This is a genomic window from Actinomadura sp. 9N407, assembly GCF_044326315.1.
Lineage (GTDB): Bacteria > Actinomycetota > Actinomycetes > Streptosporangiales > Streptosporangiaceae > Spirillospora.
On record NZ_JBIRAW010000018.1, the window covers coordinates 56,550 to 111,851 of the forward strand.

General features: G+C 72.0%; 54 protein-coding genes (2 of these 54 running past the window's edge). 28 read left to right on the plus strand and 26 right to left on the minus strand.

Annotation, left to right across the window (positions count from 1 at the left end; genetic code table 11):
• Together frr and ACH34Q_RS26475 are read left to right on the plus strand one after the other, a co-directional pair.
• Nucleotides 1–31: the final stretch of a ribosome recycling factor gene (gene frr, locus ACH34Q_RS26470; RefSeq protein ID WP_395985880.1), read on the plus strand. The gene continues 527 nt to the left of window position 1, outside the view; only the last 31 of its 558 coding nucleotides appear in the window; the start codon falls outside the window, past its left edge; its stop codon occupies nt 29–31.
• On the plus strand, nt 31–1,122 hold the full coding sequence (locus ACH34Q_RS26475) for a phosphatidate cytidylyltransferase (protein ID WP_395985760.1): 1,092 nt from the start codon (nt 31–33) through the stop codon (nt 1,120–1,122). The genes frr and ACH34Q_RS26475 overlap by 1 nt, the downstream gene beginning before the upstream one ends.
• A gap of 94 nt (nt 1,123–1,216) precedes the next feature.
• Here ACH34Q_RS26475 and ACH34Q_RS26480 read toward each other — a convergent pair whose 3' ends face one another.
• Nucleotides 1,217–2,359: a suppressor of fused domain protein gene (locus tag ACH34Q_RS26480; RefSeq protein ID WP_395985761.1), complete on the minus strand. Its 1,143-nt coding sequence runs from the start codon at nt 2,357–2,359 to the stop codon at nt 1,217–1,219.
• Nucleotides 2,360–2,532: 173 nt separating this feature from the next.
• Here ACH34Q_RS26480 and rlmN point away from each other — a divergent pair, with 173 nt between their 5' ends.
• The 3 genes from rlmN to ACH34Q_RS26495 all read left to right on the plus strand — a co-directional run bounded on the left by rlmN (nt 2,533) and on the right by ACH34Q_RS26495 (nt 5,154).
• Entirely contained in the window at nt 2,533–3,762 is a 1,230-nt protein-coding gene (rlmN, locus tag ACH34Q_RS26485) for a 23S rRNA (adenine(2503)-C(2))-methyltransferase RlmN (RefSeq protein WP_395985762.1), read from the plus strand.
• 23 nt (nt 3,763–3,785) lie between these two features.
• A complete protein-coding gene (locus tag ACH34Q_RS26490) occupies nt 3,786–4,295 on the plus strand; it encodes a DivIVA domain-containing protein (RefSeq protein ID WP_395985763.1) in 510 nt (169 codons plus the stop codon).
• A gap of 61 nt (nt 4,296–4,356) precedes the next feature.
• Nucleotides 4,357–5,154 (plus strand): DUF1963 domain-containing protein, encoded by a 798-nt coding sequence (locus tag ACH34Q_RS26495; RefSeq protein ID WP_395985764.1) that lies wholly within the window; start codon nt 4,357–4,359, stop codon nt 5,152–5,154.
• Nucleotides 5,155–5,193: 39 nt separating this feature from the next.
• Here the strand turns inward: ACH34Q_RS26495 and ACH34Q_RS26500 are convergent, their stop codons facing one another.
• A complete protein-coding gene (locus ACH34Q_RS26500; protein WP_395985765.1) occupies nt 5,194–5,862 on the minus strand; it encodes a hypothetical protein in 669 nt (222 codons plus the stop codon).
• A complete protein-coding gene (locus tag ACH34Q_RS26505; RefSeq protein ID WP_395985766.1) occupies nt 5,859–6,593 on the minus strand; it encodes an ATP-binding cassette domain-containing protein in 735 nt (244 codons plus the stop codon). The genes ACH34Q_RS26500 and ACH34Q_RS26505 overlap by 4 nt, the downstream gene beginning before the upstream one ends.
• A gap of 78 nt (nt 6,594–6,671) precedes the next feature.
• On the opposite strand from ACH34Q_RS26505, the gene ACH34Q_RS26510 reads away from it, so the two are divergent.
• Nucleotides 6,672–7,106 carry an HIT family protein gene (locus ACH34Q_RS26510; RefSeq protein WP_395985767.1) on the plus strand — a complete coding sequence of 145 codons (435 nt, stop codon included), beginning with the start codon at nt 6,672–6,674 and terminating at the stop codon, nt 7,104–7,106.
• On the opposite strand, the gene ACH34Q_RS26515 is transcribed toward ACH34Q_RS26510, so the two are convergent.
• Together ACH34Q_RS26515 and ACH34Q_RS26520 are read right to left on the minus strand one after the other, a co-directional pair.
• Nucleotides 7,090–7,323, minus strand: a complete 234-nt coding sequence (locus tag ACH34Q_RS26515) for a DUF1778 domain-containing protein (protein WP_395985768.1) — start codon at nt 7,321–7,323, stop codon at nt 7,090–7,092. The genes ACH34Q_RS26510 and ACH34Q_RS26515 overlap by 17 nt on opposite strands.
• A gap of 221 nt (nt 7,324–7,544) precedes the next feature.
• Nucleotides 7,545–8,006 (minus strand): Lrp/AsnC family transcriptional regulator, encoded by a 462-nt coding sequence (locus ACH34Q_RS26520; RefSeq protein WP_395985769.1) that lies wholly within the window; start codon nt 8,004–8,006, stop codon nt 7,545–7,547.
• Nucleotides 8,007–8,034: 28 nt separating this feature from the next.
• On the opposite strand from ACH34Q_RS26520, the gene ACH34Q_RS26525 reads away from it, so the two are divergent.
• The 5 genes from ACH34Q_RS26525 to ACH34Q_RS26545 all read left to right on the plus strand — a co-directional run bounded on the left by ACH34Q_RS26525 (nt 8,035) and on the right by ACH34Q_RS26545 (nt 12,322).
• On the plus strand, nt 8,035–8,178 hold the full coding sequence (locus tag ACH34Q_RS26525) for a hypothetical protein (RefSeq protein WP_395985770.1): 144 nt from the start codon (nt 8,035–8,037) through the stop codon (nt 8,176–8,178).
• 96 nt (nt 8,179–8,274) lie between these two features.
• Nucleotides 8,275–9,414 (plus strand): ABC transporter ATP-binding protein, encoded by a 1,140-nt coding sequence (locus tag ACH34Q_RS26530; RefSeq protein ID WP_395985881.1) that lies wholly within the window; start codon nt 8,275–8,277, stop codon nt 9,412–9,414.
• Nucleotides 9,415–9,432: 18 nt separating this feature from the next.
• Nucleotides 9,433–10,671: a PotD/PotF family extracellular solute-binding protein gene (locus ACH34Q_RS26535; RefSeq protein WP_395985771.1), complete on the plus strand. Its 1,239-nt coding sequence runs from the start codon at nt 9,433–9,435 to the stop codon at nt 10,669–10,671.
• Nucleotides 10,671–11,543 (plus strand): ABC transporter permease, encoded by an 873-nt coding sequence (locus ACH34Q_RS26540; RefSeq protein WP_395985772.1) that lies wholly within the window; start codon nt 10,671–10,673, stop codon nt 11,541–11,543. The genes ACH34Q_RS26535 and ACH34Q_RS26540 overlap by 1 nt, the downstream gene beginning before the upstream one ends.
• Nucleotides 11,540–12,322, plus strand: a complete 783-nt coding sequence (locus ACH34Q_RS26545; RefSeq protein ID WP_395985773.1) for an ABC transporter permease — start codon at nt 11,540–11,542, stop codon at nt 12,320–12,322. The genes ACH34Q_RS26540 and ACH34Q_RS26545 overlap by 4 nt, the downstream gene beginning before the upstream one ends.
• Nucleotides 12,323–12,376: 54 nt before the next feature.
• Here the strand turns inward: ACH34Q_RS26545 and ACH34Q_RS26550 are convergent, their stop codons facing one another.
• The 3 genes from ACH34Q_RS26550 to ACH34Q_RS26560 form a co-directional block, all read right to left on the minus strand.
• The gene (locus ACH34Q_RS26550; protein WP_395985774.1) at nt 12,377–12,988 is read right to left on the minus strand and encodes a DUF6461 domain-containing protein; all 612 of its coding nucleotides are present in this window, start codon (nt 12,986–12,988) and stop codon (nt 12,377–12,379) included.
• A gap of 132 nt (nt 12,989–13,120) precedes the next feature.
• On the minus strand, nt 13,121–14,320 hold the full coding sequence (locus ACH34Q_RS26555) for a serine hydrolase domain-containing protein (protein WP_395985775.1): 1,200 nt from the start codon (nt 14,318–14,320) through the stop codon (nt 13,121–13,123).
• Between the two features lie 97 nt (nt 14,321–14,417).
• Nucleotides 14,418–14,936, minus strand: coding sequence for a PH domain-containing protein (locus ACH34Q_RS26560; RefSeq protein ID WP_395985776.1), 519 nt, complete (start codon nt 14,934–14,936; stop codon nt 14,418–14,420).
• A 134-nt stretch (nt 14,937–15,070) separates the two neighbouring features.
• Between ACH34Q_RS26560 and ACH34Q_RS26565 the strand changes: the two genes are divergently transcribed.
• Entirely contained in the window at nt 15,071–15,754 is a 684-nt protein-coding gene (locus ACH34Q_RS26565; RefSeq protein ID WP_395985777.1) for a hypothetical protein, read from the plus strand.
• Here the strand turns inward: ACH34Q_RS26565 and ACH34Q_RS26570 are convergent.
• The 8 genes from ACH34Q_RS26570 to ACH34Q_RS26605 all read right to left on the minus strand — a co-directional run bounded on the left by ACH34Q_RS26570 (nt 15,715) and on the right by ACH34Q_RS26605 (nt 26,663).
• Nucleotides 15,715–16,953 carry a hypothetical protein gene (locus tag ACH34Q_RS26570; protein WP_395985778.1) on the minus strand — a complete coding sequence of 413 codons (1,239 nt, stop codon included), beginning with the start codon at nt 16,951–16,953 and terminating at the stop codon, nt 15,715–15,717. The genes ACH34Q_RS26565 and ACH34Q_RS26570 overlap by 40 nt on opposite strands.
• A gap of 128 nt (nt 16,954–17,081) precedes the next feature.
• Complete coding sequence (locus tag ACH34Q_RS26575) at nt 17,082–17,957, minus strand: glutamate ABC transporter substrate-binding protein (protein WP_395985779.1); 876 nt, start codon at nt 17,955–17,957, stop codon at nt 17,082–17,084.
• Nucleotides 17,954–19,498 (minus strand): hypothetical protein, encoded by a 1,545-nt coding sequence (locus ACH34Q_RS26580; protein WP_395985780.1) that lies wholly within the window; start codon nt 19,496–19,498, stop codon nt 17,954–17,956. Before ACH34Q_RS26580 ends, ACH34Q_RS26575 begins: the two co-directional genes overlap by 4 nt.
• Entirely contained in the window at nt 19,495–20,196 is a 702-nt protein-coding gene (locus ACH34Q_RS26585) for an FHA domain-containing protein (protein ID WP_395985781.1), read from the minus strand. The genes ACH34Q_RS26580 and ACH34Q_RS26585 overlap by 4 nt, the downstream gene beginning before the upstream one ends.
• Before the next feature lie 128 nt (nt 20,197–20,324).
• Nucleotides 20,325–21,629 carry a VWA domain-containing protein gene (locus ACH34Q_RS26590; protein WP_395985782.1) on the minus strand — a complete coding sequence of 435 codons (1,305 nt, stop codon included), beginning with the start codon at nt 21,627–21,629 and terminating at the stop codon, nt 20,325–20,327.
• Nucleotides 21,626–22,852, minus strand: coding sequence for a protein phosphatase 2C domain-containing protein (locus ACH34Q_RS26595; RefSeq protein ID WP_395985783.1), 1,227 nt, complete (start codon nt 22,850–22,852; stop codon nt 21,626–21,628). Before ACH34Q_RS26595 ends, ACH34Q_RS26590 begins: the two co-directional genes overlap by 4 nt.
• Before the next feature lie 131 nt (nt 22,853–22,983).
• Complete coding sequence (locus ACH34Q_RS26600) at nt 22,984–25,413, minus strand: tetratricopeptide repeat protein (RefSeq protein WP_395985784.1); 2,430 nt, start codon at nt 25,411–25,413, stop codon at nt 22,984–22,986.
• A gap of 62 nt (nt 25,414–25,475) precedes the next feature.
• The gene (locus tag ACH34Q_RS26605; protein ID WP_395985785.1) at nt 25,476–26,663 is read right to left on the minus strand and encodes a hypothetical protein; all 1,188 of its coding nucleotides are present in this window, start codon (nt 26,661–26,663) and stop codon (nt 25,476–25,478) included.
• Between the two features lie 138 nt (nt 26,664–26,801).
• Here ACH34Q_RS26605 and ACH34Q_RS26610 point away from each other — a divergent pair, with 138 nt between their 5' ends.
• On the plus strand, nt 26,802–27,290 hold the full coding sequence (locus tag ACH34Q_RS26610) for a helix-turn-helix transcriptional regulator (RefSeq protein ID WP_395985786.1): 489 nt from the start codon (nt 26,802–26,804) through the stop codon (nt 27,288–27,290).
• A 202-nt stretch (nt 27,291–27,492) separates the two neighbouring features.
• Here ACH34Q_RS26610 and ACH34Q_RS26615 read toward each other — a convergent pair whose 3' ends face one another.
• The 3 genes from ACH34Q_RS26615 to ACH34Q_RS26625 all read right to left on the minus strand — a co-directional run bounded on the left by ACH34Q_RS26615 (nt 27,493) and on the right by ACH34Q_RS26625 (nt 29,954).
• Nucleotides 27,493–28,377 carry a lysophospholipid acyltransferase family protein gene (locus tag ACH34Q_RS26615; protein WP_395985787.1) on the minus strand — a complete coding sequence of 295 codons (885 nt, stop codon included), beginning with the start codon at nt 28,375–28,377 and terminating at the stop codon, nt 27,493–27,495.
• A gap of 99 nt (nt 28,378–28,476) precedes the next feature.
• Nucleotides 28,477–29,223: an SDR family oxidoreductase gene (locus ACH34Q_RS26620; protein ID WP_395985788.1), complete on the minus strand. Its 747-nt coding sequence runs from the start codon at nt 29,221–29,223 to the stop codon at nt 28,477–28,479.
• An 80-nt stretch (nt 29,224–29,303) separates the two neighbouring features.
• The gene (locus ACH34Q_RS26625; protein ID WP_395985789.1) at nt 29,304–29,954 is read right to left on the minus strand and encodes a class I SAM-dependent methyltransferase; all 651 of its coding nucleotides are present in this window, start codon (nt 29,952–29,954) and stop codon (nt 29,304–29,306) included.
• A 42-nt stretch (nt 29,955–29,996) separates the two neighbouring features.
• Here ACH34Q_RS26625 and ACH34Q_RS26630 point away from each other — a divergent pair, with 42 nt between their 5' ends.
• The gene (locus tag ACH34Q_RS26630) at nt 29,997–30,800 is read left to right on the plus strand and encodes a TrmB family transcriptional regulator (protein WP_395985790.1); all 804 of its coding nucleotides are present in this window, start codon (nt 29,997–29,999) and stop codon (nt 30,798–30,800) included.
• 163 nt (nt 30,801–30,963) lie between these two features.
• Here ACH34Q_RS26630 and ACH34Q_RS26635 read toward each other — a convergent pair whose 3' ends face one another.
• From ACH34Q_RS26635 to ACH34Q_RS26645, 3 genes are all read right to left on the minus strand, one after another.
• Nucleotides 30,964–32,082, minus strand: a complete 1,119-nt coding sequence (locus tag ACH34Q_RS26635) for a glutamate--cysteine ligase (RefSeq protein WP_395985791.1) — start codon at nt 32,080–32,082, stop codon at nt 30,964–30,966.
• A gap of 62 nt (nt 32,083–32,144) precedes the next feature.
• Nucleotides 32,145–33,053 carry an aminoglycoside phosphotransferase family protein gene (locus tag ACH34Q_RS26640; protein WP_395985882.1) on the minus strand — a complete coding sequence of 303 codons (909 nt, stop codon included), beginning with the start codon at nt 33,051–33,053 and terminating at the stop codon, nt 32,145–32,147.
• A gap of 183 nt (nt 33,054–33,236) precedes the next feature.
• Nucleotides 33,237–34,838: a PucR family transcriptional regulator gene (locus ACH34Q_RS26645; protein WP_395985792.1), complete on the minus strand. Its 1,602-nt coding sequence runs from the start codon at nt 34,836–34,838 to the stop codon at nt 33,237–33,239.
• A 98-nt stretch (nt 34,839–34,936) separates the two neighbouring features.
• Between ACH34Q_RS26645 and ACH34Q_RS26650 the strand changes: the two genes are divergently transcribed.
• From ACH34Q_RS26650 to ACH34Q_RS26665, 4 genes are all read left to right on the plus strand, one after another.
• Complete coding sequence (locus tag ACH34Q_RS26650) at nt 34,937–36,214, plus strand: aspartate aminotransferase family protein (RefSeq protein WP_395985793.1); 1,278 nt, start codon at nt 34,937–34,939, stop codon at nt 36,212–36,214.
• A complete protein-coding gene (locus ACH34Q_RS26655) occupies nt 36,211–37,701 on the plus strand; it encodes a CoA-acylating methylmalonate-semialdehyde dehydrogenase (RefSeq protein ID WP_395985794.1) in 1,491 nt (496 codons plus the stop codon). The genes ACH34Q_RS26650 and ACH34Q_RS26655 overlap by 4 nt, the downstream gene beginning before the upstream one ends.
• A gap of 355 nt (nt 37,702–38,056) precedes the next feature.
• Nucleotides 38,057–38,431 (plus strand): hypothetical protein, encoded by a 375-nt coding sequence (locus ACH34Q_RS26660; RefSeq protein ID WP_395985795.1) that lies wholly within the window; start codon nt 38,057–38,059, stop codon nt 38,429–38,431.
• Between the two features lie 324 nt (nt 38,432–38,755).
• Nucleotides 38,756–39,997: an ABC transporter substrate-binding protein gene (locus tag ACH34Q_RS26665; RefSeq protein WP_395985796.1), complete on the plus strand. Its 1,242-nt coding sequence runs from the start codon at nt 38,756–38,758 to the stop codon at nt 39,995–39,997.
• A 71-nt stretch (nt 39,998–40,068) separates the two neighbouring features.
• Here ACH34Q_RS26665 and ACH34Q_RS26670 read toward each other — a convergent pair whose 3' ends face one another.
• Nucleotides 40,069–40,464 carry a hypothetical protein gene (locus ACH34Q_RS26670; RefSeq protein ID WP_395985797.1) on the minus strand — a complete coding sequence of 132 codons (396 nt, stop codon included), beginning with the start codon at nt 40,462–40,464 and terminating at the stop codon, nt 40,069–40,071.
• Between the two features lie 256 nt (nt 40,465–40,720).
• On the opposite strand from ACH34Q_RS26670, the gene ACH34Q_RS26675 reads away from it, so the two are divergent.
• Entirely contained in the window at nt 40,721–41,677 is a 957-nt protein-coding gene (locus ACH34Q_RS26675) for a sensor histidine kinase (protein ID WP_395985798.1), read from the plus strand.
• A 183-nt stretch (nt 41,678–41,860) separates the two neighbouring features.
• On the opposite strand, the gene ACH34Q_RS26680 is transcribed toward ACH34Q_RS26675, so the two are convergent.
• On the minus strand, nt 41,861–42,838 hold the full coding sequence (locus ACH34Q_RS26680) for a trypsin-like serine peptidase (protein ID WP_395985799.1): 978 nt from the start codon (nt 42,836–42,838) through the stop codon (nt 41,861–41,863).
• A gap of 189 nt (nt 42,839–43,027) precedes the next feature.
• On the opposite strand from ACH34Q_RS26680, the gene dxr reads away from it, so the two are divergent.
• The 8 genes from dxr to ACH34Q_RS26720 all read left to right on the plus strand — a co-directional run bounded on the left by dxr (nt 43,028) and on the right by ACH34Q_RS26720 (nt 53,595).
• Complete coding sequence (gene dxr, locus ACH34Q_RS26685) at nt 43,028–44,290, plus strand: 1-deoxy-D-xylulose-5-phosphate reductoisomerase (RefSeq protein ID WP_395985800.1); 1,263 nt, start codon at nt 43,028–43,030, stop codon at nt 44,288–44,290.
• A gap of 61 nt (nt 44,291–44,351) precedes the next feature.
• Nucleotides 44,352–45,560, plus strand: coding sequence for a M50 family metallopeptidase (locus ACH34Q_RS26690; protein ID WP_395985801.1), 1,209 nt, complete (start codon nt 44,352–44,354; stop codon nt 45,558–45,560).
• Between the two features lie 192 nt (nt 45,561–45,752).
• Nucleotides 45,753–46,958 (plus strand): flavodoxin-dependent (E)-4-hydroxy-3-methylbut-2-enyl-diphosphate synthase, encoded by a 1,206-nt coding sequence (ispG, locus tag ACH34Q_RS26695; protein WP_395985802.1) that lies wholly within the window; start codon nt 45,753–45,755, stop codon nt 46,956–46,958.
• 249 nt (nt 46,959–47,207) lie between these two features.
• Nucleotides 47,208–48,800 (plus strand): alpha/beta fold hydrolase, encoded by a 1,593-nt coding sequence (locus tag ACH34Q_RS26700; RefSeq protein WP_395985803.1) that lies wholly within the window; start codon nt 47,208–47,210, stop codon nt 48,798–48,800.
• Nucleotides 48,801–48,971: 171 nt separating this feature from the next.
• Complete coding sequence (locus ACH34Q_RS26705) at nt 48,972–50,573, plus strand: alpha/beta hydrolase (protein WP_395985804.1); 1,602 nt, start codon at nt 48,972–48,974, stop codon at nt 50,571–50,573.
• A 142-nt stretch (nt 50,574–50,715) separates the two neighbouring features.
• Nucleotides 50,716–51,558 (plus strand): GNAT family N-acetyltransferase, encoded by an 843-nt coding sequence (locus ACH34Q_RS26710; RefSeq protein WP_395985805.1) that lies wholly within the window; start codon nt 50,716–50,718, stop codon nt 51,556–51,558.
• A gap of 87 nt (nt 51,559–51,645) precedes the next feature.
• A complete protein-coding gene (locus ACH34Q_RS26715) occupies nt 51,646–52,545 on the plus strand; it encodes a helix-turn-helix domain-containing protein (protein WP_395985806.1) in 900 nt (299 codons plus the stop codon).
• 141 nt (nt 52,546–52,686) lie between these two features.
• Nucleotides 52,687–53,595, plus strand: coding sequence for a hypothetical protein (locus ACH34Q_RS26720; protein WP_395985807.1), 909 nt, complete (start codon nt 52,687–52,689; stop codon nt 53,593–53,595).
• 177 nt (nt 53,596–53,772) lie between these two features.
• On the opposite strand, the gene ACH34Q_RS26725 is transcribed toward ACH34Q_RS26720, so the two are convergent.
• Together ACH34Q_RS26725 and ACH34Q_RS26730 are read right to left on the minus strand one after the other, a co-directional pair.
• On the minus strand, nt 53,773–54,168 hold the full coding sequence (locus ACH34Q_RS26725; RefSeq protein WP_395985808.1) for a DUF3037 domain-containing protein: 396 nt from the start codon (nt 54,166–54,168) through the stop codon (nt 53,773–53,775).
• On the minus strand, nt 54,165–54,992 hold the full coding sequence (locus ACH34Q_RS26730) for a HipA family kinase (protein ID WP_395985809.1): 828 nt from the start codon (nt 54,990–54,992) through the stop codon (nt 54,165–54,167). Before ACH34Q_RS26730 ends, ACH34Q_RS26725 begins: the two co-directional genes overlap by 4 nt.
• A 45-nt stretch (nt 54,993–55,037) precedes the next feature.
• Between ACH34Q_RS26730 and ACH34Q_RS26735 the strand changes: the two genes are divergently transcribed.
• On the plus strand, nt 55,038–55,302 hold the beginning of the coding sequence (locus tag ACH34Q_RS26735) for a cyclase family protein (protein ID WP_395985810.1). 410 nt of this gene lie beyond the right edge of the window; 265 of the gene's 675 nt are visible here — the first part of the coding sequence; its start codon is at nt 55,038–55,040; the stop codon falls past the right edge of the window.

The following is a 55,302-nucleotide window of genomic DNA, read 5'->3' on the forward strand; positions in this document are numbered from 1 at the left end:
GCACAAGAAGGCCGAACTGCTCGAGGTTTGATGAGAGTCGACAGAACCGGGGAGCCCGAGGGCTCCCCGGGTGAGCCGCAGGCTCCCGGTCCCGCCCCCGGCGGGACGGTGGAGTCCGGCCTGCCCTCCTTGAACCCCGAGTCGGCGACCGCCTCCGAGTCGGCGACCGCCTCCGGGGCGGGTACCGCACCGGAGCGCGCCCCCGAGCCGGGCTCCGCGTCCGACGCCGTAACAGCGCCTGAGCCGGACACCCCGCCTGAGCCGGACACAGCGCCTGAGCCGGGCGTTACGCCTGAGCCGGGAAAGCGGAGCATCGGCCGCAACCTGCCCATCGCGGCCGCCGTCGGGGTGGGCCTTGGCGCACTGACCCTGGTCTCCTTGTACACCGTCAAGGAGATCTTCCTCGGCGTCATGATCGTGTTCCTGTTCCTCGGCCTGCGCGAGCTGGCCGGGGCGTTCGGGACGCGCGAGATCCGGATCCCGATGATCCCGCTCGGGATCGGGATGGTCGCGGCCCCGGTCGTGGCGTACGCGTGGGGTCCGGAGGCACTGGTCGGCGCGGTGGCGCTGATCGTGCTGACCGTGCTGGTGTGGCGGATGGCCGACGGCCCCGCCGACGGGTACGTACGGGACGTCACGGCCGCCGTGTTCGCGGCCGGCTACCTGATCCTGATGGGCGGGATCGTGGCGCTGCTGATGGCGCCCGGGGACGGCGACCACCGGATCGTCATCTTCATCGCGGTCACCGTCGCCAGCGACATCGGCGGGTTCTTCGCCGGTACGTTCTTCGGCCGGCACAAGCTGGCCCCCGCGATCAGCCCCAAGAAGACCTGGGAGGGCCTGGCCGGGTCCGCGCTGGCCTGCATGCTGGTCGGGGCGTGGCTGATGTGGTGGCTGCTGCACGACGGCGAGATGTGGCACGGGATCGTGATCGGTGCCGTGGCCGTGTTCACCGCCACCGTCGGCGACCTGATCGAGTCGATGCTCAAGCGGGATCTCGGCATCAAGGACATGGGCACCCTGCTCCCCGGGCACGGCGGCGTCATGGACCGGCTCGACTCGCTCGTCGTGACCGCGCCGGTCGTCTGGCTCCTGCTGGAGCTGTTCGTCCCCTCCGCCTAGGACGGGACGGGCCCCAGGGTCCGCCTAGGGCAGGGCCCCAGGGGCTTCTGGCGAGCTCATCGGGCTTGCCCCTCACAAGCTGCCCCCCGCAAGCTTACGAGACCACCCAGGACCGGTTCTGCTGGGACAGGCGCCGTACGAGCGCGTCCGAGCCCTCGTTCTTGGCGTACCGGTGCTCTTCGTCCGTGATGGGCACCAGCCATAGCCAGCGCACCGGATCGCCCTCCGTCGACAGCCCCGCGAGACTGGGCGTGACGGGCCCCGACAGGCGGCTGGGATCGTCCAGGAGCAGGACGCCCTCCCAGGACGCCTCTCCCGTGTTGAGCGGGAAGGTGTGGGCCTCGTGGTACCACTTGACCACGTCGCCCGCGGCGAACCACGTGACGACCCGCCACGGGTACTGGGCGAGCCAGGGGAAAATGCTTCCGGCGCGCTGGCTCGGCATGGTGGTGGCCACGGCGAGTTCGATGCGGCTGTACGGGGCGACGTCGTCCTCGTACAGCTCCACCGTCGGCATCCGCTGGCGGCTCATCCCGACCGTGCTCAGTACGGTGAACTCGCGCTCGCCGCGTGCTGGGCGTTCGGTCACCCCCACTGTGGGCGAGGCCGCTCCGTTGCCTCCCGGGAGCTGGCGCCCCACGTCGTGCCAGTAGTGACCGCCCGGGCCCAGCCGTTGCAGCAGATGGCCCAGTACCGACTGCTGGAAGTCGGCCCAGGAGCCGTCCGCCCCGCAGGCCTTCCAGTGGTCGCGGGCCCGCACGATGCGCGGGCCGAACTCCTCGATCTCATCGTCCAGGGGGAACGCGTAGGGGCTCTGGTCCGTGGCGTCACGGCTGTAGCCGGGGATACCGCGGCCGATGTCGGACCACCCGGGAATGACGCACAGGGGCTCGCCCTCCTCCAGGACAGCCACCCCGTCCCCTTCCTCGAACCACACGACCTCCAGGGCGTCCGCATTGAGGGCGGGACGTCCCTCGGGGTGCCGCACGTGGGAGGCGGGCAGCATCGGGGCCAGTCCGTTCTCCAGGCGCTTCTGGTCCGACTCGGCTGGGGCGGCCCCATGGTTCGCCAGCCAGGCGGCTCCGACGACCTTGTCCCGGGCGTCCACGAGGTAGGCCGCGCTGACGGTGCCGTCCGTCTCGATCACGAGCCGGCGACTTCCGTACGGGCACGCGTCGGTACGGATGACCGTGGCGGCGCCCCTGCCCGTGAGGGACCCCCTGCGCAATACCGACATGATCGGAACTTTACCGCTAGATGCGGAGCCCGGCTGGAACGTTCGCAGGGCTCGGACGTTCGCAGGGCTCGGACGATCGCAGGGCTCGGACGTTCCAGGGCTCGGACGTTCGCAGGCTTGCGCGTTCCGTGGCGGCTCAGGCATCGCCGAGCGTTTGCGACACTGGAAGGACCATGTCTGCTACCGCCGATCAGGCCAGCGCCCCGCCCACCGCCCCGCCCGCCGCCTCCGAAGCCGCCGGTCCCTCCGGTGCCGCGGGTGCCGCGAGCGCCGCCGCCGACGCTCCGCCCGCAGGGAAGACGCCGCCGAAGCTGGTCTTCGCCGCGCCGCGACGGGCTAAGCCGCCGCGCCATCTGGCCGACCTCACCACGGCCGAGCGCCGGGAGGCCGTGGCCGAGCTGGGCGAGAAGCCGTTCCGGGCCGACCAGCTGTCCCGCCACTACTTCACCCGCCTGGCCGACGACCCGGCGCAGATGACCGACCTGCCCGCCGCGCTCCGCGAGCGCCTGGTCGCCGAGCTGCTGCCCGACCTGCTCACGCCCCTCCGCCAGCTCGACTGCGACGGTGGCAGGACGCTCAAGACCGTCTGGAAGGCCTTCGACGGCGTCCTGTTCGAGTCCGTGCTGATGCGCTACCCCGACCGGGCCACGATGTGCGTGTCGTCCCAGGCCGGCTGCGGCATGAACTGCCCGTTCTGTGCCACCGGCCAGGCCGGGCTGACCCGCAACCTGTCCACCGCGGAGATCGTCGAGCAGGTCGCCGCCGGCGCCCGGGCGATGGCGCGCGGCCGGATCCCGGGCGGCCCCGGCCGGGTCTCCAACATCGTCTTCATGGGCATGGGCGAGCCGCTGGCCAACTACAAGGCCGTGCTCGGCGCCGTCCGCCGGATCACCGACCCCGCCCCGGCCGGCCTCGGCATCTCGCAGCGCTCGGTGACGGTCTCGACCGTGGGCCTGGTCCCGGCGATCGAGAAGCTGGCCGCCGAGGACATGTCGGTACGGCTCGCGCTGTCGCTGCACGCGCCCGACGACGAGCTGCGCGACGAGCTGGTGCCGATCAACAACCGGTGGAAGGTCAGCGAGGTCCTCGACGCCGCCTGGGCCTACGGGGAGCGCAGCGGCCGCCGGATCTCGATCGAGTACGCCCTGATCAAGGACATCAACGACCAGGCCTGGCGGGCCGACCTTCTGGGCCGGCTCTTGCGCGGCCATCTCGTACACGTCAATCTGATCCCGTTGAATCCCACGCCGGGGTCCAAGTGGACGGCGTCCCGGCCGGAGGACGAGCGCGAGTTCGTCCGGCGGCTGGAGGCCCACGGGGTACCGGTCACGGTGCGCGACACCCGGGGCAGGGAGATCGACGGCGCCTGCGGCCAGCTGGCCGCCGCCACCGAGGAGCAGTAGCGGGCGTTAAGGGGGTCGGGCCGGTGAAGACGGAGACGCGTCTGCCGGTGGCACTGCGCGGGTACGACCGCGCCCAGGTCGACACCCTGCTCGAACGCATCACCGCGACGCTGCGGCACGGCCAGTGGGGGCTGACCGCCGACGACGTGCGCGGTACCCGGTTCGACATCGTGCTGCGCGGCTACGAGCAGCGCGCGGTGGACGAGCTGCTCCAGGAGGCCGTCCGGGAGCTGCGGGCGGCGGCCCCGATCGGGCAGCGCGCCGGCCGGGCCCGGGTGCACTCCGGCTGGCTGATCAACTGGATCCAGAACGCGCGGTTCCCCGGCGCCGGGGTCCGTACCGGCTACGACGTCCGCGATGTCGACGCGTTCCTCGACCGCGTCGTCGCGGGCCTGCGCGGACTCGCGCCGGCGATGACGGCCCGCGACGTCCGCGACTGCACGTTCCGCTCGGTCCGTCTGGGTCCGGGGTACGACGTCGCGGAGGTCGACCGCTTCCTCGTGCAGCTCGCTGGAGCGTTCGAACGGCGTTAGTTATCCACAGATCTTGATCAGGGGCTGGCGCGCGGGGCCCGACCGGGGAACGCTAAGTGACATGGATCACTTCGAGGTGCAGCATCGGCGGCTGCGCTCCCTGTTCGGCGTGTTCTTCGCCCCCGAGGTCACCGGAGCCCTGCTCCCGCTGGCCCGTCCCGCGCTCCGGCTCACCGCCGGTGCCGAGGGCACGGTCCGGTTCGGCGGGACCCCGCTCCTTCCACCCGGCGAGTCCTGGCCGTCCTGGCAGGGCCGTCCTCTCGACTACCTGGGCTCGGTCGACTTCGGCCTCGTCCCCGAGGTCCCCGGCCTGCCGCCCAAAGGCACGGCCGCGTTCTACTACACAGCCGGTCCACCACGTCCCTGGGGCGACGACCCTGATCACCGTGGAGCCTGGCGCGTTTTCACCGGCGACCTTCAGAAGACCGATGCCCCAGCCCTGCCGGAACGGACTCTGGACGCGGAGCCGTTCCTCTCCCTGCCCGCGCCCCAAGAGCCGCTCCTGAACCGCATCGAGGGCCTCTACAGCGGCACTCTCGCTGTGTACGAGCAGCTCCACGCGGCCTGGCAGCAGCATGTCTGGCCTGACGCGACCCCCGTACACCAGCTCGGTGGCTGGCCCGCTCTCGTGCAGCGTCCCGTGGGCACCGACTGCCACCGTGCCTCGACAGGCCTGGAGGGCGACGCCTCGTTCACGATCGACGAGCAGGTGGCCGTCAACGAGGAATGGCGGCTGCTCCTCCAACTCGACTCCGATGATGGGCTCGGCTGGCACTGGGGCGATCCCGGCCGCCTCTACTTCTGTACCCACTTGGACAGTGCGCCGGAGACCGCCTGGATGACCCTCCAAGCCACCTGAGCCAGCCACCTGTCCCGGTACAAAGCCAATGCCGGGAGATCAGTGCCGGGTGCGGTGGAGGGTCAGGTAGGCGATCCCCACCGCGAGGATCCAGAGGGCGAGGTGAAGAGCGACACCGGGGAACGCGGCGGCGAACGCCGCCGGGCCGTCATGGGCGGCCCGCAGCCAGCCGACCATCGGGACGGCGATCCAGCTGATCGGGCTCATGCTGAGCAGGAGCGCGGCCACGACTCCGGTGATGAACGCCAGCAGCGAGATACCGGGATCGGGGATGATCGCGCGGCTGGTGCAGGCGCCCAGGACCGTTCCGGCGAGGGCCACCAGGAGGGCCAGGCCGAGGCCGGCCGAGATCGCGGCGGTGCCCGTACCGGCGGCTGCGGCCTGCGCCACGGGGATGGCCAGGACGAGGATCCCGAGGCCGACGTTCACCGTGTACGCGGCCAGGACGCCCGCGGCCGCGTGGTGCCGGGTGCCCATGGCCGACAGGGCGCGCTGCTCGTCCGGCTGGGTGTCCAAGAGGGCGCGCGCCGTCCAGGCCCAGATGGGGAACATGAACGCCGCCACGTCGCCGAGCGTGCCCGCGGAAAGGTCGGCGCCGCCGGAGCCCTGCAGTACGAGGGCCAAGAGCAGGAACACCACGATCAGCGGTTGCAGCGCGCGCATCGAGCGGGCGTATCCGGCCACCTGGAACCGGGCGAGCGCGATCATCGGCCGGGCTCCCGGACGTCGAGGCCGTCCGCCCGGAGCTTGCCGATCACCTCGGTCACCTCGTCCGTGCGGACCACCACCTCCAGGACCGTCCAGCCGTCCCTCTCGCCCAGGCCCTCCGGACGCTGCTCGTTCGCGGTGGGCCCCTGGGCCGCCTCGACGGTGTTGTGGCTGATGTGGACGTGCGCGAGGTCCGGAAGGGCCTCCAGGCAGTGCTGGTGGTCACTGACGACGATGGTGGTGCCCTGGGCGGCCAGTTCGGTGATGAGGCCCGGGAGAAGGTCGCGCGTGGCGGCGTCGAGGCCCGCGAACGGTTCGTCCAGGATCAGCAGGTCGGGCGCGGACAGCAGCGCCTGGGCCAGCCCCACCTTCTGGGCGCTGCCCTTGGAGAGTTCGGGGAGGCGCGTGTCCATCAGGTGGTCGAACGCGAGGCGTTCGGCCCAGGTCGCGATGGCGGTACTGGGCGCCTTCTGGACGGCGGCCATGTGCCCGAGGTACGCGCGGACGGTGAAGGGCTGGCCGGACGGGAATCGCTCAGGCGCGTAGCCGACCTTGGCGGGACGGCCGGTGATCTTCCCCCGGCGAGGCGTGCGCAGGCCGGCCACCAGGCGCAGGAACGTCGATTTGCCCGCGCCGTTCTGTCCGGTCACCTCGGTCACCCGGCCGGACGGCAGGGACAGGGTGACGTCCCGCAACACCCACGGGGCACGCCGGTGGTAACGGAAGGACACGCGTTCCAGTCGCACAAGAATCGCAAGTTAGCGGGCACGTCGTAAGAAGGGCGTAAGGCAGGTGGGACAATGCCGCGTATGAGCGACTCCAAGGGCTGCGTCTTCTGCGAGATCATCAAAGCGGAGCGGCCCGCCCATTCGGTGCTCGACGCTCCGGACGCCGTGGCGTTCCTGGACGCGCGGCCGCTCTTCAAGGGGCACACGCTGCTGGTGCCGCGCGTGCACTACGAGACGCTGACCGACCTTCCGGCGGAGATGCTCGGGGATTTCTTCGCCCACGCGCGGCGGCTGGCGGGCGCGATGGAGTCCGCGCTCGGGGCGGCGGGATCGTTCGTGGCGATGAACAACAAGGTGAGCCAGAGCGTGCCGCACCTGCATGTGCACGTGGTTCCGCGGCAGCGCAAGGACGGCCTGCGGGGCTTCTTCTGGCCGCGGCACAAGTACGCCTCCGACGAGGAGGCGGCCGGGTACGCGGAGCTGCTGCGCGGGGCGCTGCTCAGCCCAGGGCCGTGACGACGGCGACGAACGGCTCGACCGAGCCGCCGTCGCCCGCCTCGGGCCGCCCGGCGGCGGCGTGCTCGTAAAGGTCGCGCTCGGCGCGGTCGAGTGCGGCCGACAGCACGTACTGGGGGACCGTCCATCCGACGAGTTCGGCGGCCTTTCGGATGGCGAGGTGCTGTTCCTCCGATGTCCGGAGCTCGAGGCGATCGTTCCGGGGAAGGTCCTGCATGGCCGGTCTCCTTCCGTACCGCAATCAAAGTACGCCTCGCGGTGGGGGAAGGTCATCCTCTTAAATGAGGAATTGCGCGGACCTGCAATAAAACGGTGCCGGAGCAGGGGTGGATGATTGACTCGCGGCCGCAGCCGGACGTGAGTGATGTTCTACGTGGTGAGCGGGACGGCACAGGGGTACGGGCGTGCGCTTTCCACGGCTCAGCGGGTCCCCACGAGTCAGCGGGTTCCCCAGGAGTATGTCTGCTTGCGCAGTTTGAGGTAGACGAAGCTTTCGGTGGAGACGACGCCGGGAACGGCGCGGATGCGGCCGAGCAGTTCCAGCAGCCGCTCGTCGCTCTCGGAGACGAGTTCGACCAGGATGTCGAACGAGCCTGCGGTGATCACGACGTAGTCGATCTCGTCCATGGCGGCCAGCCGGTCGGCGGCCAGTTCCAGGTCGCCCTCGCAGGTGACGCCGACCATCAGCCGCCGGGAGAAGCCGAGCATCAGCGGGTCGGTGACCCCGACGATCTGCATGACGCCGGCGTCCAGCAGCTTCTGGACGCGCTGCCGTACGGCCGCCTCGGAGAGCCCGACCGCCTTGCCGATGGCCGCGTAGGAGCGCCGGCCGTCCTGCTGCAGTTGCTCGATGATCTGCTTGGCCGTCTCGTCGAGCTGGACGTCGGTCCGCCGCGTCATCTCTCTCCATCGTCGTGGGGTCGGGGCGGTGCGACTTTATCGGCGGCGGGCCCGCCGGCGCCAAGCGGTACGGGCGCTCCTGCTGGTCACGGTCAGGCTGGTCACGGTCGGGCTGGTCACGGTCACCTGGATGGATGGCCGGCCTGGATGGCGGGTCACGGCCGGGCGGTAGGGTCGCGGGGTGCTATCGCGGTATCGGCGGGCCGCCCGGCGGACGGAGCCCCACACGGGACCGGGCACGGGCCTGGACGCGGGGCCGGACGGCGCAGTGCCGGACGACACGAGGCTGGACGGCACGGGTGCCCCGGCGATCGAGCTGCGCGGGCTGGTGAAGGAGTTCCGGACCGGCGGCGAGACGGTGGTGGCGGTACGGGGCGTCGACCTGGCGATCGAGCCGGGCGAGTTCTTCTCGCTGCTCGGCCCGTCGGGCTGCGGCAAGACCACCATGATGCGGCTGGTCGCCGGGTTCGAGGAGCCGACCGCCGGCGAGGTCCTGCTGCGCGGGCGGCGGGTGGACGGCGTGCCCGCCGAGCGCCGGGACGTCAACATGGTGTTCCAGTCGTACGCCCTGTTCCCGCACCTGAGCGTGTTCGAGAACGTGGCGTTCGGGCTGCGCCGCAGGCGGGTGCCGAAGCCGGAGATCGCGGCCCGGGTCGGCGCGATGCTGGAGACCGTCGATCTGGCGGGCCGGGAGCGGCGCCGTCCCGCCGAGCTGTCGGGCGGGCAGCAGCAGCGGGTGGCGCTGGCGAGGGCCCTGGTCAACCGGCCCCGGGCGCTGCTGCTGGACGAGCCGCTCGGGGCGCTCGATCTCCAACTCCGGCAGGCGATGCAGGCCGAGCTGAAGCGGATCCAGCGCGAGGTCGGGATCACCTTCGTGTACGTCACGCACGACCAGGGCGAGGCGCTGGCGATGTCGGACCGGATCGCGGTCATGAACGCCGGCCGGATCGAGCAGCTGGGCACGCCCCGGGAGATCTACGAGCATCCGGCGACCCGGTTCGTGGCGGGCTTCATCGGGACCTCCAACCTGCTGGGCGGCGAGGTGGCCGAGGTCCGCGAGGGGCGCGCGGTGATCGCGTACGGGCCGGACGGGTCGGACGGCCGGGTGCTCGCCCCGCTGCGGCCCGGCATGCCGGCGAGCCTGGGGGACCGGCTGGAGCTGACCGTACGGCCGGAGAAGATAGGGATCGGGCGGGACCGTCCGGACGAGTCGTTCTGCGGCGTCCGTGGCACTGTGTCCGAGGTCGTCTATCTCGGTACGTCCACCAACTACACCATCAGCACCGCCGCCGGGGACGATGTGGTCGTGTTCACCCAGAACGCCACGTCCGCCGACGGTCTCGCCGCGCGGGGGGACACCGTGTGGCTGTCGTGGGACCCGCGGCACTCGTACGCCATCAGAGCATGAGTGAGCAGGAGCGATGAAGTGAGCCTGATCGATCCCTCGCTTGCACGGGGGCTGGCCCGGCCCCGCCTCCAGGACGCCTCGAGAAGGGACGTCCTCCGGCTGCTGGGCGTTTCCGGCGCCGGACTGGCCCTGGCCGCGTGCGGCGTCGAAGGCCAGGGCGGAAAGGGAAAGGTCGGCGGGTCGGCGGTCCAGGAGTACTGGAACGGAAAGACGAAGACCGGCAGCCTGCGCTGGGCGAACTGGCCCGGATACGTCGAGGACGACCGCGCCACGGTCAAGGCCTTCGAGAAGGCGACCGGGACCAAGGTGACCTACAAGGAGGTCATCCAGGAGAACACGCAGTGGTTCGGCCGTATCCAGGCGCCGCTGGCGGCCGGCCAGTCGATCGGGTTCGACCTGATGGTGATGACCAATGGCGTGCAGTTGGAGAAGTGCCGGCAGCTCGGTTATCTGGCGCCACTGGACCATTCCCGGCTGAAGACGTTCGCGGCCAATGCCGGTCCCGGCTTCAAGAATCCCTCGTACGATCCGGGCAACGCGTTCACCGTCCCGTACATGTCGGGGATCACCGGGATCGCGTACAACACCAAGTACGTCAAGGACGACATCACCAGCATCGAGCAGCTCTTCGACCCCAAGTACAAGGGCCGGGTCGGGATGCTGAGCGACGCGCAGGAGCTGGGCAATTTCGGGATGTTCCTGCTCGGTGTCGATCCGGAGAGGTCGACGCCGGCGGACTGGCGGCGGGCGGCGGCGCGGCTGCGCGAGCAGCGGGACGCGGACATCGTGCGCAAGTACTACGAGCAGGACTACGTCGACGCCGTCAGCAAGGGCGACGTGTGGCTGACGATGGCCTGGTCAGGGGACGTTTACAGCCTTGCGGGCCCGGACGTGAAATTCGTGGTGCCCAAGGAGGGCGGCACGCTCTGGACCGACAACCTGTGCATTCCGAAGACCGCCGAGAATCCGGTCGACGCCCTGATGCTGATGGACTGGCTGTACGCCCCGGAGAACAACGCGCCGCTGACCGAGTTCGTCAACTACATCACGCCCGTACCGGCCACCAAGCCCCTCATCGAGGCGCACGCGCGCGAGGCCAGGGGCGAGGAGAAGGCGGACCTGGAACGGCTGAGCACCAGCCCGCTGGTCTTTCCGGCGCGGTCCGATCTCGACCGGCTGCGCAATTACCGGCGCCTCACGCAGGCGGAGGAGGCCGAGTATCTGAAGCTGTTCGAGCCCATTTCCAAGGGATCGTGATGGCAGGGCGCCGGGCACGGCCGGGCCGGTTCGCGCCGTACCTGATGATCCTGCCGGGCGGGCTCTGGCTGCTGGCGTTCTTCGCCGTTCCGCTGGCGCTGATGTTCTCGCTGTCGCTGCAGACCGGGAACCTCATCGACGGATTCCGGCAGACGTTCCACTGGCAGAACTACACCGACGGTTTGGCGACGTACGGTGACCAGTTCGCGAGGTCGCTCTGGTACGGGCTGCTCGCGACGGTCCTGTGCATCGCGCTGTCCTATCCGGCCGCCTATTGGATCGCCTTCCGCGGCGGCCGGCGCAAGACGATGTATCTGCTCCTGCTCCTGCTGCCCTATTTCGTCTCGTACATCCTGCGGACGGTCTCCTGGAAACTGGTGCTGACCGACAATGGGCCCATCCTCGGGCCGCTGCGCGGCTGGGGTCTGCTGCCGGACGGCTTCCACGTGCTCGACACCGGCGTCGCGGTCGTCATGGGGCTCACCTACAACTTCCTGCCGTTCATGGCGCTGCCGATCTACGTGGCACTGGAACGGATGGATCCGCAACTGGTCGAGGCGGCCCGCGACCTGTACGCCTCACGCGTGCAGGCGTTCGCCCGGGTCGTCCTGCCGCTGTCCCTGCCGGGCGTCTTCGCGGGGGTCATCATGACGTTCGTGCCGGCGGCGGCCGACTACGTCAACGCCGAGGTGCTGGGCGGCCCGCGGAACACCATGATCGGGAACGTGATCCAGTCCCAGTACTTCGACAGCAGCGCCTACCCGACGGCCTCGGCGCTGTCGTTCACGCTGATGGCGATCCTGCTGCTGGGCATCTTCGCGTACGCGCGCGCCCTCGGTACCCGGGACGTCCTGGCGGCGGCCGTCCGATGACCTCCGCCGTCGACCGGGGGCTGCGGCTCTACACCTGGCTGCTGATCGGCTGGCTGGCGCTGCCGATCGCGGTCATGATCCTGTTCGGGTTCAACGACACGCACGGCAAGCAGAACTTCCGCTGGGAGGGCTTCACGCTGCGCTGGTACGCCCGGCTGCTCGACCGGGCCGACCTCACCACCGCGCTGCTGAACTCGCTGACGATCGCGCTGCTCAGCACCGTGCTCAGCACCGTCCTCGGGACGCTCGCCGGGCTGGCGCTCGGCCGCTTCCGGTTCCGCGGCCGGGGCGCGGCCACGCTGGTGCTGTTCATGGCGATCTCCGCCCCCGAACTCGTGATGGGCGCGTCGCTGCTGTCGATGTTCGTGACGTTCGGCCTGCCGCGCGGGTACGGCACGATCCTGGCCGCGCACGTGATGTTCTCGATCGCGTTCGTGGCCGTCACCGTCCGGGCCAGGGCGAGCCGGCTGGACCCGGCCCTGGCCGAGGCCGCGCAGGACCTCGGGGCCGGGCCGTGGACCCGGTTCCGGCTGGTCACGCTGCCCGCGATCATGCCCGGGGTGCTGGCGGGGGCGCTGCTGGCCTTCGTGCTGTCGATCGACGACTTCGTCATCACCGACTTCACCAGCGGCGCCACGCTCACGTTCCCGCTGTGGATCTACGGCTCGACCCGTACCGGGACGCCCCCGCAGGTCAACGTGATGGGCACGCTCATCTTCGCGACCGGCGTCCTGATCGCCGTCCTGTCGGCCCGGCGGTCCTGGCGGTCTCAGACGTAGAGGGCTTCAGGGGTAGGTGGGCCCAGGATAGGGACGTCTCAGGGGTAGGGAGCCTCAGGGATAGGGGGTCGCACCGCACAGATAGGACCCTTCCCGGAGGATCTCCGGGGTGATCCGTACCCCGGTGAGGTGCTCCGCGAGCGCGAACGCGGCGTGGTCGCAGTCGAGGTTGGCGTCGTCGTCGCCGTCGGCCAGGTCGAAACCGGCCTCGCGCATGGTGCCGAGCAGCGCGTCGGCGGAGGTGCCGTTCCGGTGGGAGGGGAACAGCGGCTCGAACGTCAGCCGCACCTCCCCGTCCTCGACCCAGTAGAAGTTGCCGGCGGCGTTGACGTTGGAGCCGTGCGACACCAGGCGCGTCCGGGCCGACAGGGGCACGATGGTCTCCTCGCTCACGCTGAGGTAGCCGTTGGGCTCGATGACCAGCGCCCAGTCGCCGACGGCGGTGACGCCGAGGCCCTGCTCGCGCCCGTTGTGCTCGCCATGGGTGTCGGAGGAGAACCGGCACAGCGCGTCGACGCCCGTCATGTGCGGCCCGTCGGTGCGCGCGCCCAGCCGGGCCAGCACCTGGGCCGGCGTCAGCCCGCGCACGAGCATCACGCAGTACGCCTCGGCCAGTTCGGAGAAGTCCTCTTCGAACCAGGCGTAGTCAGCAGCGGTCGGTGCCATGACCGGATGCTGCCAGACAACACCGACATTCTCGACGGCGTTCCCCTCATTGACTCGTGGCGTGTTCGGCCCTGGCGGCGCCCGTCGAGGCGAACACGCCACGAGTCAACGGAGAGAGCGGCGTGGGGACCGTTAGCCGTCCAGGGCCGCGTACAGCGATGTCCAGAAGTCGAGCCAGACGGGGTTGTCGGTCGGGAACTGCAGGCGCTGGGTCAGCAGGATGCCGATCAGGTCCTCGGCGGGGTCGGTGTACCAGGAGGTGCCGAGGCCGCCGTCCCAGCCGTAGCGGCCAGGCGTGCCCCACAGATCCTCCTGCCGGACGCCGGCCGCGACGCCGAAGCCCCAGCCGCTCGCACCGCCGAACGACTCCCGGGTCTGCTCGGGGGTGAGCCGGTTGGACGTCATCAGTTCCACGGACCGGCGCGACAGGATGCGCTCGCCGCGGTACGTCCCCTTGCCGAGCAGCATCCGCGCGAACGCCAGGTAGTCGTCGGCGGTCGAGACCATCGAACCCGCTCCGTCGGGGAAGGCGGGCATGGCACTCCAGGCGCTGCCCTCACGCGGATCGTAGGGCTCCAGCGCGCCGTCCTCGCCGACGCCGTACGAGGCGGTGAACCGGTCGAGATCGGCGGCCGGGACGTGGAAGCCGGTGTCCCGCATGCCCAGCGGCTCGAGGATCCGCTCGCGGACGAACTCCGGGAACGGCCGCCCGGTGGCACGCTCGACGAGGATGCCCTGGATGTAGGAGCCGATGTTGTACGTCCAGCGCTCGCCGGGCTGGTCGACCAGCGGCAGCGTCGCCACCAGGCGGAGCCACTCGTCCGGTGCGTGCGGGAATCCCGGCCGGGGCGGGCCGAATCCGCTGATGCCCAGTTCCTGCGCCGCCTGGAAGAACGGATGGCCGAACGCCTCCTCCTCCAGGATCATGCCGAGCCCGAGCCGGAAGTCCAGGGCGTCCCGTACGGTGATCGGGCGGTTCGCCGGGACGGTGTCGTCCAGCCGCGCGTCGGGGGAGCGCAGCACCCGCCGGTCCGCCAGCTCCGGCAGCAGCCGCTCCACCGGCTCGTCCAGCCGCAGCCGGCACTCCTCGACCAGGATCAGCGCCGCCACCGCCGTGATCGGCTTGGTCATCGAGCTGATCCGGAAGATCGAGTCGCGCCGCATCGGGAGCGCGCCGCCGGACTCGGACGTCCCGATCACGTCGGTGTGCACCTCGCCGCCCCGAGAGACCAGCGTGACCAGGCCGGGGAGCCGGCCTGCCGCGACATGACCGGCCATGATGCCGTGCACGCGCTCCAGGCCCGCCTTGGAGAAACCGCTCTTGCCGCCCATACGTCCGATGCTCCGTTCCGTGGTCCGGTGTCAGGGAATGAGACTCCACCGGCTCACGAAACTCATCGCGGCGTCCCGCGGACCAGAGTCGGCGGCTCTAGTCGGGGGACTCGTCCTCGGCGCCGAAGATGACCGAGGAGACCTCCAGGTAGAGCTGCTCCGGGTAGGGCATGTAGCCGACGTTGCGCAGCGCCTGCTTCTGGCCGGCCGACTCCATCACGAACTCGCCGTACCCGAGCATCCGGCCCGCCAGCGACCGCTTCAGCGCGATGTCGGTGACCTTGGCCAGCGGCATCATCGCCACGTCACGGTTGAGCACGCCGCGGATGACCATCACCCGGTGCTCGGTGACCAGGAAGAACTGCACCGACCAGGCGATGACCTTCCAGAGCAGGTAGCCGAGCGTGAGCAGCCAGGCCCACCAGATCCACATCACGCTGACCAGGGTGGCGACGAACCCGCACAGGATCAGCCCGCCCACCGCCAGCACGAGCGGGGGAAGCAGCGTCGCGGGATGGCGGCGGACGGCGATGACCCGGCCCTCGTGCGGCATCAGGTATCGGTCGACGGTGCGCGAACTCGCGTCGCGGTAGACCACTAGGTCCTGCACGTTCATACAGCCGACCGCTCCCGCCGTCACCCATGCGCCAGTCGCCCACAGCGTATCGCGCGGCCACATCGGCGGTAGTGGCGTCCGCGCTAGGGACACCGGGCTTGTACGGGGCGTTCCGGCATCACAAGATGGTCGCCATGGACGGCGCTGGGGCGGGCGACGCGGAGCCGGAGGGCGAGCATGCGCGAGGTGACCGGGCGCGAGGCGAGCGGGGGGCGCGTGCGCGAGGCGAGCAGGGCGAGTTCGTCCAGGATGTGACGGGGCGGCCGGTGTGGCGGCTGCTGCTGCGCGGTCTGGGCGTCTTCCTGCCGGGCTGGCACCAGCCGTCGGGGGCGCTGCGGGTGCCGGGCTCCACCACGGCGCAGCGCACGTACGGCTTCGGGCCGCCGGCGTACCTGGACGGCGGTTCCGGGTTCGGGTTGCAGCTGCCCGCCCGGCGCCGCGGGCTGGAGCCGGCCCGCGAGATCTACGTGCGCGGCCGGGAGGACCCGAGCTTCGGCATCGTGATCGCGGGCCCGGCGGCGGCGATCGGGACCCGGATCGTGGACGCCGGCGAGCTGCTGCGGTACGCGCGCCGGCTGACGTTCGAGGAGCTGTTCGACACCGCCGACGCCGACTCGGTGCCCTATGCCGTACGGGCCGCGCGGGCCGTGGAGAACGTGGTGTTCCTCGACCGGGCCGCCGGGTTCGGGCTGTGCGCGGAGCTCGACGCCGAGACGCGGACGCCGCTGTGCCCGCTCTTCGTGCGGCTCGGCGGGCGCGCGGAACGGACCGTGCGGGCCTACGGCGTCGCGGCCCAGCCGGTGAGGTCCCAGAGCTGATGTGAGGGCAGCCGGCGCAGCCGCAGCGTGGCCGCCGCCGGGTCCCAGAAGACCTCGTCGCTCTCCAGCTCCAGCGACTGCGGCGGGGTCAGGACCGCGCACAGCAGCTCGTCGCGGGTGCGCACGGCCATCAGCGGGCCGATCTGCGCGACGGCGCCGTCGCTCTCGAACAGCGTCCGCAGCAGCGCCTTCAGCGCCACCTCGTCCTCGGGCGCGCGGGGCGGCTCGACGCCCGGCGGCAGGGCCGGGCCGGGCTCGGTCCGGGCGAGCGCGCCGGGCCGGGCGTGCCGGGGGCCGTTGTGCGGGAGGTCGGCGCCGGTCGAGATCAGCAGCGCGGTGAAGCCGCCGACGAGGTCCTCGGCGTCCTGCCCGGCCAGGAAGTAGCGGCGCTGCTCGGAGGTGCCCGGCGCCGATCCGTCCGTCCCGTCGGACATGCGGAACCTGATGTCGAGCCGGGCGGCCCGCACGCACCGCTCGTACACCTCGGTGAGGATGTCCTCCAGCTGCGCGTCCCGCGTCCACAGCCGCCCGGCCGCGCGCACGGCGGTCTCGTCGCCCGTGCCTTGGGCCACGTGCCGGCCCGCGCCTTCCGGGGCGCGGGCGGGGCCCGTGAGCGCCGCCGTGACCGACTCGTCCAGCTCGCCCTCGGTGAACCGCAGCAGCTCGGAGACGACGTCCTCGACGTCCTCCAGCGTGCGGGTGAGGGCGCGCTGCAGCTCCAGGATCTCCTCGCCGCCGCGCTCGACGTCGGCCAGCCGGTCCAGGGCCTCGTCGACCTTGCCCTCGACGGCCGCGGTGCCGGCCCGGGTGAACGAGCGCACCGAGGTCTCGATCTCGGCGAGCTTGCGGCGCAGCGCGGCCAGCGTGATCCGCTGCTTCTCCAGGTCGTGCAGCCGGCCGGACTGCGCGTGCAGGAACTCGTCGGCCCGCCGTACCAGCGAGGCCAGCTCCTCGACCTGCTCGGACTGCCAGTGCAGCCGGGAGTCCAGCGCCGGCAGCGTCTCCCGCTTGACCCTGGTCAGCTCGGCGGTGAGCTGCTCGCCCACCGTGACCAGCACGTTGTTCTGCTTGGTGACCTGGTCGTTCAGCTCGTCGACCCGGCGGGCGAACGCGCGTGCCTGATCCTTGCTCTGCTTGCCGGCGTACAGCTCGAGCACGCCGACCACGAGGCACAGAACGACAAGGATCACCGTCGTCATGGGACTCCTCGAAGTCAGGTCGCGACCACCGGCAGAATGGGTGATCGCGACCATAACTTACGATCATGTGCCGGTATCGGTACTTGCGTAACCGACTGATCTCAGTGGCGGGCAAGCCCGGAAAGGTGTCAGTCGCAGCCCTCGAACTGCGGAACCGTGGTCGTCACCTTGAGCCCGGCCGGCCCGAACCACTTCCGCAGCAGGCCGGGGGCGGTGCCGTCCTGGTACATCTCGGTGATCGCCTTGTTGACGGCCTCGCAGCCGTCGGTGTCGTCCTTGCGGAGCCCGATCCCGTACGGCTCGTCGGAGATCGGCGCGTTCACCATCCGCAGCGCCGGACCCCCGCCCGACTCCACCGCCCGCGCGGCCAGCCCGGTCAGGATCAGATCGTCGGTGGACACCGCGTCCACCTGCCCGCTCGACAGCTGCCGCACGCAGTCGGCGTAGTCGTCACCCGGCCGCGGCAGGACGGCGACGCCCCGCTCGTCCCGTACGCGCGTGTACGAGACCGAGCGGTCGACCTTGCACAGCCGCTTGCCCGCCAGGTCGCGCACGTCCTTGATGGCGGCGGCGTCGGCCTTGCGCACCAGGGTGTCCTGGTGCGCGACGTAGTAGGGGCCCGCGAACGTCACGCGGGTCTTGCGCTCCTGCGTGATGGAGTAGCTGGCGACCACGAGATCGACCTCGCCCGTACTCAGGAACCGCTCCCGCTCCTCCGAGGCGACCTTCTTGAACGTGATGTTCCCGGCGTCCACCCCGAGCCGCTCGGCGACCCTCCGGGCGATGTCGATGTCGAAGCCCTCGTACGCGCCGCCCGCGCCCCGCGAGCTGAGGCCGGGCTCGTTGTCCTTGACGCCGATGACGAGGGAGTCCTTGACCGCCACGGACTCGGCGGTGCCGCTCGCGACGCCGCAACCCGACACCGCCAGCGCGGCGGTGAGGACGGCGATCGCGGCCGGTGCCCGCCGGGCTCGCCGTGCCCCCTGGACCCGCCGCGCCGTCACCGGTACTCCGCCAGCCGGGGGCGGATTCCCACCAGGACCAGCCCGATGATCAGCAGTCCCGCCAGCGGGACCCCCGCGTTCCATCCCCTGATGCCCTTGTCCCCGTCGGCCACGGCCTGGTCGAACGCCTTGCGGTGGATCGCGAACAGCTGCTGCATCGACGCGTCGTACGCGGTGAAGTCGCGGTCGGAGGAGAAGCCGCTCGTACCGCCGCCGAGCCGGGCCGCGATGGCCCGGTCGCGCTGCCCGGCGCGGACCAGCGCCCGTACGCGCGAGTCGCTCTGCTGGAACGCGCTGTACCTCTGCAGCGCCATCCGGTACGCCTTCGGCTGCCCCGGAAGCGAGCCGTAGTCGGCCTCCCGGCCGAGGAATCCCAGGTACTTCTGGTCGAGGACGTCGACCTGCGGATTGCCGAGGTCGCGCTGAACGGCCTCGTTGTAGAGGTCGAGGTTGTCGGCGGGGCGGTACAGCACCGACTGCGACTTGCTCAGGTAGACCTGCTCGTAGGTGTCGGCGCGGCCCGGGTCGAGCAGGTACCGGGTCTCGTCGGCGTTGGCGCTGGTACTGATGGCCCGTGCCCGCGACAGTGCGAGCAGCGAGTCGAAGCCGTCGGTCTTGGCCGTACGGAGGTCGTCCATCTGCCCGGACAGCATCACCGCGCTCGACCCCATCAGCGCCAGCACGATGAGCGAGGCCACGGCCAGTGCCGGGTTGAGCAGCCGCCGGAACCGTGCGAACAGGAAGAACTGGAGCGCGACCAGGAGGCCGAGCGCCACCGCTCCGATGACGTACACCAGGACCTGGCCGGTCATGACCGCGCGGCGCTCGTCCTCGTAGGTGTGCCGGACGAGCGTGCCGTTGTCGAGCGTCAGGTTGTACGCCTTGGGCAGCAGGTCCAGCTTCATCAGGTCGGTCGCCTGCCGGTAGTAGGCGATGACGTCCTGCGACGGCGGGCCCGCCGCGTGCGCCGACCGCTCGTCGAGCAGCAGCGCCTGGCCGGCCAGCCGCTCGTACCGGGCCAGCGCGTTGAGGGACTCGCGGGCGGTCTCGTCCTCGGTCCTCTCGTCGGCCAGCTTGGCCGCCTTCAGCAGCGCGTCGCCCGCCGCGAGCCGGCTCTCGTCGAAGCCCCGCAGCGCGTCGTCCCGGCGCATCCCGAGGTTCTGCGTACGGCCGATCAGCAGCGCGTTGGCCAGCTGCGCGTCCATGTTGGTGAGGTGGAAGTACAGGTTGCCGGTCGCGACGACCTGGGGACCGGCGTCCTTCCCGATCACCCGTACGCCGTCCTTGGCGTTGCCGACGGCGATGGCGATGACCGCCAGCAGCGCCAGCAGCGCGACCAGGACGGCCGCGGTCAGCACCCGGATCCGGCTCGCCACCGTACGGGGCAGCAGCCGCGACATCCTGGACGGCGGCGCCGCCGGCGGCCTGCGCAGCCCGCTCCTGCGCGGCCGCTTGGCGGCGCGCGGCCGCGGTACGGGGATCGCCGGGGCGGGCGCCGGGGCCGGCGCGCTCGCCGGGGGCGCGGGCTGTACGGCCGTCATGGCGCCTGGCCCTTCCTGAGGGTGATGGTGGTCCAGACTCCGACGTGGATCCGGTCGCCGTCGCCGACCGGTACCTCCACGTTGAGCGGGATGGTCGCGGTCGAGCCGTTGAGGGACGTCCCGTTCATGGAACCGGGATCGACCAGCACCCACGAGCCGCCCGGGCGCGCGAGCAGCACCGCGTGGACGTGCGAGACCCCGGGGTCCTCCGGCGCGACCCGCAGGTCGATCTCCGGGACGACGCCGCGGGACGTGCTGTGCCGCCCGATCCGGATCTGCTCGCCGCCGATCGGTACCCGCCGTTCCGGGCAGTACGGCGGGAACGCGATCACCCCGGAGTCGGGTTCGAGCAGCGCGACGACCGCGTCGTAGTAGTCGCGGTCGGCGCTGATGACCGCGACCCAGCCCGAGCCCCCGGCAGGCGCCGGTACGGGCGCCGGCGTCGGTGTGGATACGGGCGGTTGTGCGGATACGGGCGGCTGTGCCGGTACGGGGGCAGGAGCCGGCACGGGGGGAGGGGGCGGAGTCGGGCTGGACGGCGGCCCGGCCGGAGGTCCTGCCGGAGTGGGCGACGCGCCGCCGCCAAGGGCGAAGTCGTAGCCGCAGGACTCGCAGAACCGGTCGGTCGCCGGCGTACCGCATTCGGGGCACGGCGACTCGGCGCCGCCCCCGACCGACGTCTCGACCGTCGGCGCCATTCCACCAAGCACAGGGCCACCAGGGCCGCCGGATCCAGGGGGAGCGGGGGCGCCCACCATGCGCTCGCCGCAGACATCGCAGTAGTCGCCGGACGCGGAGGCGTGGCCCGCGGGACAAGTAGCCATGCTCAGCCCTCGCCCTTACGGGTACGCACCGTCTTGGTGGAACGGGTGTCCAGCGACATCTCGTCGGCCTTGTCGACGTTCTTCTTCAGCCGGACGGTGCCGGTGACCGGGTCGACCACGTCCACCACCTTGCGCAGCAGCGTGGTGATCGCCTCGTTGCCGGCCTCGTCGGCCAGCTTCACCGCGCGGCCGAGCCGGGCGGTGGCGGTGTCGAGGTCGCCGTCCTTGCGGGCCTGCAGGCCCTCCTGGATGACGTCGGCCAGCTCCGCCTGCCCGGTGTAGTGCGCGACCCGCCCGTTGATCCGGGTCGACTCCGCCTCGTCGTCGGTCCACTGGGCCAGCACGTTGCCGGTGGCCAGCACCTGCGGCTCCTCCCCGGCCGCGCCGGGGACCACCAGCTTCACCCAGGCCGCGCGCAGCTCCTTGCCCACGTCTCCGGGAGGCACCTCGACGCAGATGTGGTAGTCGCGGCTCTCGGCGCCCCACGCCCCGAGCGGGTAGTCGCCCGCCTGCGCCGCCGTGTCGACCCGCTTGGAGGTGAGGTCGGCCACCGAGGGCATCACCTGCTTGACGTACCGCAGCTTGGCCGTCTGCGGCGTCCAGACCCGCAGCATCACGTCGGCGACCGCCTTGCCCATCGCCGCCTCGGTCATCGCCTGGAAGTCGGCCACCAGGTCGTGCGGGTCGGCGACGATGTCCACGCTGCCCAGCAGCGCGGCGGAGATCTTGCGCAGCTCCGCGACCTCCCAGTCGGTGCCCACGCCGCGGCAGTCGCAGACGAAGCGGCCCGAGCAGCGGAACAGCGCCGCGTCCAGCTCCTCGGCCGACTCGTGCTGGTTCTTGCCGTCGGTGAGCAGGATCGCGTGCCGGATGCCGTCCTGGTGCGGACCGAAGAGCTCGTCGGCCAGCCGCAGCCAGGACCCGATGGCGGTGCCGCCGGACGCCGTCAGCCGGCTGACCGCCATCTTGGCGTCGTGCCTGGTCCTGGCGTCGGCCCGGACCAGTACGGCGTTCCCGGGATAGACCATCGAGGCGCTGTTGGCCCCGGAGATCACCGCGAAGTACACGCCGTCACGGATCGTGTCGACCGCGGCCTGCGCGGCGGCGATCGCCGCGCGCAGCTTGGTGTCGGGGTAGGACATCGAGCCCGAGGTGTCGATGATGATGACCTCGGCGGCGGAGGCCGTCGTCGCCGCGGTGGGCGAGCCGGTGCCCTCCACCGAGACGATGGCGTGCACTTCGCGGCCGCCCTCGGGCAGGTACTTGTTCTGGTCGACCTTGATGGTGAACTGCGGCTGCTCGCTCAACGCTCGCGCTCCATGTCCGAAGAGGGACCCATGTTCGTAGGGGGACCCATGTCTGAAGAGGGAGAAGGGAGGGATGGGGGAAGGGGGATCACGGCGACCGTGATGTTGTCGCGCCCGCCCGCGTCCAGGGCCCGCCGTACCAGCGCCTGCGCGGCCCCGAGCGGGTCGGCCGCCGGGTCGGTGCCCGACCCGGCCAGCACCGCCGCGAGGTCCTGCGCGTGGGGCAGGTAGTTCCACAGGCCGTCGCTGCAGACCAGCAGCGTGCCGGGCGCGCCGGGATCGGTGCCGAAGGTGGCGATGTGCGGCCGGACCTCCTCGGCGTCGGCGCCCAGCCAGCCGGTGATGACGTGCGCGTTCGGATGCGCCTCGGCCTCGGCCTCGGTCAGCGCGCCCTCGGCGACCATGAACGCCGCCCACGAGTCGTCCTCGGTGAGCGCCCGTGAGGCTCGCAGCTCGGATTCGCCGTCCGGGCCCTGAACGGCCATCTCGGCGGTGTCCCCGAGGTCGGCGGCCCCCGCGGATCCGGCTTCGCCGGGCGGCAGGGTGTTGGGCGGCAGGGTGTCGAGCGGGGACCCGTCGCCGGCGGCCGACAGCCAGTAGGCCCGGCTGTCGCCCACCCAGCCGACCGTGACCCGGCCGGGGGTGGTCACGGCGGACACGAACGTGCAGGAGGGCGCCTCGGCCGGCGATTCGGCCAGGGCGGCGACGGCCTCGGCCGCCGACGCCACAGCGGCGCGCATGGCGTCCTCAGGCCCGGACCCGCCCGCCAGCCGCGCGACCAGCTCCGCGACACCGGAGTCGGCGGCGGCGCGGGAGGCGTCGTCGGGACGCTGGGACGAGCCCACCCCGTCGGAGACGACGACCGCGACACCACCGGGATGCTCCGCGATGGCGATCGCGTCCTCGTTGCGGCTGTAGCGCTTGCCGCGGTCGCTCGCCGCCGCCGCGATCCGTCCGGGAAGCTCGATCTCCACATGGTCGCGCTCGGCGGGCTGGCGCAGCCCGCACTGCTCGCAGTAGCCGTCGGCGTCGATCGTGCCCGTACCGCACCCGACGCAGGCGGGCCCGGCCGGCACCACCGGAGCCGGGGGCGGGGGCGGACCGGCACGCCCGCCGGGAGTGAGGCGGTGCCCGCAGGCCTCGCAGAAGTCCTCGCCGGGGAAGACGAGCTCGCCGCAGGACGGGCACTTCTGCTCGGCCGCCTTCGCCCCCTCGACCGGCAACCCGTTTCCGACGGCAGGGTCCCCCACCGCAGAGCCCCCCACCGCAGAGCCCCCGGCCGCAGAGCCCCCGGCCGCAGCGTCTCCCGCCACCGGGTCCCCGGCCGCAGCGTCCCCCCACATGGCGTCCCCCGTCACAGCAGTGTCCTCGGCCGTACGGCGTTGGCGCAGTCGATGAGCCACCGCCGGTCCTCCCGGGCGGTGGTGTGGCGCGCGAGCGAGCGGTAGGTCTCCTCCAGCCGCAGCCGCAGCGGGATCTCCAGCAGCGGCGCGCCGAGCAGCGTGCCGCCCTGCGGATGGCCGCCACGGGTGGCGGACGTGCCGTTCTCCACCCAGTCCAGCGCGGCCTCGAAGATCTCCACGGCCAGCCGGTCGCGCCGCCCGCCCTCCAGGTCCAGGGTTTCCAGCCGCTCCCCGGCCCGCGCCAGCTCGGCGGCGCTCACCTCGCCGGGCGGGCGGCCCCGCACGGCGGCCGTCATGGCGGCCACCTGCGCCGACACGAACCGGATCGAGGTCGAGGGCACCGAGTCCAGCACGGCCGTCGCCGCCGCCCGGTCGCCGCGGGCCAGATGCACCCGGGCGAGCCCGAAGGCGGCACCGATGTACTGCCGGTCGGTCCGCCAGACCGTCTCGTACAGCGCGGCGGCCCGCGGTGGCGCGGCGATCTCGAGGCAGTGCGCCAGCGCCAGCTTGGGCGCGGCCTCGCCGGGCAGCAGCGCGTACAGCTCGTTGAAGAGCGTGGCGGCCTCGTCCGGGCGGCCCTCGGCCAGCGTCGCCAGCGCGTGGTACCACCCGATCCGCCAGTCGCCGGGACGCTCGCCCGCGATCTGGTCGAGCAGCGCCCGCGCGTCGTCGTACGCGCCCAGCTCGATCCGCACCCGGGCGAGCGTCAGCCGTACCTCGTGCGTCTGTACGGGCGCGCTCGCCACGGCCTCGGCCATCCGGGCGGGTTCGAGCGCGGTGAGCCCGGCCAGGAACTGGGCGGCCGGGTCGTTCCCGTCCACCAGCGGAACGGGCAGCGACGCCGCCGCCTCCGCCCTGAGCACGGGTGGCAGCACGTCCTCGCCGTCGGCCATCCGCCCCGGGTCGGTGCCGGGCACCGAGCGTTCCTGGCCGAAGAGCCCCGACAGCGCGGGGCGCGGGACGCCGTCCTCGGCCGCCAGCACCTCGCGCAGGACCCCGGTGAGCTGTTCGGCCATGTCGGCCGCGTCCAGGAAGCGGCGCGCCGGTTCCTTGTGCGTGGCCCGCCGCAGCAGCCGGTCGTACGAGGGGAACCGCGCCAGCACCGGCACGTCGGCGGGCGGCGGCAGGCTGTCGGCGAACGTCGAGGTGTAGCCCTTGAACGGGAAGCTCAGCACCGCCAGCGCCCGGCCGACGGTGTAGAGGTCGGAGGTGATCGAGGGGCCGTCGGCTTCGATCTCGGGGGCCTGGTAGCCGACCGTCCCGTAGATCGCGCCGTCCTGGTCGTCCAGCCGCCGCACCCCGCCGAGGTCGATCAGCCGCAGCTGCTCCTCGGACTGGATCACGTTGTCGGGCTTGAAGTCGCAGTAGACCAGGCCCTGCGCGTGCAGGTAGCCGAACGCCTGCAGCACTTCGAGCCCGTACGCGATCGCCTGACCGACCGGCAGCGCCTGCTCGCCGGCCTCGTTGCGGTGGCGCTGCAGGATGTCCTTCAGCGACTCGCCGCCGACGTACTCCATCACGATGTAGTCGGCGCCGGCGTGCTGCACGAAGTTGTAGATCTTGACGATGTTGGGGTGCTCGACCTCGGCCAGGAAGGCGCGCTCGGCGGTCGCGGCGGCCATCGCGTCCGCGTCCCCGGTGTCGAGCAGGCCCTTGAGCACCACCCAGCGGTCGTTGACGTTGCGGTCGAGCGCCAGGTAGATCCAGCCGAGCCCGCCGTGCGCGATGCAGCCCAGCACCTCGTACTGCCCGCCGACCAGGTCACCGGCGGCGAGCTTGGGCGTGAACGAGAACCCGGACCTGCACTTGGGGCAGAACCCCTCCGTACGGCCGGGGCGGCCGTCGCGGCTGCGCCCGACCTTCTCGCCGCAGCTGCTGCAGAAGCGCCTGCTCTCGGCGACCTGCGGATCGGACAGGACCGCCGAGGAGGGGTCGCGGTACGGGACGCGCGGTACCTCCACCAGCCCGGCGCCCAGCATGCCGCGCCGCCCGGACGAGCGCGTGGAGCCCGAACGCGTGGACCCGGAACCGGTCGAGCCGGACCGCCCGCTGCCGATCCAGCCGGAGGAGGCCATGCCCTCCGTCTTCTGGGACGGCGGCAGCCCGCACACGTCGCAGTAGCCGTCGACGATGGTGCCCGGACAACCGGACTGGGCGCACTGACCGGAGGGTGGGGTCGCTGGGGGAGGGGGAGCCTGGGGAGTGGGGGAAGCCGGAGGAGCCTCGGCGGCCGACGTACCGCAGATGTCGCAGTAGCCGTCCTCGATCGTCCCCGCGCAGCCGGGCTGGGCACAGGAGCGCGGCGCGGTACCCGGTGTCGGACCGGAGCCCGGAGTCGGGCCGGAACTCGGTGTCGGACCGGGACCCGCCGTGGCTGCCATACCGCATACGACGCAGTAGCCGTCTTCGACGGTTCCGCCGCAGCCCGGCACCATGCACTGGTTCATCGTCCCGGCCCTTCCGCCCGCGTGGTGATGGCCTGCTGGTAACCGGACAGCATGACGGTCGCCTTCCTGAGGTCACAGGGGGAGGTCCACAGCAGTGCGCGGGCCTCCTCGTACATGCGGGTGAGCGCGTCGTCCTCGGCGAGCCCGAGCCGCGCGGCCTTCACCTTGTAGGCCCGCAGCCGCCCGCGCAGCTCCTCGCGCCGGTCGAGCAGGCCGGTGACCAGCCCGAGGTCCTCGCGGGCCCGCCGCAGCGCGTCCCGCGCGGCGCGTTCGAGATCGGTGGCGCGGTCGGCCAGGTCGCCCCAGCGCCGCTGGTCGCGCAGTCCGTGCAGGGCCGCCAGCCGGTCGTCCAGCGCGGCGGCCAGGTCCGTGGGGGCCGGCAGCGCAGGAGAGGCGATCTTCTCCAGCACGCGCTCGCGCACGCGCCGGGTCTCCTCCTCCGTCTCGCGCACGAGGGCGACCGCGTCCCGTACCTGCCGCATCCGGTCATCGAAGCCCGCGCGGAACCGCAGGGCCTCGCCCAGCCGGTCGCGCAGGGTCATCAGGTCGCGCGTGGCGGCGTCGAGCCCGCCGGTCCCGACCGAGAGCGGGTCGGACCGCACGCTCGCGCCCAGGATCCGCACGTTCTCGCGGACGCGCTCGTACTCCGGCTCCGGTGCCCCGAGCCCCTCGGCCATCTCCGCCACCGCGCGCAGGATTGCCTCGATCTCGTCCAGCCGGGCCAGCAGCGCCGACCAGACCGAGTCGACGGCGGCGACCGTACGGGCCGCCTCCTCGTACATCGGCGTCATCCGCGCCACCACGCCCTGCAGCGTCAGCTTCTCGCCGCCCGTCGCGGCCAGCAGCGTGCGCCGTTCCAGCGGGATCTCCTCGGCGGGCAGTTCGACCGCGGGCCCGCTGAGCAGCCGGGTCAGCTCGGCGAGCTGGACGGCGCCCGGCCTCGCGTGGCGCGCGCGCAGCTCCTCGGCGGTGCCGAGCGTGCGGCCGTAGAGGTCGAACATCGTCCAGAGCGCGGACATGCCGGCGAGCAGCGCGGCCTGGCGCCGCGCCGTCTCCCCGGTCAGCGCCGCGCCCTCCAGCAGCCGGTACCCGTGGTGCGCCTCCAGTTCGAGCAGCGCCGCCCCGATGCGCTCCTTCTCGTCCCGCAGGTGCCCGAGGGCGCGGTCCACCTCGTCACGGCTCATCGGTGGTCGCCCCAACTCTGCCCCTGTATCCCCCGGTACGAGCATTTGGTGGTGATCAGTGTTCACCATGCGCAGACCCTTCTCAAGAGGCGGCCCCGGGGCCTGCAAAATGTCAGTGGTCGAACGTATTATCGAATCATGGCGAACGTTGCGACGCACCGCACCGACCTCACCCCGGCGGAGCTCTCCGCCCTGGCGCTCTCCCTGGCCCATCTGGGCACCGGCCCGCAGGCCGCGACCGCGCGGCGGGCCCTGCGCACCCTGTTCGACCTCGACACCCACGACGACGTCGTCACCGCCACCCTCGGCACCCTGACCGAGACCCTCGACGCCTCCACCGCCGACCGCGCCCGCGTCGTCGCCGCGGCGATCACCGAGCACCGCGTCGTCCGGCTCTGCTACGGCGACGCCGGCGCCAACGTCACGATCCGCGAGGTGGAGCCCGTGACCTGCCTCGTCCACCGCGACCACTGGTACCTCGTCGGCTGGTGCCGGATGCGCCGCGGCATCCGCGCCTTCCGCTTCGACCGCATCCTGGCCGTCGAGTCCACCGGCCTGCTCGCCCGTCCCCGCCGCCCCGACAACTACCTGCCCTTCCAGCGCCGCGCCGCCAAGACCGCGGCCTGACAGGCCCCCGCCGCCCGTTCCGGTTGCGCGAGCGGAACGGGCGGCGGGCCCACCGCCGCTGCGGGGCGGCCCGCCCCCGGGGCGCCCCGCAGCGGTCCGCACCGGGCGTCAGCGGGAGGTACGGGCGTCAGTGGAAGACAGAGGCGTCAGCGGGAGGTACATACGACAGCGGGGGACACAGTCGTCAGCGGGGACACAGACGTCAGCGGGAGATGAGGCGGGGCGCGACGCGGGGCAGGGCACGGCTGCCTCGGGCGATGCCGCGGCCGATCCGTCCCATCGGGGTACGGCCCGGATCGGCGGCCTGCTCGGCACGCAGGCCGTCGATGATGCCCTCCACCACCTTGCGGGCGAGGTCGCGTACCTCCGTGACGGCCACGACGTCGTCCGCGCGGCCCGCCCAGGGCGTGGTGTCGATCGGCTCCCCGAAGCCGAAGTAGAGCCGTTCGGGACGCGGGAACGGCGTGAGCCCGATGCCCCGCGACAGCGGCATGACCACGTCATCGCGGCGGCCCCGCTCGCCCAGGACCGCACGGCCGAGGGCGCGGGCCGGGGCCAGCAGCGGGCTGCCCGGGTCCACCACCGTCGTGAACATCTCCTCCACGCCGACCGTTCCGAACGGGACGATCGGGCAGCCCGCCTCGATCGCCATCCGGGCGAAGCCGAACCGGCGCTCCCACTGCAGCCGGTACCGGTCGTCGCGGTCCCGGGCGGCCTCGCGCGCCCCGCCGGGGAACACCACGACCTGCTGCCCCGCGTTCAGCAGCGCACGGCAGTTGTCGCGGGTGCCGTCGACCGAGCCGCCCACGTCCATGACCGTCCGCCAGACCGGCACCTGCCAGTGCGCGTGGTCGGCCAGCGAGCGCACCCAGACACCGCGCCGCCGGTGGATCTCGAAGAAGATCAGCGGTGCGTCGATCACGCCGTAGACGGTGTGGTTGCCGGCCAGCAGGGCCGGCCCTCGCTCGGGCACGTGCCGCAGCCCGTGGAAGACGGGCGAGGTCCACGCGCGCCACGGCTCCAGGGCCAGGTTCGCCGCGCGGATCAGATGCTCGGACGGGGGAGTCCAATCGACAGGGGAGGCCATGGCGCGTCATCGTAACGGCGCATGACCCGCGGCCCTGACTCGCCCGTCAGAGCATGCCCACCCGTCCGAGCATGCCACTCGTTCGAGCATGCCCACCCGTCAGAGCAGCCCGCCGTACTCCCCGCCGTCGACGGCGACCGCGGTCCCCGTCACGAATCGCGCCTGCTCCGAGCACAGGAACGCCACGTACGCGCCGAAGTCGGCGGGGTCACCGACCCGGCCTGCCGGAATGCCCGCCGCGACCCCCTCCAGGTCGCCGCCCGACAGCGCGCGCAGCCGGTCGGTCGCGTGCGAGCCGGGCAGCAGCGAGTTGACCGTCACGCCGTCCCGGGCGACCTCCAGCGCCAGCGTCTTCAGGAAGCCGGTCGCGCCCGCCCTGGCCGTGTTGGACAGGATCAGCGTCGCCGACGGCTGCCGCACGGTGATCGAGGTGACCGCCACGACCCGTCCCCACCGCCGCTCCTGCATCGCCGGCACGGCCGCCTTGCACATCGCGACCACCGACATCAGGTTGAGGTCCAGCGCCGGGCCGTACGCCTCCACCGGCGTCGAGGCGAAGTCGCCGGGCGGTGGCCCGCCCGCGTTGGTGACCAGGATGTCCACGCCACCGAGCGCCTGCTGAGCCTCCCGGACGAACGCCGTCGCGCCCTCCGGCGATCCCACGTCGGCGACGATCGGGTGCGCGCCCTCGCCGAGCCGCTCGGCCGCCGCGTCCAGCCGCTTCCGGTCACGGCCGCAGATGGCCACCCGCGCGCCCTCGTCCAGCAGCGCCCGCGCCGCCGCGTACCCGAGCCCGCCGCTGGCCGCCGCGACCGCCGCCCGCCTGCCGTTCAGTCCGAGATCCACGCTCCGCAGGCTAGTGCCCGGCCCCGTGGCCCGAGTCGGCCAGGCTACGAGTCGGCCCGGTGCTACGAGCTGGTTCGGTGCTACGAGTCGGCCCGGTAGTACGAGTCGACCGCGGGCTGACCGGTGTAGTTGGGGCCCGCCTGATCGTCGGCACCGAGGTAGCGGAACGGGAACCGCACCTCGCGTCCACCGCGCAGCGAGATCCGGCGGCGGGACGCGTCGTACGCGAAGCCCTGCCGCCGCAGCTCGGCCGTGAGCCGCCGCGCCGTACCGTCCACGAGCCGGACGGAACGGGCGTCGAAGCTCGCCACCAGCAGCCCGTCGTCGGCGAGCCAGGACGCCGCCCGCGCGAGTACTCCCAGCTTGTCGCCCACATAGTGCAGCCCGTGCACGCAGCTGATGAGATCGAACCGCCCGTCCGGCGTCCAGTCCGTGACGGACGCGGTCACCAGCGTCGGGCCCGCCGGCCGCGCACGGACGAAATGCCCGGCCAGATCGACGCCGACGATCTCGGCGCGCCCGGCCAGGAGCGCGGCGGCCTCGTCCAGCGCCCGGCCGCTCCCGCAACACAGGTCCAGCCACCGGGCGCCCTCCGCCAGCTCCGCCAGGACGTCGATGCCGAGCTCGCGCCCGTAGCCGTTCGAGCCGGTCAGCGACCGTTCGCGGTTCATGGCGCAGTTGGCGACCACCGCCGATCGTTCCAGCGCCTCGTCGTCCAGGTATCGGGTCACGCGGGCATTCTGGCCCACCGGGAGGATCATGGCGCGAGTAGCATGACGCCGGTGCGGGACGTCCTCGAGCATCTTCAGCGGCTGGGCATGTCGGGGTACGAGGCCAAGGCCTATGTCGCCCTCGTGGCCGCCGGCCGGCCGATCAACGGGTACGAGGTCGCCAAGCGGTCCGGCGTACCGCGCAGCACGGTGTACGAGACGCTCGGCAAGCTGGTCGCCCGCGGCGCCGCGTACGAGCGGCGCGGGGAGACCGACGCCACCGACTACCTGCCGCTCCCGCCCGAGGCCCTGATCGAACGGCTGCGCCGCGAGTTCGACGGATCGCTCGCCGCGCTGGAGGAAGCACTGCCCGCCGTCGTGGCCGAACCCGAGGCCCACCTGCTGCACAGCCTCACCGACGCCGAGGCGATGCTCACCCGCGCGGAGGACGTGATCGCGGGCGCGTCCCGGGACCTGTTCCTGTCCGCCTGGCCGCAGGAGACCCGCCGCCTGGCCCCGCACGTCCGGGCCGCCGCCGGCCGGGGCGCGGAGGTGTCGGTCATCTCGTTCGGCGAGTCCGACCTGCCCGGCAGCGTCCACGAGCACCGCCACCCGGACGCCGTGCTCGACGACCTCGGCTACCGCCTGATCGTGGTCGTCGGCGACCGCCGCGAGGCCGTCGTGGGCGGCTTCGGCGACGGCGCCGCCTGGGGCGTCTACACCGCCGACCCGGCCGTCGCGCTGATGGCCGCCGAATACGTGCGCCAGGACATCGCGCTCCAGACCCTCGCCGACCACATCGGCCCCGAAGAGCTGGAACGCCTCTTCACCACCGAGCCCGGACTCCGCCGCCTGCTGCGCCGCTAGCTGTGTCTCAGTCCCGGCCCACGGCGCTCGCCTAGCGGCTCGCACCGTGACCGTGCCTTGGGCGAGCGCGACATCGCTTCGCGATCTGGACGGTGAGGCGCGCCTTCGGCTTTGCCTCACCGGCCAGGTAGCGCGCGGTGGCTGAGGCCGCTTGCGACAAGCACTAGGACGCGGCTGTTCGGCGTACGGCGTCGGCAACGACCTCGCTCATCTCGCCGGTCCGGTCGTACACCGACCGCTGCCGCCGGGCACCGGTCCCCTCTTCGAGCACCCGGCCGAGCAGGCGTTCGGCCGTCTCCAGGTCGCCATAGCGTTCCAGCGCCTCCGCGACATGGACGAGCAGCGCGTCCAGGGCCTCGCGGGCCGGCACGGCACGGTGCGCCAACGGGTGGACGAGCTCCCCATCGAGCCCGGAACGGCTCGCGCGCCACATCGCCAGCCGCAGCAGATCGGTCCGTACGGCGTCCGGCTCCTCGCCCGCGCGCCACGCCCTGGCCGCGGTGTCCACCAGCGCCCGTACGAGCGCCGCCGTCAGCACGGCGTCCGACACGTTCAGGCACACGTCCGCGACCCGGATCTCCACCGTCGGGTAGTGCCGCGACAGCCGCGCGTCGAAATAGACCATGCCCTCGTCCAGCAGCGCCCCGGTGGCCAGCAGCGAGCCCACCGTCGCCCGGTAGCCCTCCGCCGACCCGAACAGCTCGGTCGGGCCGCTGGACGGCCAGCGCCCCCACACCTGCTGCCGCCAGCTCTCGTACCCAGAATCCGTCCCCTGCCAGAACGGTGAGTTCGCGGTCAGCGCCAGCAGCGGGGGCAGCCACGGCCGGATCCGGTCCAGGACGGCCACGCCCTCATCGGGCGACTCGACGTTCACATGCACATGGCAGCCGCAGGTGAGCTGCTCGTCGGCGGTGAGCCGGTACTCGCCGGCCATCCGCTCGTACCGGCGCGAGGGCGTCAGCGACGGGTGCACCTCCAGCGGGCAGGTCGCCACCGCCGCCACCGCGGCCCCCACCCCGGCCGCCGCCACCGACGCCGCCTGCCGCACGCCGCGAATCTGCTCGCTCAGCTCGTCGAGCGACGAGCAGGGCAGCGTGCACGTCTCCAGCTGCTCGCGCTGGAACTCCGTCTCCAGGAGCCCCGCGTTCCCCGACCCGGCCAGCGGTACCCCGCCGTGCTCCCGGGCGAACCGGAGCACCGCCCCCGACACCGCACGCGGCCCCCCGCCGTCCGGATCGACGAGCAGCAACTCTTCCTCAACCCCGAACGTCCGCGGCTTCACCGTCCGGTTCTGCCCGATCAGGCCGCGTTTACATCCAGGCCGCGTTCAGATCCAGATCGCGTTCAGATCCAGTACGGCAGCAGCGCCTCGCCGATCGCCAGCTGGACGGGACTCATCCGCGGCTCCCCGTCCTCGGCGTCCCAGAGCGTGTTCTGCAGGACCCGCCCCAACGTCCACCCCGCCGACCGCCGCCGTTCCAGGCCGAGCATGTCCACCATCAGATCGAACCGCCGCCGAACCGCTCGCGCGACATCGCCCGTGGCCACGATCTCGTCCCACCGGTTGTCGAGCGCGGGCATGAGGTCGAACCCCGGATCCCCGGCCAGCGGATTCGGATCGATCGCCAGCCACGGCTCCCGCGTACCGGCCAGCACGTTGTCGTAGTGCAGGTCCCAATGCAGCAGCCGATCCCCGGCCTCATCGGCCAGATCCGCCACGGCCCCGGCGCACACCTCCAGGATCGACCGCCGTTCCCCGTACGCGGCTACGGCCTCCGGTGCCTGCCGCACCATCGCATGGGCGATATCGGTCAGCCGCCGTATCCCCGCCGGCGCGGGCACCGCGACCAGCCGTCCCAGCAGCTCTGCCAGGATCTTCAGCGCCTGCGTGTCATCGTCCAGCGCTGCCAGCGACCGTTCCGCGTCGAGCCGTTCCAGCAGCAGCGCTCCGGCCGGAACGTCCTCGTCGAGCAGCTGTACGGCGCCTTGCCCGTCCCAGAGCCGCAGGGCCTCGGCCTCGCCCTCGTTCTCCTCGTCCAGCCGCTGGAGCTTGAGCACCGCCGCCGTACCGTCGGCCCGGACCACGGGCACCACGAGCGCCGCCATCCCATGCCGGACGGTCCCGTCAGGCCGCAGGTCCCACCGTTCCAGGCACCCGTCCACCAGCCCGGGCAGCTCCTGGATCCAGCCCCGCCCGGCGCCTCCGTTGAACCGCGCCTGGTACTCGGCCAGCAGCCCCGGAACCTCGATCATCCCCACGAACCGGAGCCTACGCGCGCTCAGCGGCGGTCGATCTCCGTCAGGGATCCCGGCCGCGGCGGAGGGTCGCGGCTTTCGCTCGCGGTCACGGATCTCGGAATCAGGTGAGACGGCCTCGATCGCCGGCACGACGGCTTCCGGCACCTGATCGTTCTGGTCGAGGCCCGACACCCTGCGTCAGGGGCGTTCCTGGCGGAGGGAGTCGAGGGCCAGCAGGGCGACGTGGAGGGAGACGCAGGAGTCGACGTCGTCGAGGCTGGTGGACAGGACGCGTTCGATCCGGCGGAGGCGCTCGTAGAAGGCGGGGCGGGAGAGGTGGGCCCGCTGGGCGGCGACGGCCTTGTTGCGGCCGGTGTCGAGGTAGACGCGCAGGATTCCGGCCAGGTCGCCGCCGCGTTCGGCGTCGTACTCCAGGAGGGGGCCGAGTTCGCGTTCGACGAAGGTCTGGATGCGGGCGTCGTCGCGGAGCAGGTGCAGGAGGCCGCGCAGGCGCAGGTCGGGGAGGCGGTAGAAGAGGCGGTCGCCGGAGGAGCGGCAGGCGACGTCGGCGACCTGCTCGGCCTCCAGGAACGAGCGGCGGACGTCGCGGATGGACTCCACGACGGAGCCGGCGGCCAGGACGGCGGCGGACTGGGCGCGGACGCGGGTGGCGATGGCGGCGAGGGCGGTCTCGGCGTCGGCGCGGGCGGGCAGCGAGGCCAGGACGCCGACGCGGGCGTCGGGACCGCCCTCGTCCAGGACGCCGACCAGGGCCGACAGGCGGGCGTCCTTGCAGGCGGCGGCGGTGGTCTCGGCGAGTTCGGAGATCTCGGCGGGCTGGCCGGGGGTACGGAGGCGGACGGCGACGCCGAGCAGGCGGCGGCCCGACAGCGGGACGCCGAGCGCGCGGGCGCGGGCGGCGGCCTCCTGGGGGTCGGAGTAGGCGTGTTCGAGGATGCGGGCGATGATCGTGCCGTGCGCCTGGCGTTCGACGCTCTCGGCGTGCCGGTCCAGGAGGCGGCCGAGGGCGAGGGTGGTGGCGGCGCGTTCGATCAGGACGGTCTCGCGCGGGGTGGGCGGGGCGCCGAGGGTGATGATGAGGCGGGCCCAGTCCTCGCCGCGGGCGCCGACGGTGGTGACCAGCCAGCCGGACGCCTCGTCGTAGCCGGTACGGCGGCCGGGGCGTACGGCGCGGGAACGGGTCTCCCAGGCCGACAGGAGCTCGGCGGGGTCGCGGCCGTCGGCGTCGGCGGCCAGCACCTGGTGGGAGAGGTTCTCCAGGATGACCGGGCGGCCGCCGAGCGCGGCGACCTGGTGGACGACCTCGTCGGTGGTGGCGCCCTCGACCGAGAGCCGGGTGAAGATCTCGTGCAGCCGTTCGGAGGCGCGCAGCTCGGCGAACTGGTCCTGGACGATGCGCGCGTGCACCGACTCGGTGATGTCCACGAACGCGGGCTCGTGCGCCAGCATGATCACGGGGAGGCCGTGCTCCTCGGCGGCGGCGAGCAGGGCGGGCGGCAGGATCTCGGCGTACCGCCGGCCGAGCTCGATCATCAGGCCGCTGACGCCGACCTCGGCCAGCTCGCCGATGTAGGCGCGCAGCCGGGCGGGGTCGTCGGGCAGCGCGATTCCGGTGGTGAGCACCAGCTCACCGCCGTGCAGGAGGTGCGCGATGTCGGTGACCTCGGCGACGTGCACCCAGCGGACCCGGTTGCCGAGGCGGTCGCCGCCGGCGACCACGTGCGGCTGGCCGCGGCGTACGGCGTCGAGATCCAGGACGTCGGCCAGCGTCGGAAGCATCGTTGACACAGTGTAAGGCTCCACAGCGTCAATCCAGGGAGCCGGATCCTGACACTGTGGAACTGGCCCGGGGGAGGTGGCGGGGCGAGACTTGGGCCATGCCGGAACACGCCAGCTTGCTGAACCGCCATCGGGCGGTCATGCCGTCCTGGGTCCCGCTCAACTACGCCGAACCGATCGAGATCGTCTCCGGCAAGGGCAGCCGGGTGACCGACGCGGAGGGCAAGGGGTATCTCGACTTCTTCACGGGCATCCTCACCAACATGCTCGGGTACGACGTCCCGGAGGTACGGGAGGCGGTGGAGCGCCAGCTGGCCACCGGCGTCGTGCACACCTCGACGTCGTACCTGATCCGCGCCCAGGTCGACCTGGCGGAGAAGATCGCGCGGCTGTCCGGCATCCCGGACGCCAAGGTCTTCTTCACCACCTCGGGTACGGAGGCCAACGAGACCGCGCTGCTGCTGGCCGCGTACGCCCGGCGCAGCGACCAGATGCTGGCGATGCGGCAGAGCTACCACGGCCGGTCGTTCGGGGCGATCGGCGTCACGGGCAACCGGGCCTGGACGAACGTGTCGTACGCGCCGCTGCACACGCACTTCCTGCACGGGGCCGACCGGATGCTGCCGCAGTTCGCCGGGCTCTCGGACGAGGCGTACATCGACGTGTGCGTCCAGGACCTGCGGCACGTGCTGGCGACGGCGGCGGGCGGTGACGTCGCGGCGCTGATCGCCGAGCCGATCCAGGGCGTGGGCGGGTTCACGATGGCCCCGGACGGGTTGTTCGCCGCGTACAAGGAGGTCCTGGACGAGTTCGGGATCCTGTTCATCTCCGACGAGGTGCAGACGGGATGGGGCCGGACGGGGCAGGGCTTCTTCGGCATCGAGAACCACGGCGTGACGCCGGACATGATGACGTTCGCCAAGGGGCTCGGCAACGGCTTCGCGGTCGGCGGCGTGGTCGCGCGGGGCGAGCTGATGGACGCGCTGCACGCGGTGGGGCTGTCCACGTTCGGTGGCAACCCGGTCTCGATGGCGGCGGCCAACGCCACGCTCGACTACGTGCTCGACCATGACCTGCAGGCCAACGCGGCGGCGCGGGGCGCGACGATCATCGGCGGGCTGCGCGAGGCGGCCGGGCGGATCGAGGCGGTACGCGACGTACGCGGCAAGGGCCTGATGTTCGCGGTCGAGCTGGCCGGCCCGGAGGAGGCGGCGGCCGTCATGGAGGCCTGCCGTGAGCGGGGCCTGCTGGTCGGCAAGGGCGGCCTGTACGGCAATGTGGTGCGGATGGCACCGCCGCTGACACTGACCGAGGCCGAGGCCGCGGAGGGCCTGGCCATCATCATCGACTCCCTGGAAGCCGTGAACGCCACATGACCAAGCACGTCACGCATTGGATCGGCGGCAAGCCCCACGACGGGACCGCCGAACGTCAGGGCGACATTTACGAACCGTCCACCGGGACGGTGTCCGGGAAGGTCGACTTCGCCGGGCGGGCCGAGGTCGACGCGGCCGTCGCCGCGGCCAAGGCCGCCTTCCCCGGCTGGCGGGACGCGTCGCTCTCGAAGCGCACGAAGGTGCTGTTCCGCTTCCGCGAGCTGGTGAGCGAGCACCGTGACGAGCTGGCCAGGCTGGTCTCGTCCGAGCACGGCAAGGTCGTGTCGGACGCGGCGGGCGAGGTTGCCCGGGGCCTGGAGGTCGTGGAGTTCGCCTGCGGCATCCCGCACCTGCTCAAGGGCGGATTCTCGGAGAACGTGTCGTCGCGGGTCGACGCGTACTCGATCCTGCAGCCGCTCGGCGTGGTCGCCGGGATCACGCCGTTCAACTTCCCGGTGATGGTGCCGATGTGGATGTTCCCGGTGGCGATCGCCTGCGGGAACACGTTCGTGCTCAAGCCGTCGGAGAAGGACCCGTCGGCGTCGGTGCGGATGGCCGAGCTGTGGGCCGAGGCCGGGCTGCCGGACGGTGTCTTCAACGTGGTCCACGGTGACAAGGCCGCGGTGGACGGGCTGCTGCACCACGACGACGTCCGGGCGGTCAGCTTCGTCGGCTCGACCCCGATCGCCCGCTACATCTACGAGACGGCCGCGCGCAACGGCAAGCGCGTGCAGGCGCTCGGCGGCGCCAAGAACCACATGGTCGTGCTGCCCGACGCCGATCTCGACCTGGCCGCCGACGCGGCGGTCTCGGCCGGGTTCGGCTCGGCCGGCGAGCGCTGCATGGCGATCTCCGTGGTCGTCGCCGTCGATCCGGTCGGGGACGAGCTGGTCGGCAAGGTCAAGGAGCGCGTCGCCCGGCTGAAGGTGGGCCCCGGCGACGATCCCGAGTCCGAGATGGGCCCGCTGGTCACCCGGGCCCACCGGGACAAGGTCGTCTCCTACCTGGACGGCGGCGTCGCGCAGGGCGCCACGCTGGCCGTGGACGGCCGCGAGACGCCGGTGCCCGGCGACGGCTTCTGGCTCGGCCCGACCGTGCTCGACCATGTGACGCCGGAGATGGACGCCTACCGCGACGAGATCTTCGGCCCGGTGCTGTCGGTCGTACGGGCCGGCTCGTACGAGGAGGCCATGGACCTGCTCAACGCCAACCCGTACGGCAACGGCACCGCCATCTTCACCAACGACGGCGGGGCCGCGCGCCGGTTCCAGAACGAGGTGGAGGTCGGGATGGTCGGCATCAACGTGCCGATCCCGGTGCCGATGGCCTACTACTCGTTCGGGGGCTGGAAATCCTCGCTGTTCGGCGACAGCCATGCGCACGGCATGGAAGGCGTGCACTTCTACACGCGGACCAAGGCGGTCACGGCACGGTGGCTCGACCCCAGCCACGGCGGAGTGAACCTGGGCTTCCCGACCAGCGGCTGACCGCGTCCCTTCCGGGACGAACGGCGGATGGGATGGGTCAGGGCGAATCGCTCATATTCCACTAAATATGCTTGAAAGGCGCATGCGGTGCGGTGGCCACGATGCCGGTGGGTCGTGGCCACGGTGCCGTGGGGGCCCTGGCGGTGGGCCCTGGTGGCACCGATATTTTCTGCCGTTCGCATGTTTTCGTCGTCAATTATTGCCATCCCGGCTCCGACAAATAATAGCTACAAGTGTTGACTGCCTCTGTGGCGGGCGACACAATCTGGTTATCCCAATTAACGGGAAACGCAATTAAAAAGGTCACGGTCCGCAATGGGTCCGGGACCATGGGTCCGGTGCAGGAGACCGCGCGATGACCGCAGACGACCGGCACACCGCCGAGGCGAAGGCGCTCGGCCGGCGGTTCCCGGGCTGGACCGTGTGGTTCGGCCCGTCCACCGGCCGGTGGTGGGCGCTGCCGCCGCGCGAGCGGAACACCGGCGGGTTCGTCGAGGCCGAGACCCCCCAGCGACTCATCGCACGGATCGAGGTGGTCCAGTACGCCGACGACTCCACCCAGCCCGGCGAATCCGGCCTCCCGCTGACCGGCGACGGTCACCGGCCGGCCGGTGACGACCCCCGGCAGGACGCGTGGCGGCCCTCGAATCTCCTCCGTCTCGAGGGCATCACACCGTCATCGTTCCGCCGGGTTCCGGCGATCGCGTGGCCAGGCAGCACTGCAAGGTGATCCGCTGTTCCCCAACCTCGCCACGCCCGCCGGTGCCGCCGCGGCCCGGGACGGACGGCAGCCCGCGCCATATCCCTCTCCAGCAACCTCCGTGTATGGCGCGGACGCCAGCACCCGCCGTCCCCCCGGGCCGTGGTGGTCTTTTTCGTGAATGGCGGAAAAGGGAATCGGGACTGTGGGTGCGCCCGGCGAGCACTGTGAAGAAAGCGTCCTGACCGCACTCTTCCGTCGGTAATTCACCAGCGGGAATCGCCGGGCGCGGCACTGCCATCGGCCCGGAGGCGCTACGCTGCGCCGACGGGTGGTCCGCGACGGGACGGCCCGGTGGACGTGATCGGGAGCGACTTCGAGATGAGGCTGAGGGCCAAGGTGTCGGCCTCGGTGCTGGCCGTGGGCGCGCTGGTCATCGGGTTGAGCGGTGCCTGCAGCGACGACGAGGGTGGCGAGCCGGTCGGCGCGGCGAAGATGGCCAGCACCCTCGGGCCCGGCGAGGGCGAGCTCAGCCTCGTGACGCTGGCCGGCGACCTGGAGAACGGCGGCGCCGACCCCCGGGTCAACTGGGTGACCCCGTTCGAGGAGCGCACCGGCTGCAAGGTCAGCTGGAAGGTCGCCGACGGCGCCCAGGAGATGACCGACCTCATGCAGAACCCGGCCCGCCGCTACGACGGCGTGGTCGCCCCGCCCGAGGTGGCCGGCCGGCTGATCGCCAACCGCCACATCACCCCGGTCAACCCCAACCTGGTGGAGGGGTACAAGAAGCTCGAGCCGCGGCTGCGCGACCTGCTCAAGCGGGACGGCGAGTACTACGGCGTGCCGTACGTGTGGGGCTCCAACCTGCTCATGTACGACTCGCGCGCGACGCAGTCGCCGCCCACCGGCTGGGCCTCGCTGTTCGACCCCGACCAGGCCAAGCGGTACTCGGGCCGGATCATCATGCGCGACAGCCCGATGGTCATCGCCGAGGCCGCGCTCTACCTGCGGGGCAAGGAGCGCAAGCTCAAGATCACCGACCCGTACTCGCTGACCCGCAAGCAGCTGGACGCGGCCGCCAAGGTCCTGGCCAAGCAGCGCCCGCACGTGAAGTCGTACTGGGAGCAGCCGGCCGAGGCGGTCAGCGCCTTCGCCGGGGGACAGGCCGCACTGGGCCAGGTCTGGCCCTACCAGGTGGACGTCCTGACGCGCGCGGGCAAGCCCGTCCAGGGTGTCGTCCCGTCCGGCGGGGTCACCGGGTGGGCGAAGTCCTGGATGATCGGCGCCCGTGCCGAGCACACCAGCTGCATGTACCAGTGGCTCCAGTGGATCTCCTCACCCGACGTCCAGCAGCAGGTGGCCGAGTGGTCGGGCGTCGCGCCCGCCAACCCGCAGGCCTGCACCGGCGACCGGCTCAGGGCGGCGTTCTGCAACGCCTACCGGGTGGGCGACCGCGACTACCTGGACAAGGTGATCTTCGCGCACACGCCGGCCAAGCAGTGCGGCGGCGGTGACGGCGACGGCGACCGGCGCGACTGCACCGACTACGCCGAGTGGACCCGGGCCTGGAACAAGGCGACCAAGACCGAGAAGTAGAAGACCGAGAAGTAGCAAGACCGAGAAATAGCCACACGACCGGGACGCGGCCCGCGGCGGGCCGTACGGGCTCAGGCCGACGGGGATCTCTCCGGCGCGCCCGGCCGCCCCCAGCCGGACGCGCCCTGGCGGGTGGTCCCGGGCCTCCCCCCGAGTGCCCGGGTCACCCTTCCTCCTGGAGAGATCTCCCAGCTGCCGGTCTCGTCCACGACCGGCGCCGCCGGTGCCCGCCGGGTCAGCGGGCCACCGGCCCTGGCGGTCGGCTCCGGCGGGCGCTGAGGCCCGCGGGGGCTCGGCAGGGCGGGTGCGCAATCGTCGCACGCGAACACCCCTTGGCCGTCGGGCAGCAGCCCCACGCGCAGTCGCGGCCGCGGCCACTTCTTGTGGCAGACGACGCAGGCGTCGCCCTGGCGCTGCGCGGCGCTCAGCACGCCGGGATCGAACCGTGGTTCGCCCGTCTGGCTCATTGCCCATCTCCCCTGTACGGCGGGAGCCGACTTCACAGCTTCCTTTATAGGCGCTCATAAGTGATGCTCCTGTTACTCCAAGTGAAAATGGGGGCAAAGGACCGGGTGCGTCCCGGAGCACTTCTGGGCGGTGCCGGCGATGGCCGATCATCGACTGCCGTTCGCGCAGGTCGCCATGGTGATCGCGGCGAGTGCGGGGCGGGATCGGGAGCCGGGCTTTGCTCGGCGTTTGGTGCTAAACGCCTACAAATGAGACATGCGGGAACGAGTTGCCGCTCTCGGCCGGGCGTTCCGGCCCGCGGCGGGCCGCGCGCAGGACCGCGCGCGCGACGCCCGCCGGACGCTGCGCGCCTTCGCGGACGAGGCGGCCCGTGTCGCCGCCGGGCGGCGCGGCGGCCGGATGGCCGTTCCCGCCGCCGACGAGGACCTCGCCCGGGTGGCCCGTACGATCAACGACACGCTGGAACGCCTGGAGCACGCGCTGGACCAGCAGCGGCAGTTCGCCTCCGACGCCTCGCACGAGCTGCGCACGCCCGTCACCGGCCTGCGCACCCGGATCGAGGTGGCGCTGGCCGATCCCGGCGACACCGACCTCCTGGCCACGCTCGGGGACGCCCTGAGTGACGCCGAGCGGCTGCAGCGCATCGTGGACGATCTGCTGGCGCTGGCCCGCCTCGACGCGGGGACGGCGCCGCTTCGTACCCCGCTGGACCTCACCTGCCTGGTCCGGGGCGAGCTGGCCGGGCACCCGGAGCGGGTACCGGTGCGCGACCGGCTCCAGAACGGCGTGTACGTCCGGGTCGACCGGCTGCAGATGTGCCGGGTGCTGATCGCCCTGCTCAGCAACGCCGACCGGCACGCGGCCGAGCAGATCGAGGTCAGGCTGCGGACGGACGGGGACGACGCGGTGCTGGAGGTGTGCGACGACGGTCCCGGGATCGCCTCGGGCGACCGGGAACGGGTCTTCGAGCGCTTCGCGCGGGTGGACACGGCACGGAGCCGGGCCGCCGGCGGCAGCGGGCTGGGTCTGGCGGTCGCCCGCGAGATCGTGCTCGCGCACGGCGGGCGGCTGTACGTGGGGCCGAGCGAGCGGGGCGCCCGCCTCATCCTGCGGCTGCCGCTCGACCGGGGAGAGGGCACGGCACCGGGACGGCCGGAGCGCGGGGTGCTCCGGCCGCCGGTACCGGCGGCGCCACGATCGCAACGCGAATGACTCGGGAACGCGATTGACTCGGGAACGCGGACGAATCGGAACGCAGATGAATCGGAACGCGATCGCCCCAGTGTCCACCACATGTTGTGATCGTGTCCGAACTTTCCGTTGATCCGTTCGCCGCGCCGGTGGGCCTGCGCCGGACTGGTGGCGCCTGCGCCGGACTAGTGGGCTTGCGCCGGGCTATGAGGACTGGGCCTTGTTGTAGAGGTTCTGGGCGTCGGTGCCGAAGTACGGGCCGAACATGTACGTCGGCAGGAAGTTGTACTTGAAGCTGTTGACGGAGTTCTGGATGCCGGTCCCGCTGGCCTCGCTGAACTGCAGGAACCAGGGACCGCCGCTCGAACCGCCGGTCATGTCGCAGCCCATCCCGATGCCGTTGCTGAGCAGCGGGTCGTTGATGACGCGGCCGCTGCAGTAGGTGAGCTTGGAGCCGTCGTACGGCGCGGCGGCGGGGTAGCCGAACGCGTACATGGTCTGGCCGCGCGGCTGGTTGAACGCGATGCCCTGGCCGCCCACGACGTCGACCAGCCTGCGGCCGTCGAGCGTGTTGACGACGGCGGCACCGACGTCGTAGCTGATGTCCTCGGTGGCGGTCCACTGCGGTGTGGCGAGCGTCTGGGCGGCTGTCCAGGTGCCGTACGGGCGGGCGCCGTCGTCGTACCCGGGGACGAACACCCAGTCGGTGTGCCAGGCGCCGTCCAGCTTCACGCAGTGCCCGGCGGTGATGACCGTGCTCTTGTTGGTGCTGGTCACCGCGTCACCCGAGCACGAGGCGCTGCGGCCCTGGTAGGTGAAGAAGACCCGGCCGGCCGTACGGGCGACCGCGCCGCCGCCGGTCCAGGTGTCGCCCGTGCTGGGCAGGGCCTTGGCGACGGCGGGCGGCAGCATCTGCTTGAGCCCGCGCTTCACGGACTCCTGGCTCGGCTTCTCGGCTCGGAAGAGCCGTTCCATCGGAGTGGCGGACCGCATGCGGTCGCGCGTCCAGTGGCTCAGCACGCGTTTCTGGTCGGCGGCGCTGTCCGCCTGCTGCCGTGCCTGCGGCGCGGGCGAGGGCGGGGCGGGGGCCGCCTGCGCGGGTACGGCGAGCAGCGGCAGGACGAGCGCGGCGCCGCCCAGCGCGGAGAAGGCCATGGCCCTGAGACGGGGGGAGCGGTGCATGGGACCTCCGAAATGAGGCGATGTCCCCGGGATGTCGGGGGTGGACGGAATGCGGTATCCGTCCGTGAGCGGACCGTAATTTCGGGATCCGGGGGCGGCTAGTGGCATTTCTCGACAAAGGAGCGGAGAGTGATCCGTACTTCTGGCCGTCCGCGCAGGTGAGGACACGGACGGCGGAGCCGTGCGCCGATGGCCGACAATGGGCCTGTGAAGCCTTCTACGCGCGACGCCGCCCCGCCGCCCCGCTCCGACGCCCCCGCACGCCGCGACGTGGCCGTGCTCGGCTCGACCGGATCGATCGGTACCCAGGCCCTGGACGTGATCCGCCGCAACCCGGACCGGTTCCGGGTGACCGGGCTGGCGGCCGGCGGCGGGCGGGTGGACCTGCTCGCCGCGCAGGCCCTGGAGTTCCGTCCCGAGATCGTCGCGGTGGCCCGCGCGTCCGCCGCCCAGGACCTGGTGCTGGCCTTCTACGCCGAGGCGCGCAAGCGCGGGTACTCGGCCGGCGACTACCCCATTCCCAAGATCGTCGCGGGCCCCGAGGCGGTCGCCGAGGTCGCCGCCCGGCCCTGCGACGTGGTGCTGAACGGGGTGACCGGCGCGCTCGGCCTGGCCTCCACGCTGGCCGCCCTGGACGCCGGCCGCACGCTCGCGCTGGCCAACAAGGAGTCACTGATCATCGGCGGCCCGCTGGTCAAGGAGCGGGCGAGGCCGGGCCAGATCGTCCCGGTGGACTCCGAGCACTCGGCGCTGGCCCAGTGCCTGCGCGGCGGGAGCGCCGCCGAGGTGCGGCGGCTGGTGCTCACCGCCAGCGGCGGGCCGTTCCGCGGCCGAACCCGCGCGGAGCTCACCGGCGTCACGCCCGAGGAGGCGCTGAACCACCCGACCTGGGACATGGGCCCGGTCGTCACGATCAACTCCGCGACCCTGGTGAACAAGGGCCTGGAGGTCATCGAGGCGCACCTGCTGTTCGACGTGCCGTTCGACCGCATCGAGGTGATGGTGCACCCGCAGTCGGTGATCCACTCGATGGTGGAGTTCGCCGACGGCTCGACGCTGGCCCAGGCCAGCCCGCCGGACATGCGGCTGCCGATCGCGCTCGGGATGGACTGGCCCGACCGCGTCCCGGACGCCGCTCCCGGGCTGGACTGGACGAAGGCGCACACCTGGGAGCTGTTCCCGCTCGACGGCGAGGCGTTCCCGGCCGTGGCGCTGGCCGCGCAGGTGGGGGAGCGGGGCGGCACCGCGCCCGCGGTCTACAACGCCGCCAACGAGGAGTGCGTCGAGGCGTTCCGTACGGGACGGCTCCCGTTCCTGGGGATAGTCGACACGATCGCGCGGGTAGTGGAGGAGCACGGCGCGGGTACCACCGAAGGACTGACGCTGGACGACGTCCTGGCCGCCGACGCGTGGGCCCGGGCGAGGACCAGGGAGGTCACCGGGCTCGGCTAGGGCCCGGGCCGGCCCGCGATCCGGTGTACCGAGAGATCCGGGGTACCGAGAGGGGGCCGGGATGGCCTTTCTCCTCGGCGCGGTGGCGTTCGTCGTCGCGCTGCTGGTGTCGGTCATGCTGCACGAGGCGGGGCACCTGCTCACCGCCAAGCGGTTCGGGATGAAGGCCACCCAGTACTTCGTCGGCTTCGGGCCGACGCTGTGGTCGTGGCGGCGGGGCGAGACCGAGTACGGCGTCAAGGCGATCCCGCTCGGCGGCTTCGTCAAGATCGTGGGCTACACGCCGCTGGAGGAGATCGACGAGGCGGACCGGCCGCGCGCGTTCTACCGGCAGCCGGCCGGCCGCCGCGCGGTCGTGATCGCCGCCGGCGTCGTGATCAACTTCGTGTTCGCGTTCCTGCTGCTCATGCTGATGGCGATGGCCATCGGGATCCGCGTCCCGGGCACCGCGACGACCACGGTCGAGCAGGTCAGCCCGTGCGTACCGGCGAGCACGCAGTCCGCGTGCGAGGAGGGCGACCCGCCCTCGCCGGCCGCCGCGGCGGGGATGCGCGCCGGCGACCGCGTCGTCGCCTTCAACGGGACGCCGGTGGCCGACTGGGCACAACTGCGGCGGGCGATCGGCGCGACCCGTCCCGGGCAGTCCGTCCAGGTCGCGGTGGAACGGCCCGCCCAGGGCACTGCCGCCCGCCCGGTGACACTCGAGGTACGGCTCGCGTCGGCGGGCGGTGAACCGTTCCTCGGCATGTCGTCCAAGGTGGTGGGGGCGGGCTACGAGCGGGCCGGGCCGGTCGACGCCGCCGTCTTCGCCTCCCGGGTCATCGGACGTACGGTCGGGGCCATCGGCGAGGCCCTGGCCGATCTGCCGAGCGCGATCCCCAACCTGTTCTCCCCGGACCGCGCCAGCTCCCCGGGCGGCCAGGTCGGCAGCGTGGTCGGGGCGACGGACGTGTCGGGCCAGATCTTCGCCTCCGACAGCTCCTGGAAGGACAAGATCGTCCTGTATCTGTCGCTGGTCGTCTCGGTGAACATCTTCCTCGGGGCGCTCAACGTCATCCCGCTGCTGCCGCTGGACGGCGGCCACCTGGCCGTCGTGGCGTACGAGCGGGCCCGCGCCCGGATCGCGCGGGTGCGCGGCCGTCCCGATCCCGGCACGGTCGACCTCACCAAGCTGATGCCGATCACGTACGTGGCGGTGGTGCTGCTGATCGGGCTCGGCGTGCTGCTCATCCTGGCGGACCTGATCAATCCGCTGACCCTGCCCGAATAGTTCACTCAGCGTAACTGATCGGCACCGTTTAGTAACGCTCTGTGTGGCGGTGTCCACGTCACGCCATTCGTCCGTGGCGCTTAGGGTGGGAGGAGCCAGGCGACCGCCGGGGGACGCCGATCGCCTGCCCCTCTCAGGGGGTCTTGGGGACGTCCTCCGCGTTCCAGGCGCAGGGTCAGCAGAGGGAGAGGGATGAGCGTTTCACTCGGAATTCCGGCCGTCCGCGGCGAGGGCGGCGGGCAGGGGGACGGGAAGGCCGCGCCGCGCCTTTCGGTGCCGCGCCGCGTGTCCCGGCAGATCATGGTGGGGAACGTCCCGGTCGGCGGCGACGCCCCCGTGTCCGTCCAGTCGATGACCACCACGCTGACGTCCGACGTCAACGCGACGCTGCAGCAGATCGCCGAGCTGACCGCCTCCGGCTGCCAGATCGTCCGGGTGGCGGTGCCCTCCCAGGACGACGCCGACGCGCTGCCGGCCATCGCCCGCAAGTCGTCGATCCCGGTCATCGCCGACATCCACTTCCAGCCCAAGTACGTGTTCGCGGCGATCGACGCGGGCTGCGCGGCCGTCCGGGTCAACCCCGGCAACATCAAGAAGTTCGACGACAAGATCGGCGAGATCGCCCGCGCCGCCTCGGCCACCGGCACCCCGATCCGGATCGGCGTCAACGCCGGCTCGCTCGACAAGCGGCTGCTGGAGAAGTACGGCAAGGCCACCCCCGAGGCGCTGGTGGAGTCGGCGCTGTGGGAGTGCTCGCTGTTCGAGGAGCACGACTTCCGGGACATCAAGATCTCGGTCAAGCACAACGACCCAGTGGTGATGATCGAGGCGTACCGGCAGCTGGCCGCCGCCTGCGACTACCCCCTGCACCTGGGCGTCACCGAGGCCGGCCCCGCCTTCCAGGGCACGATCAAGTCGTCGGTCGCGTTCGGCGCGCTGCTGGCGCAGGGCATCGGCGACACGATCCGGGTCTCGCTGTCGGCCCCTCCGGTCGAGGAGGTCAAGGTCGGCAACCAGATCCTGGAGTCGCTGGGGCTGCGCGACCGCGGCCTGGAGATCGTCTCCTGCCCGTCCTGCGGCCGCGCCCAGGTCGACGTCTACACGCTGGCCGAGCAGGTCACCGCCGGCCTGAAGGACTTCCCCGTACCGCTGCGGGTGGCCGTGATGGGCTGCGTCGTGAACGGCCCGGGCGAGGCCCGCGAGGCCGACCTCGGCGTCGCGTCCGGCAACGGCAAGGGCCAGATCTTCGTCAAGGGGCAGGTCGTCAAGACCGTGCCCGAGGCCCTGATCGTGGAGACGCTGATCGAGGAGGCGATGCGGATCGCCGACGAGATGGGCATCGAGATCGGCGAGGACGGCACCGTGAGCGGCCCCGGCGCGGAGGTCGTCGTCAGCTGACGTCCGCGACCCGCTCGCGACACCCGCATCACCGCAGGCCCCTGGGGAGACCCGGGGGCCTTCCGCATGCCGTTCCGCGAAGCTTGTCACGATTTCGCATCCACTGACGACAGCCCCTGCCGTCCAGGGCGGAGCAAGCGCAACAATCTCCACCGATCGCACATTTCGCTCTTACCGGAGCGGCTCCCCCTCGTGCGTGGCTCCCGCCACCGCATGTCGTGGCGTGCCGCCGGTGAACGAGGGGGCTTGGTGAAGAGGCTCGTAATCATCGCGGCGGCCACGGTGCTGGGGGTGGGCGGCACGACCGCCGCCGTCTCCGCCGGTGCGGCGCCCGCGCGCACCGCGACCCAGGTCGCGGCGTCGAACATCGCCTGGGCCGCGTGCCCCACGGACGTGACCGGCGGTTCGTACCTCAAGAACGCCGAGTGCGGCCAGGTCGAGGTGCCGCTGGACTACCGCAAGCCGGGCGGCCGCAAGATCTCCGTCGCGGTGTCGCGGGTGAAGGCCACCGACAAGGCCAACTACCAGGGCGTCCTGCTCGGCAACCCGGGCGGTCCCGGCGGCAGCGGACTGTACCTGTCCGGCGGGCTGGCCTCGTGGCTGCCCAAGGAGGTCGCGGCCCGGTACGACATCATCGGGTTCGACCCGCGCGGCGTCGAGTCGAGCAAGCCGGCGCTCACCTGCGACGCGGGCTACTCCGACCCGACGCGGCCGGACTACGTCCCGGCCAACGCCAAGGAGGAGAGGGCCTGGCTGGCCAAGTCCAAGGCCTACGCTGACGCGTGCCGGCAGAAGTTCGGCTGGCTGCTGCCGCACATGCGCACCACGGACTCGGCCCGCGACGTCGACTCGATCCGCAAGGCGCTGGGCGCCCCGCAGATCAGCTACTACGGCTTCTCGTACGGGACGTACCTCGGCGCGACCTACGCGACGATGTTCCCGGAGAAGGTCAAGCGGATGGTCTGGGACGGCAACGTCGACTCCCGCGAGGTCTGGTACGGCGGCCAGCTCAAGCAGAACGAGGCCTTCGAGCGCAACATGAAGCTCTGGTGGGGCTGGGTCGCGAAGTACGACTCGATCTACCACCTCGGGACCACGGCCAAGCAGGTCGAGGCGGCGTACTACAAGGCCCGCGCCGCCGCCGAGAAGTCCCCGATCGGCGGCAAGATCGGCCCGTCCGAGCTGGACGACATCGTGCTGAGCGCCGGGTACAACACCGGCTACTACATCCCGTTCGCCGAGATCCTGTCGGCGTGGGTGACCAAGCAGGACCCGGCGCCGCTGCTCGGCTGGGTGAACGAGGGCGGCGGTGACAACGGCCTGGCCGTCTACCTGGCGGTGCAGGGCGTGGACGCGCCGTGGCCGTCCAAGTGGAAGACCTGGCACCGGGACGCGGCCCGCCAGTACGCGAACGGCATCCGCTTCAACAGCTGGTCGAACACCTGGTTCAACGCCCCGATCCACTACTGGGGCGCCGAGTCGGGCAAGGCGTTCAAGATCGGTGACAAGGGCAAGGACGTGCCGCCGTTCCTGCTCGTCCAGTCCACGCTGGACGCCGCCACCCCGTACCCGGGCGGCCCGCAGATGCGCAAGCTCTTCCCGTCCGCGACGCTGCTGGCCGAGCAGGGCGGCAAGACCCACAGCAACACCCTCAACGGCAACGCCTGCCTGGACGACAAGGTCACCGCGTACCTGGCCGACGGGACGCTCGCGCCCCGCAAGCCCGGCAAGGGCGCGGACGTGTCGTGCGACGCGCTGCCGGCGCTGAACGACCCGAACCCGAACGCCGTCAAGGCCGCCGGTGCCGGGCAGGGCAAGGACGTCCCCGTCGGGCGGCCGTAGCCCGCGGCGGGCCTTGCTCGTTGCGGGCGTTGCTCGTTCCGCATGCCCGTCCCGCATGACCGGACCGCCGGTGCGCTGATCCAGCGCACCGGCGGTCCGCCGTTTTGCTGGGGGAATCGCGCTATCTCGTGGGTACGGGTGGAGGTGAGGCGGCGCCGGTAGAAATCGGGAGTGCCGAACGTTTTGCAGAAGACCGCCGCCGTGGGGCTGGCGGCCATCGCCGCTGCCGCCGCCGCGACCCTCCCGGGACCCGTCGCCTTGGGCGCCGCGCAGCGAGTTCACCCCGCGGGAGCCGCTCCGCGCATCGCCTGGAAACCGTGCCCCGAAAAGGACCCGGTGGAGAAGACGGCGCTCAAGGGCCTGGAGTGCGGCTCGCTCCGGGTGCCGCTGGACCACGCTCGGCCGGACGGCGAGCACATCACCCTGGCGCTGACCCGGGCCCGGCACACCGCACCGCGTTCCCAGGGCGTCGTCCTGCTCAACAGGGGAGGCCCCGGGGCGCACGGCCGCGACCTGCCCGCGCTCTTCACCGGAGCGCTGCCCAAGGACGTCGCGGCGAGCTACGACTGGATCGGGTACGACCCGCGCGGCGTGGGGGCCAGCAAGCCCGCCATGGTGTGCGACGAGAGCTACCACTACCCGGGCCGCGCCAAGGCGGACACGATCCCCGCCGACCGCGCCGAAGAGGACGCCTGGCTGAATCGGGCGCGCAGGTACGCCGCCGACTGCGGGGCCCGCCACGGCAAGCTGCTCCCGCACATGGGCACGCGGGCATGGGTCCGTGACCTGGACGCCATTCGCGCCGCCCTGGGCCAGGAGAAGATCAACTACTTCGGTTACTCGTACGGGACGTACCTGGGCGCTGCCTACGCCACCGCCTATCCCGGCAGGGTCCGCCGGATGGTGCTCGACAGCGTGGTCCGTCCCAGCGGTGTCTGGTACGCCAACAACCTCGACCAGAACGTGGCGTTCGAGAAGCGGATCCATACCTATTTCGCATGGATCGCCAAGCACCACGCGGCGTACCGGCTCGGCAAGACCCGCAAGGCCGTCGCCGCGTCCTATGCCAAAGCCAGGGCCGCGCTCAAGGCCAAGCCGCTCAAGGGCGAGTTCGGTGCCTCCGAACTGGACGACCTCTTCCTCACGGACGGCTACATCGATCAGACCTGGCCGGCCCATGCCCGCGCCCTGTCGGCCTACCTCGTGAAGAAGAACCCGCGCCGCCTGCTGAAGGAATGGGACCCGCCGGGCCGGCTGGAGCAGAACAACTACGCGGTCTACAACGCCGTTCAATGCCGGGACGCGCCCTGGCCCCGCGACTGGGAGACCTGGCACCGCGACAACTGGGGGCTCTACCGCTCCGGCTACCGTTTCGAGACCTGGGGTAATGCCTGGTACAACGCGCCCTGCGCGTTCTGGCCCGTCGAAGGAGGGCCGCGCCCGCCCGTCCACGGCACCGCCCGCTCGACCCCGATGCTGCTCCTGCAGGGCACGGAGGACGCGGCCACCCCGTACGAGGGCGCGCTGGAGACCCATCGGCTCTTCCCCGGCTCGCGGCTGGTCGTGCAGGCCGGAGGCGGGAACCACGGGATCGCCATGAACGGCGACAAGTGCCTGGACGGGGCCGTGGCGGCCTATTTCAAGGACGGTTCACTTCCGGCCGACCGGCCGGGTCCGGACGCCTCATGCCCTGCCGGTAAGCCGCCCGCGCCCGCGCGCACAGAAAGGCCAGCGTGCCGTGGGTACGGGCCAACCGCAGAGCCGGGGGCCTAATACCGGCTGGTAAGCAAGCCCGTTGCGGCGCGCTGAACGCGAACGTCATAGGCTTATCAGTGTGGTGCAGAAAGTGGTGACACCTACACGGTCACTCGTCCCGCTCCGAGGCCCTGACCGCGGGGGCCGGTAGACCATGCGCATGCTGGGGTCGTTGCCGGTACGGATACTGGACGACCGGCACCGGGCCGAGGCTCTGGCCATCCTGGACGCCGACCCGGTGGCCAACGTGTTCGTCAGCTCCCGCGTCCACGCGGCCGGGCTCGATCCCCGCCGTCTCGGTGCCCAGATGTGGGGCTACATGCGCGACGGCCGCCTGACCTCGCTGTGCTACTCCGGCGCCAACCTGGTCCCCGTGGCCGCCACGTCCGACGCGGTACGGGCGTTCGCCGAACGCGCCCAGGCCCAGGGCCGCAGATGCTCGTCCATCGTCGGGCCCGTCGACGCGGTCGGCGACCTGTGGGAGATGCTCTCCCCCTACTGGGGCCCGCCCAGGGCGGTCCGTACGGCCCAGCCCGTGATGGCCACCTCGACGATGCCGCCCGTATCGGCCGACCACCGGGTGCGCCAGGTACGGATGGACGAGTTCGACATCGTCTACCCGGCCTGCGTGGCGATGTTCACCGAGGAGGTCGGGGTCTCCCCGAACACCGGGGACGGCGGCATCCTCTACCGCGCCCGGGTCGCCGAGCTCATCCGGGCCGGCCGCGCGTACGCCCGGATCGAGGACGGCCGGGTCATGTTCAAGGCGGAGATCGGCGCCATCACCCCGCACGCGTGCCAGGTCCAGGGCGTCTGGGTACCGCCCGACCTGCGCGGCCAGGGACTGTCGGTGCACGGCATGGCCGCCCTCGTCGAGGAGGCACTGCGCTCGGTAGCCCCGGCCGTCTCGCTGTACGTCAACGATTTCAACACCCGGGCGCGCGCCACGTACCGGCGGGTCGGCTTCACCGAGATCGACACCTTCATGTCGGTCCTGTTCTGAGCCCGTTCCGGTCCCGTTCCGAGCCGCCGGCCGGATTCGTTCCGCCCGGAAACGGCTCGGGCGCGTCCGGACCGATAAAATCCGCCCGTGGAATTCGCCGGTGCGTTACGGCAGGCCATCCAGGCGAGCGGGCTCACCCTGGAGCGGATCCGTCACCGGCTTGCCCTGCGCGGCCTGACGGTGAGCGTGGCCTCGCTGAGCTACTGGCAGCGCGGCCGCAGCCGGCCGCGCTCGCGCGCGGTGGTGCTGTCGCTGGAGGAGATCCTGCAGGTCCAGCCGGGGGCGCTCACCGAGCTGCTGGACGATCCCGTCCCCGCGATGAATCCAGGGCGCGGCGCCGTCCCTGCGTTCCCGGCGGTGGCGGGCACCGGGCCGGGGCTGTGGCCCGATCCGGAACGGTACGCGCGGGTCGTCGGCCAGCTGGACCGCTCCGGGGACCACCGCCTCGAACGGCTGAGCATCCACGACCTCTACCACCTCGGCCCCGACCGTCGGCCGTACGCGCTCACCGTACGGGAGGTCCTGCGCGCGACCGGCGACGACATCGACCGGGTCGTGCGGGTCCACCCGGTGGCCGGCCCCGACCCGCGGCTCACCGGCCTGCGCTACTGCCGGTCCGGCCGGGTCCGTACAGAGGGCGGGCTCGGGGACGGCGGCTCGGCCGGGGACGGCGACCTGCTGATGGGGGTCGAGCTGGTCTTCGACCGGGTGCTCGCCGCCGGGGACACCGTCGTGATCGAGTACGAGCTGAGCCGTCCGGCCGGCGACTACGAGCGGCGCTTCCCGCGCCCGGTCCGCGACTACCTCGCCGTCGTGCAGTTCCACGCCGAGACGCTGCCGGCCCGCTGCTACGGGTACGCGCGCGACGACGGCGGGGCCCCGCGGCGGCGGCTGGGGGAGCTGTGGATCGGTGCGTCCGGCAGCGCCCATCTGGCACTCGGCGACGTCCGGCGCGGCATCGTCGGCATCGAGTGGGAGTGGGAATGAGCCGGTGATCGGAGCGCCCGTTGTGAGAAATTGCCGATTGGCATCGTGGGCCGGTGGCCTTACAGTGAGCCCGAAAGCTCCAACTGCTGTTGTCAAGGCCGATCACGGGGGCCGGCCGGACGCGATCCGGAGGCGATAGCGGTGCAGAGCGTCACGGAGGACGACCTCCTCCAGATGCTGCAGTACGGTCCTTTCAACGTCGCCCTGCACGCGGCGATCCAGGCCCGCGGGCTGAGCCTGGAGGCGCTGCGCCGCCGCCTGGAGGAGCAGGGCATCGCGGTCAGCCTGTCCACCCTCAGCTACTGGCAGCGCGGCCGCACCCGGCCCGAGCGCGCCGACTCGCTGCGCGCCGTACGGGCCCTGGAGATGATCCTCGCCCTGCCCAGGCACTCCCTGCTCACCCTGCTCAGGCCGTCCTCGGAGCGGTCGGCCGGCCCCTGGCTGCCGGTGGAGGAGCTGTGCCCCGAGCCGGGCGTGCGCGACCTGATGGACGAGATCGGCGAGCGCGGCGAGCGCCGGCTGACCGGCCTCAGCCTGCACGACCAGCTCACCATCGGTCCCGGCCGCGAGCTGCGCGAGGCCCGCACCCGGGCGGTGTTCCAGGCCCAGCAGCGCGGCGTGGACCGCTGGATCGCCGTCTACCACCACCCGCACGGGATCCTGCCCACGTCCCGCGTCGCCCGCGGCTGCCGCTTCGGCCGGGTCCGGATGGACGAGACCAGCGGGCTCATCGCCGCCGAGCTGCTGTTCGACCGGGCGCTCGGCCGCGGCGAGACGTACCTGCTGGAGTACGCCTTCGGCTTCGACGAGACGGGCCCGCCGGTGTCAGAGGAGGGCCGCGGGTTCCGTACCCCGCAGCACGAGTTCCTGATCGAAATACGCTTCCACCCGTCGGCGCTGCCCGCCCGCTGCTACCGCACCTGGCGTCCCGACGCCCAGACCGCCCTCAAGGACGCCGCCGACCTGCGGCTGTCCAGCTACCACAGCGTCCACTTCATCGAATTCGGCGTAGCCGCCGGCTACCACGGAATGCGCTGGGAATGGGAGTAGTGCTTATTCGTCCCGGCTCGCGGCGGCTCGCCTGGCGGCTCGCCGCCGCGCCCGGGCCTTGGGCGAGCGCGGCATCGCTTCGCGATCTGCTCTGTGAGGCTCGCCTCCGGCTTTGCCTCACAGAGCAGGTAACGCGCTCGCGCGGTGGCTGAGGCGCTTTGGGCCAGGCCCTTGCACTTACTTCACCAGCAGGTCCAGGAGGCGGGACAGTTCGGCCGCCGGGTCGCCGGTCAGGCCGGCGTGCACCGGGCCCGGCTGGACGATCGTGCTACGCGGGGCGGTGAGCCAGCGGAACCGGCTGCCCTGCGGCTCGTCGGCAGCCTGGCCTGCCCGTTCTCCGCCGCAGCACAGCGCGTCCGCGGCACGCAGCGACGCCCGTACGCCGTCCAGGTCGAGCGCGGGGTCGAGCGCGCGCAGCCGGGGCTCGTCCAGATGGCTGCGGCAGCCCAGGAAGTCCAGGGCCTGGCAGTAGACCACCACGCCCACGTTCATCGCCTCGCCCCGCTCCACCCGCGGCATGACGCGCAAGGCCGCGTACTCAAAAACTGCGTCTCCCGGTCGCTTCGGCCTCATGCGGGGCCTCCGAGCCAGCCGGGACGGTTCTGGCCGCGGCGCGAGGCGGTGTCGGGACGGCGGTGGCTGACCGACAGCTCCGGCAGCCAGTCGCGCGGCTTGCCGGCACGGTCGACGAGCAACTCGACGTAGGCGTCGCGCAGGGCGGCCACGCTCTCGAAGCCGGGCTCGCCCTCCAGCCAGACGTCCGGTATCAGCTCGACCACCTCGCGCAGCAGGTCCTCAGTGAGGCGGGGATGCAGCTCCGCCTCCGCGTCGGCCAGCTTGGCGGCCCACGGCGTGAGCACATGGTCGTCCACGTCGTAGGCCCCGGAGAAGACCTTGGCCGCGTTCCGCCAGGCGTGGTGGAAGTACAGGCTGGCGCCGTGGTCGATCAGCCACACGTCGCCGTGCCAGACCAGCATGTTGGGGTTGCGCCAGCTGCGGTCCACGTTCCCGATGAACGCGTCGAACCACAGCACCCGCGAGGCGAACCACGCGTCGGGGGACCAGCCCAGCGGATCGAACCCGAGCGAGCCCGGCAGGAAGTCCACCCCGAGGTTGCGGCCCGTGCTGGCCTTGAGCAGGTCCTGGACGTCGGGGTCGGGCTCGTGCCGGCCGATCACCGGATCCAGCTCGATGATGACCTGGTCGGGCATCCGCAGCCCGAGCCGGCGGGCCAGCTCGCCCGCGATCACCTCGGCGATCAGGGCCTTGCGGCCCTGCCCGGCACCATGGAACTTCATCACGTACGTGCCGAGGTCGTCGGCCTCGACGACGCCCGGCAGCGACCCGCCCTCACGCAGCGGCGTCACGTACCGGGTGGCGGTCACAAAGGGCAGCACCCGCTTACGGTAGCGGAGCGGCCTCGTACCGGGATAATCGGCGGCATGGCGGTTGAGCTGGTCGATCTGTCGGTGCCCATCGTGTCCGGGATGCCGGTGTATCCCGGCGACCCCGACGTGGTCGTCACGCCGGCGCTGACGGTGACGAACTCCGGCGTGAACGTACGGCGCCTGCACATGGGATCGCAGACCGGGACGCACGTGGACGCCCCGTACCACGTCGACGACCTGCTGCCCCGGCTCGAGAGGTTGCCGCTCGAACGGTTCACGGGCCCGGCGGTGGTGGCCGACGCGCGGGGCCTGGCGCCGC

Bases quoted from the DNA above. Each gene is read 5' to 3' on its own strand.
- ACH34Q_RS26475 (WP_395985760.1), top strand. From the start codon at position 31: ATGAGAGTCGACAGAACCGGGGAGCCCGAGGGCTCCCCGGGTGAGCCG.
- ACH34Q_RS26480 (WP_395985761.1), bottom strand. From the start codon at position 2,359: ATGTCGGTATTGCGCAGGGGGTCCCTCACGGGCAGGGGCGCCGCCACG.
- rlmN (WP_395985762.1), top strand. From the start codon at position 2,533: ATGTCTGCTACCGCCGATCAGGCCAGCGCCCCGCCCACCGCCCCGCCC.
- ACH34Q_RS26495 (WP_395985764.1), top strand. From the start codon at position 4,357: ATGGATCACTTCGAGGTGCAGCATCGGCGGCTGCGCTCCCTGTTCGGC.
- ACH34Q_RS26500 (WP_395985765.1), bottom strand. From the start codon at position 5,862: ATGATCGCGCTCGCCCGGTTCCAGGTGGCCGGATACGCCCGCTCGATG.
- ACH34Q_RS26510 (WP_395985767.1), top strand. From the start codon at position 6,672: ATGAGCGACTCCAAGGGCTGCGTCTTCTGCGAGATCATCAAAGCGGAG.
- ACH34Q_RS26515 (WP_395985768.1), bottom strand. From the start codon at position 7,323: ATGCAGGACCTTCCCCGGAACGATCGCCTCGAGCTCCGGACATCGGAG.
- ACH34Q_RS26520 (WP_395985769.1), bottom strand. From the start codon at position 8,006: ATGACGCGGCGGACCGACGTCCAGCTCGACGAGACGGCCAAGCAGATC.
- ACH34Q_RS26540 (WP_395985772.1), top strand. From the start codon at position 10,671: ATGGCAGGGCGCCGGGCACGGCCGGGCCGGTTCGCGCCGTACCTGATG.
- ACH34Q_RS26545 (WP_395985773.1), top strand. From the start codon at position 11,540: ATGACCTCCGCCGTCGACCGGGGGCTGCGGCTCTACACCTGGCTGCTG.
- ACH34Q_RS26550 (WP_395985774.1), bottom strand. From the start codon at position 12,988: ATGGCACCGACCGCTGCTGACTACGCCTGGTTCGAAGAGGACTTCTCC.
- ACH34Q_RS26555 (WP_395985775.1), bottom strand. From the start codon at position 14,320: ATGGGCGGCAAGAGCGGTTTCTCCAAGGCGGGCCTGGAGCGCGTGCAC.
- ACH34Q_RS26560 (WP_395985776.1), bottom strand. From the start codon at position 14,936: ATGAACGTGCAGGACCTAGTGGTCTACCGCGACGCGAGTTCGCGCACC.
- ACH34Q_RS26565 (WP_395985777.1), top strand. From the start codon at position 15,071: ATGGACGGCGCTGGGGCGGGCGACGCGGAGCCGGAGGGCGAGCATGCG.
- ACH34Q_RS26570 (WP_395985778.1), bottom strand. From the start codon at position 16,953: ATGACGACGGTGATCCTTGTCGTTCTGTGCCTCGTGGTCGGCGTGCTC.
- ACH34Q_RS26580 (WP_395985780.1), bottom strand. From the start codon at position 19,498: ATGACGGCCGTACAGCCCGCGCCCCCGGCGAGCGCGCCGGCCCCGGCG.
- ACH34Q_RS26585 (WP_395985781.1), bottom strand. From the start codon at position 20,196: ATGGCGCCGACGGTCGAGACGTCGGTCGGGGGCGGCGCCGAGTCGCCG.
- ACH34Q_RS26600 (WP_395985784.1), bottom strand. From the start codon at position 25,413: ATGGCAGCCACGGCGGGTCCCGGTCCGACACCGAGTTCCGGCCCGACT.
- ACH34Q_RS26605 (WP_395985785.1), bottom strand. From the start codon at position 26,663: ATGAGCCGTGACGAGGTGGACCGCGCCCTCGGGCACCTGCGGGACGAG.
- ACH34Q_RS26610 (WP_395985786.1), top strand. From the start codon at position 26,802: ATGGCGAACGTTGCGACGCACCGCACCGACCTCACCCCGGCGGAGCTC.
- ACH34Q_RS26615 (WP_395985787.1), bottom strand. From the start codon at position 28,377: ATGGCCTCCCCTGTCGATTGGACTCCCCCGTCCGAGCATCTGATCCGC.
- ACH34Q_RS26630 (WP_395985790.1), top strand. From the start codon at position 29,997: ATGACGCCGGTGCGGGACGTCCTCGAGCATCTTCAGCGGCTGGGCATG.
- ACH34Q_RS26640 (WP_395985882.1), bottom strand. From the start codon at position 33,053: ATGATCGAGGTTCCGGGGCTGCTGGCCGAGTACCAGGCGCGGTTCAAC.
- ACH34Q_RS26645 (WP_395985792.1), bottom strand. From the start codon at position 34,838: ATGCTTCCGACGCTGGCCGACGTCCTGGATCTCGACGCCGTACGCCGC.
- ACH34Q_RS26650 (WP_395985793.1), top strand. From the start codon at position 34,937: ATGCCGGAACACGCCAGCTTGCTGAACCGCCATCGGGCGGTCATGCCG.
- ACH34Q_RS26655 (WP_395985794.1), top strand. From the start codon at position 36,211: ATGACCAAGCACGTCACGCATTGGATCGGCGGCAAGCCCCACGACGGG.
- ACH34Q_RS26660 (WP_395985795.1), top strand. From the start codon at position 38,057: ATGACCGCAGACGACCGGCACACCGCCGAGGCGAAGGCGCTCGGCCGG.
- ACH34Q_RS26670 (WP_395985797.1), bottom strand. From the start codon at position 40,464: ATGAGCCAGACGGGCGAACCACGGTTCGATCCCGGCGTGCTGAGCGCC.
- ACH34Q_RS26675 (WP_395985798.1), top strand. From the start codon at position 40,721: ATGCGGGAACGAGTTGCCGCTCTCGGCCGGGCGTTCCGGCCCGCGGCG.
- ACH34Q_RS26680 (WP_395985799.1), bottom strand. From the start codon at position 42,838: ATGCACCGCTCCCCCCGTCTCAGGGCCATGGCCTTCTCCGCGCTGGGC.
- dxr (WP_395985800.1), top strand. From the start codon at position 43,028: ATGGCCGACAATGGGCCTGTGAAGCCTTCTACGCGCGACGCCGCCCCG.
- ACH34Q_RS26690 (WP_395985801.1), top strand. From the start codon at position 44,352: ATGGCCTTTCTCCTCGGCGCGGTGGCGTTCGTCGTCGCGCTGCTGGTG.
- ispG (WP_395985802.1), top strand. From the start codon at position 45,753: ATGAGCGTTTCACTCGGAATTCCGGCCGTCCGCGGCGAGGGCGGCGGG.
- ACH34Q_RS26710 (WP_395985805.1), top strand. From the start codon at position 50,716: ATGCTGGGGTCGTTGCCGGTACGGATACTGGACGACCGGCACCGGGCC.
- ACH34Q_RS26725 (WP_395985808.1), bottom strand. From the start codon at position 54,168: ATGAGGCCGAAGCGACCGGGAGACGCAGTTTTTGAGTACGCGGCCTTG.